Source organism: Neorhizobium huautlense (assembly GCF_002968575.1).
Lineage (GTDB): Bacteria > Pseudomonadota > Alphaproteobacteria > Rhizobiales > Rhizobiaceae > Neorhizobium > Neorhizobium huautlense.
Map to the genome: position 1 here is coordinate 111620 of NZ_PVBM01000010.1, position 54211 is coordinate 165830.

Annotated in this window: 56 protein-coding genes (2 of these 56 cut by a window edge); 30 read left to right on the forward strand and 26 right to left on the reverse strand. The window is 61.6% G+C overall.

Annotation, left to right across the window (positions count from 1 at the left end; translation table 11 throughout):
* Positions 1-919, forward strand: the 3' portion of a protein-coding gene (gene hflX / locus C5L12_RS13405) for a GTPase HflX (RefSeq protein ID WP_105372546.1). Its footprint begins 422 nt before the window's first position; 919 of the gene's 1341 nt are visible here — the last part of the coding sequence; its start codon lies beyond the left edge, outside the window; the stop codon is at positions 917-919.
* An 81-nt stretch (positions 920-1000) separates the two neighbouring features.
* Here the strand turns inward: hflX and C5L12_RS28140 are convergent, their stop codons facing one another.
* The 3 genes from C5L12_RS28140 to C5L12_RS13425 form a co-directional block, all read right to left on the reverse strand.
* Entirely contained in the window at positions 1001-1660 is a 660-nt protein-coding gene (locus C5L12_RS28140; protein ID WP_157949046.1) for a hypothetical protein, read from the reverse strand.
* Positions 1661-1873: 213 nt separating this feature from the next.
* Positions 1874-2725, reverse strand: a complete 852-nt coding sequence (gene mazG, locus C5L12_RS13420; RefSeq protein ID WP_105372548.1) for a nucleoside triphosphate pyrophosphohydrolase — start codon at positions 2723-2725, stop codon at positions 1874-1876.
* 19 nt (positions 2726-2744) lie between these two features.
* Positions 2745-3323, reverse strand: coding sequence for a deaminase (locus C5L12_RS13425; protein ID WP_105372549.1), 579 nt, complete (start codon positions 3321-3323; stop codon positions 2745-2747).
* Positions 3324-3556: 233 nt separating this feature from the next.
* On the opposite strand from C5L12_RS13425, the gene cysG reads away from it, so the two are divergent.
* The 5 genes from cysG (at position 3557) to C5L12_RS13450 (ending at position 8442) form a co-directional block, all read left to right on the forward strand.
* Positions 3557-5005 (forward strand): siroheme synthase CysG, encoded by a 1449-nt coding sequence (cysG, locus tag C5L12_RS13430; protein WP_105372615.1) that lies wholly within the window; start codon positions 3557-3559, stop codon positions 5003-5005.
* 3 nt (positions 5006-5008) lie between these two features.
* Entirely contained in the window at positions 5009-5323 is a 315-nt protein-coding gene (locus C5L12_RS13435) for a DUF2849 domain-containing protein (protein WP_105372550.1), read from the forward strand.
* A gap of 7 nt (positions 5324-5330) precedes the next feature.
* Positions 5331-7004 (forward strand): nitrite/sulfite reductase, encoded by a 1674-nt coding sequence (locus C5L12_RS13440; protein WP_105372551.1) that lies wholly within the window; start codon positions 5331-5333, stop codon positions 7002-7004.
* The gene (locus C5L12_RS13445) at positions 7004-7507 is read left to right on the forward strand and encodes a DUF934 domain-containing protein (protein ID WP_105372552.1); all 504 of its coding nucleotides are present in this window, start codon (positions 7004-7006) and stop codon (positions 7505-7507) included. Before C5L12_RS13440 ends, C5L12_RS13445 begins: the two co-directional genes overlap by 1 nt.
* Before the next feature lie 137 nt (positions 7508-7644).
* On the forward strand, positions 7645-8442 hold the full coding sequence (locus C5L12_RS13450; protein ID WP_105372616.1) for a ferredoxin--NADP reductase: 798 nt from the start codon (positions 7645-7647) through the stop codon (positions 8440-8442).
* A gap of 106 nt (positions 8443-8548) precedes the next feature.
* Here C5L12_RS13450 and C5L12_RS13455 read toward each other — a convergent pair whose 3' ends face one another.
* Together C5L12_RS13455 and C5L12_RS13460 are read right to left on the reverse strand one after the other, a co-directional pair.
* Entirely contained in the window at positions 8549-8935 is a 387-nt protein-coding gene (locus C5L12_RS13455; protein WP_105372553.1) for a hypothetical protein, read from the reverse strand.
* A gap of 801 nt (positions 8936-9736) precedes the next feature.
* Positions 9737-10192: a DUF3828 domain-containing protein gene (locus C5L12_RS13460; RefSeq protein WP_105372617.1), complete on the reverse strand. Its 456-nt coding sequence runs from the start codon at positions 10190-10192 to the stop codon at positions 9737-9739.
* A gap of 599 nt (positions 10193-10791) precedes the next feature.
* On the opposite strand from C5L12_RS13460, the gene C5L12_RS13465 reads away from it, so the two are divergent.
* A complete protein-coding gene (locus C5L12_RS13465; RefSeq protein WP_170109096.1) occupies positions 10792-12198 on the forward strand; it encodes a TIR domain-containing anti-phage reverse transcriptase in 1407 nt (468 codons plus the stop codon).
* Between the two features lie 472 nt (positions 12199-12670).
* Here the strand turns inward: C5L12_RS13465 and uvrB are convergent, their stop codons facing one another.
* From uvrB to C5L12_RS13480, 3 genes are all read right to left on the reverse strand, one after another.
* Entirely contained in the window at positions 12671-15763 is a 3093-nt protein-coding gene (gene uvrB, locus C5L12_RS13470) for an excinuclease ABC subunit UvrB (RefSeq protein WP_105372618.1), read from the reverse strand.
* 81 nt (positions 15764-15844) lie between these two features.
* The gene (locus tag C5L12_RS13475; RefSeq protein ID WP_105372555.1) at positions 15845-17839 is read right to left on the reverse strand and encodes a putative bifunctional diguanylate cyclase/phosphodiesterase; all 1995 of its coding nucleotides are present in this window, start codon (positions 17837-17839) and stop codon (positions 15845-15847) included.
* Positions 17840-18094: 255 nt separating this feature from the next.
* Entirely contained in the window at positions 18095-18487 is a 393-nt protein-coding gene (locus C5L12_RS13480; protein ID WP_105372556.1) for a winged helix-turn-helix transcriptional regulator, read from the reverse strand.
* Between the two features lie 81 nt (positions 18488-18568).
* On the opposite strand from C5L12_RS13480, the gene C5L12_RS13485 reads away from it, so the two are divergent.
* Positions 18569-19300, forward strand: coding sequence for an SDR family NAD(P)-dependent oxidoreductase (locus C5L12_RS13485; protein ID WP_105372557.1), 732 nt, complete (start codon positions 18569-18571; stop codon positions 19298-19300).
* Between the two features lie 133 nt (positions 19301-19433).
* On the opposite strand, the gene C5L12_RS13490 is transcribed toward C5L12_RS13485, so the two are convergent.
* Complete coding sequence (locus tag C5L12_RS13490; RefSeq protein ID WP_105372558.1) at positions 19434-19637, reverse strand: hypothetical protein; 204 nt, start codon at positions 19635-19637, stop codon at positions 19434-19436.
* A gap of 53 nt (positions 19638-19690) precedes the next feature.
* Entirely contained in the window at positions 19691-20548 is an 858-nt protein-coding gene (locus tag C5L12_RS13495) for a hypothetical protein (RefSeq protein ID WP_157949047.1), read from the reverse strand.
* Between the two features lie 216 nt (positions 20549-20764).
* Between C5L12_RS13495 and C5L12_RS13500 the strand changes: the two genes are divergently transcribed.
* Positions 20765-22231: a DUF1800 domain-containing protein gene (locus tag C5L12_RS13500; protein WP_105372560.1), complete on the forward strand. Its 1467-nt coding sequence runs from the start codon at positions 20765-20767 to the stop codon at positions 22229-22231.
* Between the two features lie 2 nt (positions 22232-22233).
* Positions 22234-23412: a DUF1501 domain-containing protein gene (locus C5L12_RS13505; protein WP_105372561.1), complete on the forward strand. Its 1179-nt coding sequence runs from the start codon at positions 22234-22236 to the stop codon at positions 23410-23412.
* A 6-nt stretch (positions 23413-23418) separates the two neighbouring features.
* Here the strand turns inward: C5L12_RS13505 and C5L12_RS13510 are convergent, their stop codons facing one another.
* Complete coding sequence (locus tag C5L12_RS13510; protein ID WP_105372562.1) at positions 23419-24006, reverse strand: hypothetical protein; 588 nt, start codon at positions 24004-24006, stop codon at positions 23419-23421.
* A gap of 3 nt (positions 24007-24009) precedes the next feature.
* On the reverse strand, positions 24010-24399 hold the full coding sequence (locus C5L12_RS13515; protein WP_105372563.1) for an acyl-CoA thioesterase: 390 nt from the start codon (positions 24397-24399) through the stop codon (positions 24010-24012).
* A gap of 194 nt (positions 24400-24593) precedes the next feature.
* On the opposite strand from C5L12_RS13515, the gene C5L12_RS13520 reads away from it, so the two are divergent.
* The 6 genes from C5L12_RS13520 (at position 24594) to C5L12_RS13545 (ending at position 31499) form a co-directional block, all read left to right on the forward strand.
* Entirely contained in the window at positions 24594-26429 is a 1836-nt protein-coding gene (locus C5L12_RS13520) for a methyl-accepting chemotaxis protein (RefSeq protein ID WP_105372564.1), read from the forward strand.
* A gap of 230 nt (positions 26430-26659) precedes the next feature.
* On the forward strand, positions 26660-28084 hold the full coding sequence (locus C5L12_RS13525; protein WP_105372565.1) for an extensin-like domain-containing protein: 1425 nt from the start codon (positions 26660-26662) through the stop codon (positions 28082-28084).
* Positions 28085-28091: 7 nt separating this feature from the next.
* Complete coding sequence (locus C5L12_RS13530) at positions 28092-28415, forward strand: MmcQ/YjbR family DNA-binding protein (protein ID WP_105372566.1); 324 nt, start codon at positions 28092-28094, stop codon at positions 28413-28415.
* A 326-nt stretch (positions 28416-28741) separates the two neighbouring features.
* A complete protein-coding gene (locus tag C5L12_RS13535) occupies positions 28742-29392 on the forward strand; it encodes a glutathione S-transferase family protein (protein ID WP_105372567.1) in 651 nt (216 codons plus the stop codon).
* A gap of 422 nt (positions 29393-29814) precedes the next feature.
* Positions 29815-30741, forward strand: a complete 927-nt coding sequence (locus C5L12_RS13540) for an ABC transporter ATP-binding protein (protein WP_105372619.1) — start codon at positions 29815-29817, stop codon at positions 30739-30741.
* On the forward strand, positions 30738-31499 hold the full coding sequence (locus tag C5L12_RS13545; RefSeq protein ID WP_105372568.1) for an ABC transporter permease: 762 nt from the start codon (positions 30738-30740) through the stop codon (positions 31497-31499). Before C5L12_RS13540 ends, C5L12_RS13545 begins: the two co-directional genes overlap by 4 nt.
* A 24-nt stretch (positions 31500-31523) precedes the next feature.
* On the opposite strand, the gene C5L12_RS13550 is transcribed toward C5L12_RS13545, so the two are convergent.
* On the reverse strand, positions 31524-32741 hold the full coding sequence (locus tag C5L12_RS13550) for an MFS transporter (protein ID WP_105372569.1): 1218 nt from the start codon (positions 32739-32741) through the stop codon (positions 31524-31526).
* 134 nt (positions 32742-32875) lie between these two features.
* Between C5L12_RS13550 and C5L12_RS13555 the strand changes: the two genes are divergently transcribed.
* Positions 32876-33847 carry an AraC family transcriptional regulator gene (locus C5L12_RS13555; protein ID WP_105372620.1) on the forward strand — a complete coding sequence of 324 codons (972 nt, stop codon included), beginning with the start codon at positions 32876-32878 and terminating at the stop codon, positions 33845-33847.
* Between the two features lie 5 nt (positions 33848-33852).
* On the opposite strand, the gene C5L12_RS13560 is transcribed toward C5L12_RS13555, so the two are convergent.
* The 4 genes from C5L12_RS13560 to C5L12_RS13575 all read right to left on the reverse strand — a co-directional run bounded on the left by C5L12_RS13560 (position 33853) and on the right by C5L12_RS13575 (position 37059).
* Positions 33853-35124, reverse strand: a complete 1272-nt coding sequence (locus tag C5L12_RS13560; protein WP_105372570.1) for a D-alanyl-D-alanine carboxypeptidase family protein — start codon at positions 35122-35124, stop codon at positions 33853-33855.
* A gap of 217 nt (positions 35125-35341) precedes the next feature.
* Complete coding sequence (locus C5L12_RS13565; RefSeq protein WP_105372571.1) at positions 35342-36046, reverse strand: retropepsin-like aspartic protease family protein; 705 nt, start codon at positions 36044-36046, stop codon at positions 35342-35344.
* Positions 36043-36264, reverse strand: a complete 222-nt coding sequence (locus C5L12_RS13570) for a DUF1289 domain-containing protein (RefSeq protein WP_105372572.1) — start codon at positions 36262-36264, stop codon at positions 36043-36045. The genes C5L12_RS13565 and C5L12_RS13570 overlap by 4 nt, the downstream gene beginning before the upstream one ends.
* A gap of 18 nt (positions 36265-36282) precedes the next feature.
* Complete coding sequence (locus tag C5L12_RS13575) at positions 36283-37059, reverse strand: adenosylcobinamide-GDP ribazoletransferase (RefSeq protein ID WP_105372621.1); 777 nt, start codon at positions 37057-37059, stop codon at positions 36283-36285.
* Positions 37060-37157: 98 nt separating this feature from the next.
* Here C5L12_RS13575 and cobT point away from each other — a divergent pair, with 98 nt between their 5' ends.
* Together cobT and C5L12_RS13585 are read left to right on the forward strand one after the other, a co-directional pair.
* Entirely contained in the window at positions 37158-38177 is a 1020-nt protein-coding gene (cobT, locus tag C5L12_RS13580; RefSeq protein ID WP_105372573.1) for a nicotinate-nucleotide--dimethylbenzimidazole phosphoribosyltransferase, read from the forward strand.
* 5 nt (positions 38178-38182) lie between these two features.
* On the forward strand, positions 38183-38575 hold the full coding sequence (locus tag C5L12_RS13585; RefSeq protein WP_105372574.1) for a diacylglycerol kinase: 393 nt from the start codon (positions 38183-38185) through the stop codon (positions 38573-38575).
* On the opposite strand, the gene C5L12_RS29220 is transcribed toward C5L12_RS13585, so the two are convergent.
* The 3 genes from C5L12_RS29220 to C5L12_RS13600 are packed head-to-tail and all read right to left on the reverse strand — an operon-like array spanning position 38572 to position 40658.
* Complete coding sequence (locus C5L12_RS29220) at positions 38572-38847, reverse strand: type II toxin-antitoxin system RelE/ParE family toxin (RefSeq protein WP_105372575.1); 276 nt, start codon at positions 38845-38847, stop codon at positions 38572-38574. The two genes, C5L12_RS13585 and C5L12_RS29220, sit on opposite strands and share 4 nt — an antisense overlap.
* Positions 38844-39074: a hypothetical protein gene (locus tag C5L12_RS13595; protein ID WP_105372576.1), complete on the reverse strand. Its 231-nt coding sequence runs from the start codon at positions 39072-39074 to the stop codon at positions 38844-38846. Before C5L12_RS13595 ends, C5L12_RS29220 begins: the two co-directional genes overlap by 4 nt.
* A 48-nt stretch (positions 39075-39122) precedes the next feature.
* Positions 39123-40658, reverse strand: a complete 1536-nt coding sequence (locus C5L12_RS13600) for a sensor histidine kinase (RefSeq protein WP_105372577.1) — start codon at positions 40656-40658, stop codon at positions 39123-39125.
* A 136-nt stretch (positions 40659-40794) separates the two neighbouring features.
* On the opposite strand from C5L12_RS13600, the gene C5L12_RS13605 reads away from it, so the two are divergent.
* The 5 genes from C5L12_RS13605 to C5L12_RS13625 all read left to right on the forward strand — a co-directional run bounded on the left by C5L12_RS13605 (position 40795) and on the right by C5L12_RS13625 (position 43870).
* Positions 40795-41370 (forward strand): thermonuclease family protein, encoded by a 576-nt coding sequence (locus tag C5L12_RS13605; RefSeq protein ID WP_245422889.1) that lies wholly within the window; start codon positions 40795-40797, stop codon positions 41368-41370.
* Positions 41357-41992 carry a uracil-DNA glycosylase family protein gene (locus C5L12_RS13610; protein ID WP_105372579.1) on the forward strand — a complete coding sequence of 212 codons (636 nt, stop codon included), beginning with the start codon at positions 41357-41359 and terminating at the stop codon, positions 41990-41992. The genes C5L12_RS13605 and C5L12_RS13610 overlap by 14 nt, the downstream gene beginning before the upstream one ends.
* Before the next feature lie 65 nt (positions 41993-42057).
* Positions 42058-42546 (forward strand): Lrp/AsnC family transcriptional regulator, encoded by a 489-nt coding sequence (locus C5L12_RS13615; protein ID WP_046637655.1) that lies wholly within the window; start codon positions 42058-42060, stop codon positions 42544-42546.
* 102 nt (positions 42547-42648) lie between these two features.
* Positions 42649-43065 carry an ester cyclase gene (locus C5L12_RS13620; RefSeq protein ID WP_105372580.1) on the forward strand — a complete coding sequence of 139 codons (417 nt, stop codon included), beginning with the start codon at positions 42649-42651 and terminating at the stop codon, positions 43063-43065.
* Positions 43066-43084: 19 nt separating this feature from the next.
* On the forward strand, positions 43085-43870 hold the full coding sequence (locus C5L12_RS13625) for a helix-turn-helix transcriptional regulator (RefSeq protein ID WP_105372581.1): 786 nt from the start codon (positions 43085-43087) through the stop codon (positions 43868-43870).
* On the opposite strand, the gene C5L12_RS13630 is transcribed toward C5L12_RS13625, so the two are convergent.
* Both C5L12_RS13630 and C5L12_RS13635 read right to left on the reverse strand, forming a co-directional pair.
* Positions 43833-44525: a DNA alkylation repair protein gene (locus C5L12_RS13630; RefSeq protein WP_105372582.1), complete on the reverse strand. Its 693-nt coding sequence runs from the start codon at positions 44523-44525 to the stop codon at positions 43833-43835. The two genes, C5L12_RS13625 and C5L12_RS13630, sit on opposite strands and share 38 nt — an antisense overlap.
* Positions 44522-45409 carry an NAD(P)-dependent oxidoreductase gene (locus C5L12_RS13635; protein WP_105372583.1) on the reverse strand — a complete coding sequence of 296 codons (888 nt, stop codon included), beginning with the start codon at positions 45407-45409 and terminating at the stop codon, positions 44522-44524. Before C5L12_RS13635 ends, C5L12_RS13630 begins: the two co-directional genes overlap by 4 nt.
* Before the next feature lie 272 nt (positions 45410-45681).
* On the opposite strand from C5L12_RS13635, the gene C5L12_RS13640 reads away from it, so the two are divergent.
* From C5L12_RS13640 to C5L12_RS13655, 4 genes are read left to right on the forward strand one after another with little or no spacing between them, the layout of a single operon-like run.
* Complete coding sequence (locus C5L12_RS13640; protein WP_105372584.1) at positions 45682-46647, forward strand: aliphatic sulfonate ABC transporter substrate-binding protein; 966 nt, start codon at positions 45682-45684, stop codon at positions 46645-46647.
* A 35-nt stretch (positions 46648-46682) separates the two neighbouring features.
* On the forward strand, positions 46683-47855 hold the full coding sequence (gene ssuD / locus C5L12_RS13645) for an FMNH2-dependent alkanesulfonate monooxygenase (protein WP_105372585.1): 1173 nt from the start codon (positions 46683-46685) through the stop codon (positions 47853-47855).
* Between the two features lie 24 nt (positions 47856-47879).
* Positions 47880-48722, forward strand: a complete 843-nt coding sequence (gene ssuC, locus C5L12_RS13650; RefSeq protein ID WP_105372586.1) for an aliphatic sulfonate ABC transporter permease SsuC — start codon at positions 47880-47882, stop codon at positions 48720-48722.
* Positions 48723-48726: 4 nt separating this feature from the next.
* Complete coding sequence (locus C5L12_RS13655; protein WP_105372587.1) at positions 48727-49551, forward strand: ABC transporter ATP-binding protein; 825 nt, start codon at positions 48727-48729, stop codon at positions 49549-49551.
* A 3-nt stretch (positions 49552-49554) separates the two neighbouring features.
* Here C5L12_RS13655 and C5L12_RS13660 read toward each other — a convergent pair whose 3' ends face one another.
* Positions 49555-49872 (reverse strand): helix-turn-helix transcriptional regulator, encoded by a 318-nt coding sequence (locus tag C5L12_RS13660; protein WP_105372622.1) that lies wholly within the window; start codon positions 49870-49872, stop codon positions 49555-49557.
* Between the two features lie 30 nt (positions 49873-49902).
* On the opposite strand from C5L12_RS13660, the gene C5L12_RS13665 reads away from it, so the two are divergent.
* Positions 49903-51852: a cation:proton antiporter domain-containing protein gene (locus tag C5L12_RS13665; protein WP_105372623.1), complete on the forward strand. Its 1950-nt coding sequence runs from the start codon at positions 49903-49905 to the stop codon at positions 51850-51852.
* Here C5L12_RS13665 and C5L12_RS13670 read toward each other — a convergent pair whose 3' ends face one another.
* The 3 genes from C5L12_RS13670 to C5L12_RS13680 are packed head-to-tail and all read right to left on the reverse strand — an operon-like array spanning position 51853 to position 53659.
* A complete protein-coding gene (locus C5L12_RS13670) occupies positions 51853-52263 on the reverse strand; it encodes a CopD family protein (RefSeq protein WP_105372588.1) in 411 nt (136 codons plus the stop codon).
* Positions 52264-52269: 6 nt separating this feature from the next.
* Positions 52270-52824: a DinB family protein gene (locus C5L12_RS13675; protein ID WP_105372589.1), complete on the reverse strand. Its 555-nt coding sequence runs from the start codon at positions 52822-52824 to the stop codon at positions 52270-52272.
* A 25-nt stretch (positions 52825-52849) separates the two neighbouring features.
* The gene (locus C5L12_RS13680; protein WP_105372624.1) at positions 52850-53659 is read right to left on the reverse strand and encodes a class I SAM-dependent methyltransferase; all 810 of its coding nucleotides are present in this window, start codon (positions 53657-53659) and stop codon (positions 52850-52852) included.
* A 122-nt stretch (positions 53660-53781) separates the two neighbouring features.
* Between C5L12_RS13680 and C5L12_RS13685 the strand changes: the two genes are divergently transcribed.
* Positions 53782-54211, forward strand: partial view of a DUF2270 domain-containing protein gene (locus C5L12_RS13685; protein WP_105372590.1) — the 5' portion only. 293 nt of this gene lie beyond the right edge of the window; the window shows 430 of its 723 coding nt (coding positions 1-430); it begins with the start codon at positions 53782-53784; its stop codon lies beyond the right edge, outside the window.

Here is a 54211-nt window from a genome sequence, read left to right on the forward strand (position 1 = left end):
GAAGGGCCGCCTCGTCCGTAGCTGGACCCACCTCGAACGCCAGCGCGGCGGCGCCGGCTTCATGGGCGGCCCCGGTGAAACGCAGATCGAGGCTGACCGCCGGCTTCTGCAGGAGCGCATCGTCAGGCTGGAGCGCGAGCTCGAACAGGTGGTGCGGACCCGCCAGCTCCACCGGGCCAAGCGCCGCAAAGTGCCTCACCCGATCGTTGCGCTGGTGGGTTATACCAACGCGGGAAAATCGACGCTGTTCAACCGCATTACCGGGGCCGGCGTGCTGGCCGAGGACATGTTGTTTGCGACGCTCGACCCGACATTGCGCCGTATGAAGCTGCCGCATGGCCGAACGGTGATCCTTTCCGATACGGTCGGTTTCATCTCCGATCTGCCGACTCATCTGGTCGCCGCTTTCCGCGCGACGCTCGAAGAAGTGCTGGAAGCGGACCTAATCCTGCATGTGCGCGACATGTCCGATCCGGACAATGCGGCCCAGGCCGGCGACGTATTGCGCATTCTTTCCGATCTCGGAATCGACGAGAAGGAAGGCGCCGAGCGCATCATCGAAGTCTGGAACAAGATCGACCGGCTCGATCCGGAAGCCCATGAGGCGATTGCGGACAGGGCTGTAAGCCGTGAAAACGTCATGGCTGTCTCGGCGATTACGGGAGAGGGCATCGATGCGCTGATGGCCGAGATCGCCAGGCGTCTTTCCGGCGTGCTCACCGAAACCACGATCACCATTCCCGCTGCAAAGCTTGCTGTCGTTTCCTGGGTCTATAATAATTCCATCGTCGATGACCGGCAGGATAACGAAGACGGATCCGTCACGCTTGACGTGCGCATGTCGGAGGCCCAGGCCGCCGAGCTGGAACGCAAGCTCGGCAACGGTCCTAAGCCGGCGAAAGAGGATTGGGAAAGATAAAAGCATGCTCCCGAGGCGGCGGGAGCATGCTTCTGCACGCCGGAGTTTCAGTTCCCCGGCGTCTCAGCTTCTTGATCGGGACTATTCGCTGTCTACTGCCGCCTGCTCGTCGAGCGTATCGCGGACCTGGTCGATCTTGCCCTCGGCCGTCCCGACGCCCAACACATCCTTTGCCCAATCGAGCGTTTTGTCGGTGACAGGCTGGCCGGTGAACTCGCCGAGCGCATCGCGCAGCGCCTCGTCACCCAGAACCGGATCGTCGATCGTCGGGGCCACGCCCATGTCGATCTCGTATTGTGCGTAATCGCGAACATAGGCGGATATCGCGGTCATCCGCGGATCGCTGGTGTTCAGATAGGCGTTGTAGTTTCTTTTCAGCGAATTGAGGCCCTTGAGTTCGGATGGCGCCGGAGACGCGGCTGCGGACTTCTTCGTCTGCTTGTCTTCGGCATCCCGCCGGGCGTTTTCCTTCTGCGTCTGGCCTTTCGTGGATGAGGCGCCCTTGTCCTCCTTGGCGTCCGACTTGCCGGAATTGCTATGGCCGGAGTTGCCGTGATCGGAGTTTCCGTGACCGCCGCCACCGCCGTTGCCGCCGCCATTGCCTCCACCGCCGCCATTGCCGCCGCCGTCACCACCCTTGGCCCATACCATGTCGGAGAAACCCGTCAGATGAGCGCCGGTCGTAGCGGTCGATAGCATGAGAGCGACCGCTGCAGTCGCCAAAAAACCGTTCCTGTTCATTGGTATTTCCTCGCATTATGAATCGCAACCGAGATTGCCTGTAGAGGGACCTTCCGGTTGTTTTCAGGAAAATGCTACCGGCCTAGGACCAATGCGGGGTGGACTAGCCCATAAGTCCTAGATCGCCGTAGGGCTTTGGTCCCGGGTGGGAGGCGGGAATCGATGTGGTGCGGGAGGAGTCATGCCCGACCTGAGGACTTTGGGCGGCCTCCGTCACCCGATTTCCCGCTCGATTGCTTTCGCCGCTTGCCAGAGCTCTTCCATTTGCTCCAGGGTTGCCGCATCGAGCGATTGACTCGACTTTTCAAGCTCCGTCTCGATGTAACTGAATCGCCGTCGGAATTTCGTGTTGGTGCCCCGCAGTGCATCTTCCGGATCAGCTTTCACATGGCGGCCGATATTGACGAGTGCAAAGATGAGGTCCCCAAGTTCATCGGCGACCTTGTCGCGTTCTCCGCCGCGCAGCGCCTCGCGCAACTCGCCGATCTCTTCCTCGATCTTGTCGAGGATCGGTTCGGCCTCGGACCAGTCGAAGCCCACCTTCGCGGCTTGGCTCTGCAGCTTCAACGCCTCCGTCAGTGCCGGCTGGCTGCGGTGTACGCCGCTCAGAAAGCCACGCTTGAAGTCGTCGGTTGCCCTCGGCCCTGCGGTGAGCGCGCGTTTGGCGTGCCGCTCGGCCCGCTCGCGTTTTTCCTCCGCCTTGATGTCGTCCCACTGCGCCTTCACGGCATCGGGTGTGTCGGCATTCGATCGGGCGAAGACGTGAGGGTGCCGACGGATCATCTTTTTCGTGATCGCCTCGACCACATCGCCGAACGAGAATTCCCCGGCTTCCTCCGCCATACGGGCATGGAAGACGACCTGAAGCAGTAGATCTCCCAGTTCCTCGCATAGATCGTCCATGTCGTTGCGCTCGATCGCGTCGGCGACCTCATAGGCCTCTTCGATCGTATAGGGCTTGATGGTCGAGAAATTCTGCTCGAGATCCCACGGGCAGCCGGTGCCGGGTGTGCGCAGCGCCGCCATGATCTCGATCAGCCGCGAAATGTCCTTCGATGGTTTCATTGGAAAAATTCCCTGACGCTCAGTTGAGCGGTATGCTGTTGCTGCCCTTGCCCGACTGGTAGTTGTCCGAGAGCCTTTTATAGGCGGCCTTGATGCGGGCGGTTTGCGACCTTAATGCGCTGCGCAACGGCTCTGCCTCGGTCTCGATGAGATCGGTGATGAAGTAGGAATTCCAAAAAGCATTGCTGCGCCGATAGCCGCCGGGTTCCAGGCCGAAGACCTCTTTCAGGATCTTCAGGTCGTGGGGAATGGCGAAGGCGTCTCTTGAATCCTCATGGCTGAAGAACGAGTAGAAGTTGTCGAAACCGGCCCAGGTGATGGCTGACATACACATGGTGCATGGTTCATGAGTCGAAAGGAAAATCAAATCCTTGGTGGGAAGATCTCGCGTGGTTTCGTAAAAACGCTTCAGCGTATGCACCTCGCCGTGCCAGAGCGGATTTTCGAGCTCGTTATTGGTCTCGGCGATTACCAGCGACAGGTCGGATTTCTTCAGGACAGCAGCGCCGAAAACCTTGTTGCCGGCAGCGACACCCTTTTCCGTGAGAGGCAGGATATCGTTTTCGATGGCGTCGAGAAGGCGTGCGGCGATCGTCATGGGAGCTCTTTTTTGCAGGATGTCTAGGCAGTTTATGGCGTGGAACGCGCGGAACAGGGCAAAAACACTTTAGTCTACCAACGTACTAGAGAAATATCGTCGCGGTGGCTTTTGCTCAAGAACCGGTTGATCGTAAAACAGAAATACCGGCTCGCAACCCACTTCGCATATCCATTCCTTCAATTCCGGAGCCTTTTCCTGGATATTGCAGTCATATGATTCAGGATACCCGCATGTCTCCAAGCCAACAACGTCTGTCGGTTTTTCCGGCTTTCTTCCGCGTCAGCGGACGGAGCGTTTTCGTGTTTGGCAATGGTGACGAAGCCTATGCCAAGGCTCGGCTGTTGCGCAACACCGAGGCAGAGATCGTCGCTTACGCCTTGGCTCCAGAGGCGGACTATGCCGGCTGGCTGGCCGCGCAGGGCATCGAGACTGTCCGGTCGGATTTCTCGCCGGATCAGGTCAAGGGCGCGGTAATGGTATTCGCCGCGACCGGCAATGCTGCGCTCGACCGGGCGATCGTTTCCGCTGCCCGCGCCGAAAAGATCCCGGCCAATGCGGTCGATCAGCCGGACTTCTGCGATTTCTACACGCCGGCGCTAGTCAACCGCGCGCCGGTGGCAGTGGCGATCGGCACCGAAGGCGCCGGCCCCGTTCTTGCCCAGATGATCCGGGCTCGCATCGACCAGATGCTGTCTCCGTCGCTTGGCCGCCTAGCAGACCTTGCCGCAGATTATCGCGACGCCGCCGAGCGTCTCGTGCCGCGCGGCGTTTCACGCCGGATCTTCTGGCGCCGCTTCTTTTCCGGTGACGTCGCCGATGCAGTGGCGTCCAACGACACCAGCGCGGCTCGCCGTTCCGCCAACGCGCTGCTTTCGACCACTGGCCAAGCCGAAGGCAGGATCTGGCTGGTCGGTGCCGGTCCTGGCGCCGAAGACCTGTTGACGCTCCGCGCCCAGCGCGTGCTGATGGAAGCCGACGCGATCGTTTATGACGCGCTGGTGCCGCAGGCGATCGTCGATATGGGCCGTCGCGATGCCGAGCGCCTCTCGGTTGGCAAGCGCAAGAATTGCCATTCCAAGTCTCAGGAAGAGATCAACCACCTGCTTGTCGAGCTTGGCCGTCAGGGCAAGCGCGTCGTTCGCCTGAAGTCCGGCGATCCGCTGGTTTATGGTCGTGCGGGCGAAGAGATGGCGGCATTGCGCGAAGCTGGTATCGCTTATGAGATCGTGCCCGGCATCACGTCGGCTTTTGCAGCGGCTGCCGATTTCGAATTGCCGCTGACGCTGCGCGGTGTCGCTTCGTCGCTGATCTTCACCACGGGCCACGACCTGACCGGCAAGGTTCTGCCGGACTGGGGCAGTCTTGCCGTTTCCGGCGCGACGATCGCCGTCTATATGGGTAGCTCCGTCGCGGCTTCCGTTGCCGAGCGCCTGATGGGCGCCGGTCTCGGCGCCGATACGACGGTTGCCGTCATCGAGAATGCCAGCCGGGCCGACCGTAAGCTCCTGCATGGCGTATTGAGCGAACTGCCGGATCTGGAGGCGCGCGACGATCTCGCCGGCCCGGTTATGGTAATCATCGGCGAGGCTGTCGCCGGTGCGAATTTCGAAAAGTCCGAACCGCTGTCTGCCTACAAGACCCTGAAGGCTGGCAAGGTTCACGCAGACATGGGACAATAGAGAATGACCGACAAGGTTCTCACCGCCAACCGCCTTTCCGATGGCATCGCCGTATGGCTCGATGCAAACGGCCAGTGGGTGGAAAACCTGCAGAATTCACTGGTCGCGCGCCATGCCGAAGCCGTCGCCTCGCTGGAAGCGATCGGCAAACGGGATTTTGCGGAGAACAAGGTCGTTGACGTTGCCGTTGTCGACGTGCAGGAGGTTGACGGCAAGCTCTGGCCGATCCGTCTGCGCGAACGCATCCGTGCCCAGGGCCCGACAATGGAATATGCTGCCGGCTACCGCCCTGCCGATCCGGCCTTTATCGCAGTCTGAGGAAACCATGTATCGTTACGATGAGTTCGACCATGCATTCGTCACCAGCCGCGTGGAGCAGTTCCGCGATCAGGTGACGCGCCGTCTAGCGGGCGAGTTGGCGGAGGATGCCTTCAAGCCGCTGCGCCTGATGAACGGCGTTTATCTTCAGCTGCACGCCTACATGCTGCGCGTCGCCATCCCCTACGGGACGCTGAATGCGCGCCAGATGCGCATGCTCGCCCATATCGCCCGCAAATACGACCGTGGTTACGGGCACTTCACCACCCGCCAGAACATCCAGTACAACTGGCCGAAACTATCGGACACGCCGGATATCCTCGCGGAACTGGCGACCGTCGAGATGCATGCGCTGCAGACCTCGGGCAATTGCATTCGCAACGTCACCGCCGACCATTTCGCCGGCGCTGCCGCCGACGAGGTTGCCGATCCGCGGCCTTACGCGGAAATCCTGCGCCAGTGGTCCTCGGTTCACCCGGAGTTTTCCTATCTGCCGCGCAAGTTCAAGATCGCCGTCACCGGCGCCGAGCGCGACCGTGCGGCGATCCAGGTCCACGACATCGGCCTGCATCTCAAAAAGAACGACCAGGGCGAACTCGGTTTCGCCGTTTATGTCGGCGGCGGACAGGGCCGCACGCCGCTGATCGCCAAGAAGATCCGCGACTTCCTGCCGGAAGAGGACCTGCTGTCCTATGTGACCGCCATCGTGCGCGTCTACAACCTGTTCGGCCGCCGCGACAACAAGTACAAGGCGCGCATCAAGATCCTCGTCCACGAGACAGGCGTCGAGGAGATCACCCGCCAGGTCGAGGAAGAGTTTTCGCATCTGCAAGGCACCGAACTCAAGCTGCCGGATGCCGATATCCAGGCGATCGCCGCCTATTTCGCCCCGCCGGCGCTGCCCGACCGGCCGGAAGGCTGGGCGCAGCTCGCCGGCTGGAAGAAGGAGGACGAGGCCTTCGGCCGCTGGGTGAGCCAGAACGTCCAGCCGCACAAACATCCCGACTACGGCATGGTGACGATTTCGCTCAAACCGATCGGCGGCATTCCCGGGGATGCTTCCGACGTGCAGATGGATGTGATCGCCGACCTTGCCGAGGAATACGGCTTCGACGAAATCCGCATCAGCCACGAGCAGAACGTCATCCTGCCGCATGTGGCGCTCGCCGATCTCGAGCCGCTCTACCGCGCGCTGATCGCCCAGAACCTTGCGACCGCCAATGCCGGGCTGATCACCGATATCATCGCCTGTCCCGGGCTGGATTACTGTGCGCTGGCGAATGCCCGCTCGATCCCGGTGGCGCAGGAAATTTCCACCCGCTTCGGTTCGCCGGAACGCCAGGCGGAGATCGGTGAGCTGAAGATCAAGATCTCCGGCTGCATCAATGCCTGCGGTCATCACCATGTCGGCCATATCGGCCTCCTGGGCGTCGAGAAGAAGGGCGCCGAGCTCTATCAGATCACGCTCGGCGGTTCCGGCGACGAGCATACCTCGATCGGCGAGATCATCGGCCGCGGTTTCGAGCCGAACAAGGTGACCGATGCGATCGAGACGATCGTCGACACCTATCTTGGCCTTCGCCTCTCGAAGGAGGAGACGTTCCTCGAAGCCTATCGCCGCGTCGGGCCGCAGCCGTTCAAGGATGCGCTCTACGGCGACGCCAAGGCGGAGGCTGCGTGATGACCAGGGTTTGGAGAGAGACCGGCTTCGTCGAGAACGACCCCTGGGTGATCGAGACGGAAGAGCTGAAGGCGGGCGAAAACGACAAGGTGCTGCTGCCGCTCGATCAGCTGATCGAGCGGGCCGAAAACAGCAATGACGTCGGCCTCGGCGTGCTGATCAAGCCGGCCGACGACATCCGCAAGCTGGAACCCTATCTCTACCGCCTCGAAATCGTTGCGGTGGAGTTTCCGGCCTTCAACGACGGCCGCGCCTTTTCGCATGCATCGCTGCTGCGCGACCGGCTGGCCTACAAGAACGAGCTGCGGGCCGTCGGCGACGTGCTGATCGACCAGATCCCGCTGATGCTGCGCTGTGGAGTCGACAGCTTTGCGGTGAAGAACGCGACGGCGTTGAAGCGGCTGGAGGAGGGACGCCTGCCGGGGATTGCGGTGCATTACCAGCCGACGGCCCGACAGGCGGACAAGGCTGGCGGCTACAGCTGGCGCCGCCGTTCCGCCTGATCGGCCGATAAAGGCGATTTTCCGGCACGTATTTTCTCCGGACCCCCGCGACAAAGGCACGCGGGTGCCTTCAAATGAGCGGCCTTATGGTATATTTCGCTACTGCGAAAGATGACGAGACGAAGAGACCGATTGGCATGAACGTCCATACCCCCGTAAAAATCCCCGACGGCGTTTATGCCGAGACGGTGCTTGACGTCGAGCATTACACGGACCGCCTGTTCCGCTTCCGCATGACGCGGCCGGCCGGTTTCCGCTTCCGCTCGGGCGAATTTGCGATGATCGGCCTGATGGTCGGCGAAAAGCCGGTCTACCGCGCCTATTCGATTGCCAGCCCTGCCTGGGACGAGGAGCTGGAATTCTTCTCGATCAAGGTGCCGGACGGCCCGCTCACCTCCCACCTCCAGAAGATCAAGCCGGGCGACACGGTGCTGATGCGCAAGAAGCCGACCGGCACGCTGGTGCTCGATGCGCTGACGCCGGGCAAGCGGCTCTACATGTTCTCGACCGGCACCGGCATCGCTCCCTTCGCGAGCCTGATCCGCGACCCCGAGACCTACGAAAAGTTCGACGAGGTGATCCTCACCCATACCTGCCGCGAGGTGGCCGAGCTGAAATACGGCTTCGACCTCGTGGAGGAGATCCGCAACCACGAATTCCTCTCGGAACTGGTGGGCGACAAGCTCAAGCATTACCCGACCGTCACCCGCGAGGAGTTTTCGCATACCGGCCGCATCACCGACCTCATCGAGAACGGCAAGCTCTTTGCCGACCTCGGCGTCCCGCCGCTGAACCCCGAGACCGACCGCGGCATGATCTGCGGCTCGGCCGAGATGCTGAAGGACACCAAGGCGCTGCTCGAAAAGGCAGGGCTCACCGAAGGCGCCAACAGCAAACCCGCCGAATTCGTCATCGAGCGGGCGTTTGTGGGGTGAGACGCGACGGCCTTCGGCCGGCAAAATGCTCCAGTGGAGCATTTTGAGCTTCGAACGCCCTGAGCCCTAGCGAAGGGCCGGGGGGCGGTTCGTCATACTCCACCTTTTACCCAGGCGGCAACATCTTCTCCCGCCTGCGCCTCGCCGCATCCCAGATCTCGGGTCTCCAGCGACTGGGCGACATGCGGGCGATCTCGATCGCCACGTCGTCCAGCATCCGCGGCTCACCATGACGGGCCTCCAAAAGATGGCTGTTGGAGCCGAGAAAGCCCTGCGCGAAATGCGCCCGATTATAAATTGCATCGAACACCTCGCGCTGCTCGGCGGAGAGGTTCTGCAGGCAGCAGGGTTCGTTGTTGGATCGGAAATGCCAGTAGCAGCTGTTCCTGCGGCGGCAGTCGCGCCGGCGGCAGATCGTATGGGGCAGCGCGAGCATTTCGGCCGTGCGGGCGGCGAGCCAGGTATCGATGGTGCGCGGCTTGTCTTTGGACATGGTAACCCCTTGGCGTTCCTCATTGTTTTTGTCGGACGGGGCGCTGGGAGCTGCCTCGTAAGTTAGTTTTTAGGTGACACCTCTCAGCGCCCCGTTCGGCGGTTTTTATCCGCGACTCCGGTCCCTCTGCCGTGGCCTTTCCGGATGGTGTTCGTCTGACCTCTGGCGCTCGTCCGGACCAACCTACCGGCAAGGGTGAACAGAAACCGCCGCCGGACTTTCCGATCCTCGGATTAAATCCGAGGAAGCGGACGGACTTCAAAACAAGTCCGGCGAAACCATCCTTCGGGCCACCATGTGTGCCGCACAGGCACGCCCGGCGCGCGCTTTCGGGCATCAAGGGATGAGGGCCGGTCCGTAACCGCTCATCTCTCCCCGTGTCGCCGGAGGGAGACCATTTTCCGCGGACCCCGGATGCAAGGACTTACGTCGTTTCCTTACACCCGGCGCCGGCCCCGCCTCGCCAGGACGCCTCCTGGTGTATCCGATGCGGGACGGGGGAGAGTTTAGGCATGAGGTGAAGGGGTGGGGATGAAGGGGAACGATTTTTTTGTTCGTCATCCTCGGGCTTGACCCGAGGATCCAAGCGTAAGTCAGCAAAATCAGACAATTAGGCCTTCTGGCGGTTCGCAACAAATCGACTTCGCGATCAAAAGGCTTGTTTTTGGATCCTCGGTCATCCTCGGGTTTAACCCGAGGACGAGGATGACGAAGGGTCAAGCCCGAGAATGACGAAGGAGAGCAGTGCCGCCGGGAAGGATCATTCGTCCCCCGCTGCCGGGAAGCGCGGCTTCGGTTGCCCTATTGCCCCAGAAGCTCGCGCAGGCTCCAGGGATATTCGCCCTCCTGGTTGGCGATGTCGTCCACTTTCCAGCCGCCCTGTTCGCGCACCAGCGTGTAATAGAGCGTCACGGCCTCGCTGCCGTTACGGAACGAGACTTCCAGCTCGGCGCGGTTGTCCATCATGATCGGCGTGCTGAGCCTGACGTTTTTCGCCTCGCCATCCTGACCCGATATCACCGGATCGAAATCCACCGCCCCGACCTCGCCCTCCGGCGTCGCGTCGCGGTCGGCCTGGAACAGCCGGTTGAGCCCACGCGACAGGAAGGGGCTGTAAGGCGAGGGCGCATCGTCGTCGTTGTCCGTCGTGTCATAGGCATAAAGCGCCTTGATCAGCGCCTGCGGCGTTTTGAAGGTTTCGGCACCGGCGGAAAAGGCGGAGAGGGCAAGTAGGGTGAAGGCGAGGAGGGTGCGCATGGTGATTCCTGAGTCGGCAGATTTGAGGATGCTATCGATCACTGGTGCTGGGCACCAGAGAAGGAGGTCTATCCCTCACTCCAGGCTGGCTAGCCTCGTAAGAAGCGCGTCACCCTGCGTCATCCCGGCCTTGAGCCGGGATCCAGCCGCCGCGCGTCTGCACGGCGACGAAACGTCTATAGCCGTGCCGGGGATTATTCTCCAGCCCCGCCGACGCGGCGCTGCTGGATTCCTGTGACAAGCACAGGAATGAAAGGGAGCGTGAGGAGGCGGGAGATGTTCCGAAAGTTGCTATAGGAACCTCAGGTGCTTTTCATCCACTGCCTGCGAAACTGTGGATTGTAGTGATGTCGGAGTTGCGATGTACTACAGTGAGGTTTAGTTGTGACTTGCTAGGTCCTCACTCTTTTTGCTGTAGAATCCTCGGCAGAACGAAATAATCCGGCTAGCATAACGCTACTACCGGTTTCACTATGGGCCGGCTTTCGGTTTCAGCGCTGTTTCGGTTACCGCGACCGCGTAATGACGAGGACCTAGCACTGCCTTTACGACCTTATTTTAGCAGAACAATCGATAAAGTCGCGGCAGATTTCCTTGCAATGAAGGATATCGACGATCTCGCCCGGGTTCTGGAGGTACCCAAAGGCAATCTGGTATACATCGCTTATACCCGCGGACTTTCTGCGCAATATAAGACCTTCGAAATTAGGAAAAAAAGTGGGGGAACCCGTATCATCCATATGCCGAAAGGCGGCTTGCGGGTCCTGCAGCAGAAGTTAAAGAAGATATTCGATTTCCTTGATCGAAAGCCTAAATGCTCTCATGCATATCACAAAGGAAAGTCCTTTCTAACTAATGCGGTAGAGCATAAGAAGAAAAGATTTGTATTTAATATGGATCTTGAGGAATTCTTTCCCTCAATACACTTTGGGAGGGTTCAGGGTGTGTTACGAGCGGCCTATAAAATGCCGCCTTCTGTTGCAACATTCATAGCTCATCTATGTTGCTATAACGGGTCTATTCCTCAGGGAGCGCCAACATCACCGAGCATATCAAATCTCGTAAGCAACAATCTAGATAAGAAAATTTTGGCTTTAGCTATCAAGCATCATGTGAGCTATACACGCTACGCCGACGACATCACGTTCTCCTACCGATACAGAAACTTTCCGCCTGCGATCGGCCACTTCGCAGCCACCGGTCAGTTGTTTGGTCCTGCAGCAGTTGGAGCAACGCTTGAGCAGCTCATTAAGGATCAAGGCTTCCAAGTAAACCACAAAAAAACGAGGTTGCAATACAATCACTACCAACAGTCCGTCACAGGCGTCATTGTAAATCAGTTTCCCAATGTACGGCGACGGAAGGTTTTAGAGGTCAGAAAGCTCATATACCTATGGCGGACATTCGGATTAGAGAAAGCTGAGACCTTCCGCTTTGAGAAGGCAGAAGGAGGAGATTACTTTAGAGCTGTGCTATTCGGAAACCTAGCGTATCTCAAAGGTGTGCGAGGAGAGAACGATAAAATTGTCCGCTCGTTTTGCCGAGATATCTTGAGGATTACTACGAAAGTACCAAATTGGGTTCGCGTTGCTGCGGAGGAGTTTCAAGTGAAAGATGTGTTCTTGAGCCATGCAAGTGAAGACAAAGTCGCGGTCGCAAAGCCTTTATTTGATGCTTGTCAAGCCGTGGGCATAAGCGTGTTCTACGATGCTGAAGACATTAAGTGGGGAGACTCAGTAATTGAAAAAATAAATCATGGCCTCGGGGAAGCTAAGATTATAGTTCCTGTGATATCGGAAACATTTCTTGAGAAGAAGTGGCCGGTTAGGGAGCTTAATGTGGCTTTATCTAGATTTATGAAAGATAAAGCTCGGATTTTGCCGATAATTTACAACATAGATCATTTAGATGACTATCCTCTTTTGAGTGATTTCCATTACAAGAAGTGGGAAGATAATCCAGCGGAGTTGGTAGCGCTACTCAAGGAGCGACTGAATAGCATTTAGAAATGCTCCTTAACCTATATGGCCCCATTCCCACTATCTATGATAAACCTAACGATCAAAAAAATGAATAATCCGGTTGTCATAGGCGGTTCGGCGGATGCCTGAGCCGGTTCTTCTGCTGGCATTGTAAAGCCTTTTGTTTAAAGCATCGCAGCCACAGCGGCCACAGTATTTGCCGGGCGCGGCAGTTTTTCCGCTAGCCGATCCAGGCGGGCGGCCGTCTCGTCCGGAATGTGGTGATCGACAACGTGATCTCCGAGCAGGTGCAGCGTATCGATGAAAGGTTCGAGTGAGGGGCGGAAGCGATTCCAGTGTTTTAGCTGTCGCCAGGGGCTGGAAATCGCAGGCGAGGGGATCAGGATCGACCATGAAGGGCTTACCCCCTCACCAACAAAATCTATGACTTAGCTGCGCTAAGATCGTGATTTTGTCACCTCTCCCACCAGGGGAGAGGTATAGCGTCGCATATGCCTCACCGACCCGGCCGTCCCGTCTTGCCCTTGGTGCGGCTCTTGCGCTTCTGCTCGCCGGGATCTTCGTAGGAACCTGCGCCGATTTTTCCTCTGACAAGCGGGCGCACGCCGTCGTCACGCTCGGGCTGGCCCTCCAGAAGTGGCGAGAAGCGCTTGCCGGGTTCGGTTTGCGGTTTTTCAGGTGCCTTGCCTTCTTCCGATCCCTGTCGCGCCTCCGGCGCTCCACGCCTCTTGTCGACCGGTTTTTCCGTCCGCCCGACGGTCATTTCGTCGAGCGTATTTTTCCGGAAGAGCGATGCTTTCGCGGGTTCGGCGATGTCGCGGCCCATGTCGTCCAAAGAGGGTTTGGCGAAGAGGCTGCCACGAGTCGATCTCCCCCCTTGTGGGGGAGATGCCCCGGCAGGGGCAGAGGGGGGTATGTCGGAGGTCGGAGCAAGATCGCCCCCCTCTGGGCTGCCGCCCATCTCCCCCACAAGGGGGGAGATTGACCCGGAGCGGCCTCTCGCTCCGCCCTTGCCGCCTTCCTGGCTGCGGGCTTCGTCTCTGGCAATTGGATCGTCCATGACCGAAAGTTCCGCCGCCTTGAGGCGTTTGATCTCGTCGCGCAGGCGCGCGGCCTTTTCGAAGTCGAGGTCGGCGGCGGCGTTGCGCATGTCCTTTTCGAGCGCGTTGAGATGCGCCTGCAGATTGTTGCCGACCAAGTGGCCGCCATCGGCAAAGCCCTTGCCGGAGACGCCGGAAATGTCGGCGCGCACATGGTCGCGTTCGTAGACGGAATCGAGGATGTCGGAAATCCTCGCCTTCACCGATTCCGGCGTGATGCCGTGTTCCTCGTTATAGGCCATCTGCTTTTCGCGGCGGCGGGCGGTCTCGTCCATCGCCCGCTGCATCGAGCCGGTGACCTTGTCGGCATAGAGGATGACCTTGCCGTCGACGTTTCGCGCGGCGCGGCCGATGGTCTGGATCAGCGAGGTTTCGGAGCGGAGGAACCCTTCCTTGTCGGCGTCGAGAATGGCGACGAAGCCGCATTCGGGAATGTCGAGGCCCTCGCGCAGCAGGTTGATACCGACAAGCACGTCGAAGGCGCCGAGGCGGAGATCCCGGATGATCTCGATGCGCTCCAGCGTGTCGATGTCGGAATGCATGTAGCGGACGCGCACGCCCTGTTCATGCAGGTATTCGGTCAGGTCTTCCGCCATGCGCTTAGTGAGCACGGTGCAGAGCGTGCGATAGCCCTTGGCTGATGTCTCGCGGATCTCGCCGAGCACGTCGTCCACCTGGCTGCGGGCCGGGCGGACCTCGACGGGCGGATCGATGAGGCCGGTCGGGCGGATCACCTGTTCGGCGAAGACGCCGCCGGCCTGCTCCATTTCCCAGCCGCCGGGGGTGGCGGAGACGGCGATGGTCGGCGGGCGCATCGCGTCCCATTCCTCGAAGCGCAGCGGCCGGTTGTCCATGCAAGACGGCAGGCGGAAACCGTATTCGGCAAGCGTCGCCTTGCGGCGGAAGTCGCCGCGATACATGCCGCCGATCTGCGGGATGGTGACGTGGCTTTCGTCGATGAAGATCAGCGCGTTGTCCGGGATGTATTCGAACAGGGTCGGCGGCGGCTCGCCGGGGCGGCGGCCGGTGAGATAGCGCGAATAGTTCTCGATGCCGGCGCAGGAGCCGGTCGCCTCCATCATCTCGACATCGTAGCGGGTGCGCTGTTCCAGCCGTTGCGCCTCGAGCAGGCGGCCGGCGGCTTCCAGCTCGGCGAGCCGGTGCTTCAGCTCCTCCTTGATCGACTTGATCGCGGCGTTGAGGGTGGGGCGCGGGGTGACGTAGTGCGAATTGGCGTAGATTTTTACCGATTTCAGGTCGCCGGTCTTCTGGCCGGTCAGCGGGTCGAATTCGGTGATCGCGTCGATCTCGTCGCCGAACATCGAGATGCGCCAGGCCGCATCCTCCAGGTGGGCTGGGAAGATTTCGATCGTATCGCCGCGGACGCGGAACGAACCACGCTGGAAATCCATGTCGCGGCGCTTGTATTGCTGGGCGACGAGGTCGGCCAAGAGCTGGCGCTGGTCGAGCCGGTCGCCGACCGACATCTGGAAGGTCATCGCCGTATAGGTCTCGACCGAACCGATACCGTAGATGCAAGAGACCGAGGCGACGATGATGCAGTCGTCGCGCTCCAGGATGGCGCGGGTGGCCGCGTGGCGCATCCGGTCGATCTGCTCGTTGATCGACGATTCCTTCTCGATATAGGTGTCGGAGCGGGGGACGTAGGCCTCCGGCTGGTAATAGTCGTAATAGGAGACGAAATATTCCACCGCATTGTCGGGGAAGAAGTTCTTGAACTCCGAATAGAGCTGGGCGGCGAGCGTCTTGTTGGGCGCCAGGATGACCGCGGGGCGCTGGGTTTCCTCGATCACCTTGGCCATGGTGAAGGTCTTGCCCGAGCCGGTCACGCCGAGCAGCACCTGGCTGCGCTCGCCCGACGATATGCCCTCGACGAGATCGCGGATGGCGGTCGGCTGGTCGCCGGCGGGCTGGTATTCCGACGCCATGCGGATCGGAATGCCGCCTTCGGACTTTTCCGGCCGGGCAGGGCGGTGCGGCGTCCACATCTTGCCGTCCTTGAACAGCGGATTGCCGCTCTCGATCAGCTTCGACAGCGCTTCGACCGTGGCGGTGACGGCGCCCGGAGCCAAGTTCCTGGCCTCCTCCAGCGACACGTCGAGGCCGGCGACCGGATTGAGGCCGGCGGCGGCGCGGGTCTTCGGATCGGAGGAGGCGCCGATCGACACGCCGCGGGCGGTCTTCGAGGCGGTGGTGTTTTTGGCTGTTTTCGGCACGTCTTTGGCGGCCTGCCGGATGGCTTCCTCGCGGGCCGCGATCTCGATCTTCTTGCGGTGCTTGCCGGCCTTCGAGGCGATCTCGCGCTGCGTTTCGACGGAGGAGGCTTCCGCCTCGGCTTCGAGCTGCTTCACCCAGTCGGAAACGCTGCCGGACAGCGGTGCGCCTTCGAATGACGATTGCGGGGCTTCCTCGAAACCTGCGTTGTTTTCACGGGGCGAGGCGGGCGACTTTTTCGGGGATCTGGCCATGCGGCGAATATGGAGAGGAATCGCGCCGAAGAAAAGGGGGCGCGGCCACAAAACGAGTACAAAAGGGAAACGGTACAGCCTTCAGGCGACGGCGCGGTTGCCGAGCGTGCGTCGTCTTTCGATCCAGCCGGCGATCCGGTCGGCAGGCATCGGCCGGCCGAAGAAATAGCCCTGGGCGCAGGAACAGCCGAGGCATTTCAGGGCATCCGCCTCCTCCTCGGTTTCGACGCCCTCGATCACCACGTCCATGGACAGCGCCCGGCCGAGCCCGATCATGGCGCCGACGATCTCCTGGTTCTGGCGGCTGCGGTGAATGCCGGTGACGAAGCGGCGGTCGAGCTTCAGCCGGTCGACCTTGAGCTGCACCAGATAGGCGAGCGAGGAATGGCCGGCGCCGAAATCGTCGACCGCCAGTTTGTAGCCGGAACGCTCGATCCGTTTCAGCTGCTCGCCGGCGACCAGGGTGTCGAGAATCGCCTCCTCGGTGATCTCGATCTCGAACAGGGTCGGGTCGATGCGATGCGCCGTGGTGATGCGGTCCAGCACGTCTGCGACGCTGTAGAGGTCGAATTCGCGCGGCGAGACGTTGATCGCCACCGTGGCTTTCGGCAGGCCAAGCGCCGGCAGGCTGTTCAGCAGCCGGCAGGCCGCCCCGGCAACCGCGGCGGTGAGCTTGTCGCAGAGGTTGGTGGCCTGCGCCGCATGAACGATCTCCGGCGGCGCGATCGGCCCGAGATAGGGGTGGTGCCAGCGCACCAGCGCCTCGAAACCGGTAATCTCCTGGGATGCGAGGTTGACCTGCGGCTGGAACCAGGCGTGGATGTCGCCGCTCGCCAGCGCCTCGCGGAGTTCCTGTTCGATCTGGTGCTGGCGGTCGGCCTGCGAGCGGAAGGTGGGTTCGAATTCACGCCATTGGCGGCGTCCCCCGTCCTTTGCCCGATAGAGGGCCATGTCGGCGCAGATGAACAGATCCTCGGCTGTGTCTGCATGATCGGGAAAGACGGCGAGGCCGATCGAGGTGCCGACGACGGTCGCCTTTCCGTCGAGCATGACAGGCTGACGGCTCCGCTCCAAAATTCGTTCCGCCTGGCCGCGCGCCTGGGCGGCTGCGTCCGCTCCGCCGATGATCATGGCAAATTCGTCGCCGCCGAGCCGTGCGATGATGCTTTTGCCGTCGATCGTCGAACGTAGCCGGTCGCTCACTTCCACAAGCAGCGTATCGCCGGCGCTATGGCCGAGCGTATCGTTGATGGACTTGAAGCGGTCAAGATCGAGAATGAGGAGAGCAAGCTGGGTGCCGTCTTCGGCCGCCGAGGAGATTCCGTTGGAAAGGGCTGCGTTGAAGGCGGCGCGATTGGCAAGGCCGGTGAGGGGGTCGCAATTGGCAAGCACCTCCAGCCGGTAATTGGCGCGCAGGATGTCCGAATTGGCGGAGGAGAGGGAGTCGGCCAGGGCCGTCGCCTTGAGCTTGGCCCGTACGTTATCGACGAAGATGGCCTGGCTCATGCGGCTGCTGCGGATCAGAACCAACGTCAGCGCCACGACGTTGAGGGCAACCAGCCAGCCGCTCGCATCGCCGTGGGCTGCAAGCGACATTACGACGGCGGCGAGGGGAGGCAAAGCGAATGCCAGCGATACAGGACTATATCCCATGCCCATCATGACGGCACCGGTCGCCATGCCGCACATGATGAGATAGAGCCCGCTATCCCCGCCCACGGGATTGAAGTCGGGCACCGAAAGCGGAAGCATGGCCCAGGTGGTGCCGCTAGTCAGCGCCCCCACCGTCAGCACGTCGAGCGCCTGCTGGGGGTCGTGTTCGGCCGTCTGCCAACGTTTGAGGATCGCTCCCAGGAATGCGCGCAGGAAGAGCCCGCCGATGACGGAGGCGAACCACACGGTTGTGGAAAACACCAGACCATGGCCGAGTGTCGAGACGAACAGCGCGGAAGCGGAGATCACGGCATTGGTCGTGAGTGTCGAGCGCAGGCGCTCGAGGATCGTGAAAGCCTGGGCCCGCCGGACGTCCATGTCCAGAGACCGGTCAGCCCCGTCGTTTTTCAGATCCTCTTCCATAAGCTCCGTCGGATAATCGCAGGCAACATCGCAAGATCACCGATCACCTATAAGATTCCTTTAAAGGCGATCCGTAACCCCCAACCCGATAAAACTTATCAGTGTTCCCGCATTTAAAAAGGAATCTCCCGATGCCCGGCATATCGGTGCAATCCCGACCGACGAATTTGGACGTTCCTACGGAATTCGATAGCGGTACCGCCGGCCGGCAGATCGTGGCTGAATCGCGCGCCAGATGAGGTCATAGCAACATCGTCAACGACGATTTCCCGTGTTGTCATAGCGCAGCGTGGCTGCCTCGACCTTGTCGCCATTGGCGGCTGCCCATGCACACAGTGCTTCAAACGGCTCCCGCAGTGAATGACCCAGTGGAGTAATTGCATATTCCACGCCGATCGGCTGCGTTGGCAGTACGGTTCTCGTCACAAGACCGTTCCGCTCAAGCCTCTTCAAAGCGTCGGCAAGAGCCTTGTGCGTGATCCCGTCGAGACGCCGTTTGATCTCGTTGAAGCGCGAGGGTTTGGGACAGATCACTGTCAGGATCAGGATCGTCCATTTGTCAGCGATCTTGTCGAGCACGGGGCGAACCTGCGCCATGTCGCACAAGGCGCGGTGAGAAAGTGCTTCCAGGTCGGTATACTCGTCCATATCTAGGCTACTTAAGGTGCGTAATTGATACCAGATATCTGATGTATATCATGGCGAGACCATCACTTGAAAGGATTTACGATGGCTCGAATGAGTAACAAGGTTGCCCTCGTCGTCGGGGGCGCGAAGGGTATCGGCTTGGCAATTGCAGAGCGGCTTTCGGCCGAAGGGGCAAAGGTCTTCATAACCAGTCGCAGAAGCGGCGATGCCGAGAAGGCGGCCAAGGCTATCGGTCATGACGTCGTTGGCATTGCCGCCGATGCCGGTGCGCCCGAGGATATGGTGAAGGCCGTCGAAACCGTGCGCCAAGCCTGTGGGCGTATCGACTCGCTCGTCCTGAATGCAGGCCTCTCCGAGCCTGCGCAGATTGCCGACATAACGCCTGAACATTTCGACCGCCACTTCGACGTCAACGTCCGCGGGATGGTTTTCGGCTTCCAGGCGGCTCTCCCCGTGATGACGGAAGGTGGGTCGGTCGTCCTCGTCGGCTCCATCGCGGCCAGCGCGGGCTACGCCTCATACGGAACCTATTGCGCTACCAAGGCAGCCGTGCGCTCCTATGCCCGAACATGGACGGGGGAACTCGCACCCAGAGGTATACGCGTCAACGTCGTCGCACCCGGTCCAACCGATACGGAGATGATGGCTTCGGTTCAGGAAGACATGCGTGCGGCCATTGTCGCTCCCATCCCGATGGGGCGAATGGCGCGACCTTCAGAAGTGGCTGCTGCCGCCTTGTTCCTGTTGAGCGATGACGCGAGTTACATCGCTGGTGCCGAACTCTGCGTCGACGGCGGCTTGCGGCAGGTCTAAGGTTAAGGTCGAAATGCTGTACCCGCTCGGAGCAGGTCGGGTACAGCAAACGCGCTCGATGACGGGCCGAAATTAAGTTGATGCCGTTCAGCCCGGGCTCTACGCCGGATCGTTCTTACCGATAGCGAACAGGTTATTTCTTCACCACCCTGGCCTCCGCTTCCCGGCGAGGTGACCCCGTGGGATTGGATGGGGTCGCAGCTGCGTCCGGACCATAGATGATGGTGTAGGTGCCGTCCGCGGTCTTTTCGATCGAGATGACGGTCAGGCCGTCGATCGAAATGCTGCGGAGGACGTTGGGCAGCTCCCGTTCTGGCACGCCCGTGATCGTTATCATCTGATTCTCCTCCCAGGAATCGGTTGAGGGCGGCATTCGAGATAGCGAAGGCCTCAGCCCGGTGCTTTCAGCCCGTATTCGCGGACGAACTGGCGACGCGCCGCCGCAAAGCGCGCGTCGTTCAGGAAGTCCGTCACCCTGGCTATGTTGTGTCGGGCGACCCAGTTCTTGAGCGTCCGGGGAGCGTCGTCAGGATTGCGGTCGATATAGCTGTTGATGAGGGCGCTCGCGTCATCTGCGGCATAAGGGTAGATGGCCTCGGTCCTGGTGGCCTCGGTGAGGGCCAGAACCTGCGAGGTCTGCTCGTCGATACCGATCAATCCCGCAGTAATCGTACCCGCCGAGGCGTAGTCATTGACATCCATCAGCGCAAGTTCGAGCGGATAGGCCGCAGTATCCAGCTGCAGCTTGTCGATGATCGACGAGCGCACCCGGTTCCGGTTGGCGCGCATCTGCTTCTGCAGGAACTGGATCGTCTTCTCCGACAGGATGTTCTTGTCATAGGCGGCATGCGCGCCCTTGAGGCCGGTGTCCACGGCAGCCAGCGCGGTCTTGGTGGCCTTTGCTGCAGCGAGGGTTCCCGCACCACTCAGTGACAGGCTGGCAATGGTCGCGGCGAAGGGAACGCCCTGGCCTTCCTGCGTCAGTTCGGAAGAGAAGCGCGCATACTCCACATCGATCGAACCCATGGCGCTGAGGACGATCGAATTGCGAAGCGCCTTTTTGTCGAAATCACCAGCGGAATGATAGGCCGCCAGGCGCGACGGCGCGTAGCCGCCAGCGAAATAAGTTGCGGTGACCCTGTTGTATTGCGCGAGGTTTGGGCCTCCGGCGATCGATGGAGTGCAGCCAGTAAGCGCAGCCGTTGCTGCAGTCATCATCACAACGGCACGACAAGTTCTTCGTATCATTCAAGTTCCCCCGAGAAATACATAAGGCCACAGGTATTGCCGATTGAAAACGCACCGCCTGCAACCAAAAGGGGAGTTGGGGGTTGTAGATGTTTGAAGGCGACATGCCGTCCGCAGCATTACAAATTCTCCATGTCGCGAAATGGCCGCAATTTATGAACCTTTCCACCACAATTGTCGGGGACCCTGATCATGGTCCAACGAGGAAATGATCGAATGAATCCTTCTATCCCGACCTTGGCCGCCATCCGTTTCGGTTATGGTCTTCGCCCGGGGGAAGAGCTGCCCGCCGATGCCGATGCGCTGCTGGCGCAGATCGAGGAGGGCGTTGCGGAAAGGCCGCGTTTCCCCCGCGAGGGGCTGACGGGGCGGATCGAGACCGCTACCCGGGTGCTTTCGGTCAGGGCGGCGGAGGCGAAGGCCGCCAAGGCCGGGAATCCGAATGCGGATCTGCGCAAGGAGACGCAGCGGCAGGCCCAACGCATCTATCGACAGGACGCCATGGGCCGCATTGCCCAAGCCATCCATTCCCCGCTCGGGTTTTATGAAAGGCTTGCGACCTTCTGGGTGGATCATTTCTCCACGAGCGTCCTGAAGTCGCTGCCGATGCGCATGATCGTGCCGCTTTACGAGGCGCAGTCGATCCGACCCAACATTGGCGGTTCCTTCTCGGGGCTTCTCCAGGCCGCGATCCTGCATCCGGCAATGCTGATCTATCTCGACCAGAACCAGAGCGTCGGGCCGGATTCGGTCGCCGGCCGCAAGAACAGCCGCGGGCTCAACGAAAATCTGGGGCGCGAGCTGCTCGAACTCCACACGCTAGGCGCCGGCAGCGGCTATACCCAGGACGACGTTCGCGCTGCCGCGCTGATCCTCACCGGCCTTTCGGTCGACAATCGGGCTCTGGAAGTCGTCTATCGTCCGCGGCTGGCTGAAGCCGGCCCTGTTTCGCTTCTCGGCCGTTCCTACGAAGACGATGAAGGCGACGGTCAGGATCATATCCTGATGCTGGAAGACCTTGCTGCCAATCCGAAGACCGCCCTGCACGTCTCCCGCAAGCTTGCCCGCCACTTCATCGCCGACGATCCACCGGAAGAGGTGGTCTCGTCCATGGTGGACGCCTGGACGAAGAGCCAGGGTAACCTGACCGAAGTCTATCGCGCCATGCTGACCCATCCGCGCGCCTGGTCGGATCCCGGGCAGAAGATCAAGCAGCCCTTCGAGTTTCTCGTCTCCGGTTTCCGGGCGTTCGACCTGCCGGAAAAGAATTTTGCCGAACTTCTGCGCGATATGGAGGGCGAGGACGAGGGGCCGGTGGAAAAAGCCATGGAGATGGCGGGGGTGAGGGCAAAGGAGAACGCAAAGCGAAAAGCGGGGCGGGCAAACGCGCTGACGTTCGGCGCGCTGCAGCGCATGGGTCAGCCGGTCTGGCAGCCGCCGAGCCCGGCGGGCTTTGCCGACGAGGCCGGCGTGTGGCTGTCACCGAGCCAGCTGAGCGAGCGGATCACCTGGTCGCGGATGGTCGCCCGGATCCTCGGGCAGAAGATGGAGCCGTCCGAATTTCTCGCCGCCGCGCTGGGAGATGCCGCCCGCCCCGAAACCCAGAGGATCGTCTCCCAGGCGCCGAACAAGGTGCACGGCATCACCATGGTTCTCGCCTCACCCGAATTCAACAGGAGATGAAAATGACCTTGCAGCCAAACGTCCTGTTGTCCCGCCGCGGCTTTCTTGCAGGCGCCTGCTGCGCCGCCGCCGCGCCCATCCTGACGCCGGTGACCTTCGCCGCCATGCCCGGCGACAACCGCTTCGTGACGATAGTTTTGCGGGGTGCAATGGACGGGCTCGATCTCGTGCAGCCCTACGGCGATCCCGCTTTTGCGGCGCTGAGGCCGAAGCTCGGCCTGACACCCCAGACCGGCCTTCTCGACCTCGACGGCTTCTTCGGCCTCAACCCGGCCGCTTCCGCGCTGATGCCGCTCTGGCAGGCGGGGGAACTGTCTTTCGTTCACGCGGTCTCGACGCCCTATCGGGACCAGCGCAGCCATTTCGACGGCCAGGATATGCTGGAGACCGGCGGCAGCGACAAGGCGGAGCGGACCGGATGGCTGAACCGCGCGCTTTCTGCGATCCCCCGCTCCGACGCCCGCAAGGCGATCGACATCAACACCTCGATGGAGCTCATCCTGAGCGGTCCGAGCGACGTGGACTCCTGGTCGACCCAGAGCAATTTCGCGCTCGCCGAGGACGAAATCGCCTTTCTCGATCGCCTGTATGAAGGCGACGACGCTTTCGCCAGGGCGATGCAGGAGGCAAAGAAGACCGACATGTCGGCGGATGCCCTTTACGGCGACGCCAAGCGCGGGGCAGGGATTGCCGAAATGGCTCGGCTTGCCGGCGGCATGCTTCGCGAGGACTACCGGATCGCCAGCTTCTCGATCAACGGCTGGGACACCCATGTTGGCCAGAAGGCGCAATTCAAAAAAGCCGCCGGCGATCTCTCGACCGCGATAACCACGCTGAAAGCTTCCTTGGGCGACGAGGCATGGGGAAAGACGGTCGTGCTGGCGATCACCGAATTCGGCCGCACGGCGCGCGAAAACGGCACCAACGGCACCGATCACGGCACCGGCGGGCTTGCGGTGCTGGCCGGCGGCGCCATCTCGGGCGGTAAGGTTCTTGGCCAATGGCCGGGCCTTGGCGACGATCATCTGCTCGACCGGCGCGACCTGATGCCGACCGGCGACGTGCGGGAGATAGCCGCCGCCATGCTCTACAGGCAGTTCGGCATCGATCCGGACAATCTGACCGGCAAGGTCTTTCCCGGCCTCGCCTTCGACCGGTCCTCGATCTATCTCAAAGGGTGATCTCCCTCAGGTGAGGAGATCGTAGACCCGGAAGATCCAGTAGAGCTGGTAGGCGAGCGCGAACGCCACGAAGGCCGCATGATAACGGCGGTTCGCGGTGGCGATCGCGATCGCACTCAACGCCACATAGAGCGCGGTGCGTGCCGGATATTCGAAGCCGAGCGACAGGAAATAGTCGCGGCCCTTGATCAGGGTGTCGACGATATCGGTGATCAGCAACCCGGCGAGGAAGCCGAAGAACCATTTCCGCCGCGACAGAAAATAGTCCTCGTAGCTGTCATAGTCCTGCATCGAGGTGGGGAAGAGTAGCGCACAGAGGAAGAAGAAGAGCGCGCAGAAGCCGATCAGGAACAGATAGGCCGCGAAGCCGATCACGGGCAGGGCGTGCAGCCGGTGTTCCCACCACCAGAAATGGACCAGAAAGAGGAACATGAACGCCACCCATCCGAGATGGACAAGGTAGACGCGGGCCGCTTTCGGATGCTGCACGATGCCGGCGAGACCGTTCAGCAGCCGTGCCAGGCCAAGGCTGACCACCATGCCCATCACCACGCGGATATGCGTGAAGGTTTCGGCAGTGGTCGCGGCATCCATGGCTTATTCCTCCTCAGGAACCGGCGTCGGTTTGCCGTCTTCGTCGAGCGCCACCATGATGAAGGTGCCGGCCGTCACCTTTTCCAGGAACCGATAGCGCGCCCTGTGCGCCCATGCCTCGACATTCAACGTAATCGATGTGCGGCCGACGCGGGTGATCTCGGTATAGACGTTGAGCGTGTCGCCGATTTTCACCGGCAGCTGGAACGCCATCTCCTTCACCGCTGCAGTCACGACCCGGCCGCGGGCGCGCTCGGCCGCGCGGATGCCGCTCGCCAGGTCCATCTGCGCCATGACCCAGCCGCCAAAAATATCTCCCGCCGCATTGGCGTCCGCAGGCATGGCGAGAGTGCGGAGCGTCAGCTCCCCCGTGGGCCTGGCATTGTCGGTCATGATTGTTGTTCCCTTTCTTGTCCGTTCTGATTCCTCCGATGCAGAGATTAGGGCGGATGCGGCCGGAAGCCTATCCGGTTCAGCAGGCAATTATCGGCTCCTCAATTCGCGCCCTCGGCAAGGTTTCCCCTCCTTCACCCCCTAGTAACCAGTGGTCATTAGAATTTGACGAACTTCAAATGGAGGGGGACCTCATGCAACGTCTTACAATTTCCTGGCGGCTTTACTGTCTTGTGCTGTTGTCGCTAGTCATCCTCGGGGGGGCGATGACATTCAGCCTGTTCCAGAGCTATGCCTCGTCGGAGCGGGAGCGCAAGGCGGGCCTTGCGCAGATGAACGATGCCGCGCTCACGGTGCTGAAGAAGTATCAGGGGCTGGAAGCCGCCGGCACGATGACCCGCGAGCAGGCCCAGACCGAAGCTAAGGCCATCATCGCCGGCATGCGTTACGGCGAAGGGACCGGCTATTTCTGGATCAACGACATGACGCCGCGCATGGTCATGCATCCGATCAAGCCGGAAATGAACGGCAAGGATCTTACCGGCGACAAGGACCCGAACGGCAAGTTCCTGTTCGTCGAGTTCGCCAACACGGTGAAGGCTCAGGGCAAGGGTTTCGTGGACTACTATTGGCCGAAGCCGGGCTTTGAGCAGCCGCAGGAGAAATATTCGCACGTGGCCGGCTTCGCGCCCTGGGGCTGGATCATCGGCACCGGCGTTTATGTGGACGATCTGCACGCCATGTTCCGCCGTGACGCGATCAATTTCGGCGCGATCTTCGCCGTCGGCGCATTGGTCCTGATCGGCGGCGCAGCTTTCGTGGTCAGAAGCGTCACCAGGCCGATCGGCCAGGTCAAGCAGGTGCTGCAGTCGATCGCGGCCGGCGAGGTGGGCGTCTCCGTTCCCTGTACCGAACAGAAGAACGAAATCGGCGACATCGCCCGAGCCGTCGTGGTTCTCAGAAACTCGGTCGAGGAGCGCAGCCAGCTGCAGGCTCGCGAAGCAGACCAGAGCCGTGCGCTTGCCGAGGAGCGGTCCGGCAGGGAGCGCGTGCTTTCGGCTTCGGCCGAGCGTCAGGCGCGTGCCATGGGCGAACTCGGCCGTGCCCTGGAAAGCCTGGCCGGCGGCGATCTTTCCGTATCGCTCGGCGATATCGGCGAGGATTACGCCAAGCTTCGCGACGACTTCAACGCCGCCGTCGGCTCGCTGCACCGTGCGATCGGCGCGATCACCGAGACGAGCCTCGTGGTGCGCGACAGTGCGGCCGATATCTCGAGCGCCACCGGCAATCTCTCCAAGCGCACCGAACAGCAGGCAGCGGCCCTTGAGGAAACCGCCGCCGCGCTCGACGAGATCACCGCAACGGTGCGTACCGCATCGGAACGTGCGCACGAGGCGCGCGAGATGGTGAGCGAGACGAAGGAAAGCGCCGGCCGTTCGGGCCAGATCGTCCGCAACGCGATCGACGCCATGGGCCGTATCGAGGAATCCTCGAACCGTATCAACCAGATCATCTCTGTCATCGACGAGATTGCCTTCCAGACCAACCTGCTGGCGCTGAACGCAGGCGTTGAGGCGGCGCGTGCGGGGGAAGCGGGCAGGGGCTTTGCAGTCGTTGCCCAGGAAGTGCGCGAGCTTGCGCAACGCTCCGCAAATGCGGCGAAGGAGATCAAGACGCTGATCAGCAATTCGGCACGCGAGGTCGAAGGCGGTGTTTCGCTGGTGCGCTCGACCGGCGACGCGCTGGTCGAGATCGCCACGCTTGTCGAGCGCGTCAACGCGCATGTCGACACGATCGCCACCGCCGCCCGCGAACAGGCGACCGGGCTGCAGGAGATCAATTCCTCCGTCAACCATATGGACCAGATGACCCAGCAGAATGCGGCCATGGTGGAAGAGACCACGGCGGCGAGCCAGACGCTTGCGGACCAGAGCCTTCACCTGCAGGATCTGCTCGCGGCCTTCACGCTGAACAACAATGCCGGTCGGGGCGCTGCCTACGGCTCGACCACCCGTTATCGCGCTGCCTGACAGCCGCGCCATCATCAACCGAGCCGCCGGATGAAAGTCCGGCGGCTTTTTGACGCCGATCAAACGGCGAGCGCCGCCTGCCGACAGGAAGATCATCATTCAGACGGTGGCCGAGACCGCTCCGACCGTTAAAAGCCTTGAAAAGGCCTTGATCTCTCAAGCCTTCGTTTACCGACACTGCCTAAACTCGTCATGTGTGTCATTTCGGCACCGGAAGAGTGGCAACTGGTATGGCGTATGCTTCCCTTTCCCGGCGGGTCGTAACCTCGCTGATGATGTCGTCGATGCTGGTCGCCTGTTCCTCCGGGGATCTAGTGCCGCCGGCATCGATCGACAGCGCCACCAGCGTCGGCGCGATCCAGCCGACGCGATCCATTCCGCCCGAGCCGATGTCGCAGCAGGCCTACCAGATGAGCCGGGCGCCGGTTTCGCAGGTCAGTTCCGTGGATTACGGATATTCGTCGCGCGGTGCATCCGGGCCGGGGGATGCTTATACCGGCGACAGCGGCAATTATCTGCGGGTGCCTGACCAGGCGCAGTCGGCGCCTCTCAATCCAGCATCGTCAGGCTCTCCTAGCGGCTCTCCGCCGCGGCAGGGCCGTTTGCCGATGATCGACAGCGATGAGGCATTGCAGCAGGCATCCGCCGCGCAAAACACCTATCCGTCCGGCGGGTCGAACGTCATTCCGGAAGAAGGCGTCAACATGGACGCCGAACTGGGTTTTGGACCGGACGAAAGCGATATCACCGGCCTTGCCGAAGAACAGGATACCGACATCGCCGAAGGCGTCGGCGATCAGCCCGTGGTCGACGGGATCGGCACCGACGAGCCGGTGGCGTTGCAGCCGCGCCGCCAGCCGATCTCCCAGCCGATGTCGGATGATCGTGTCGTCGTTCCGCCGAAGCGCCAGGGGGCCGGACTGCAGAGAGATGGCGCAAACGGCGGCATGGTCTGGGGCGACGGATCCCGCGTCGTTCCACCAAGCCGCGCGCCCGCCGCCGATACCCAGGAAGTGGCGATGCTGCGCCCCAACAACCCGATGAACGACAGCGGGCCAATGAGCCAGCGCGATCAGCCGTGGCTCAGAGGCGCCATGCCGCAGTCGGAAGTCAGCTGCCGGACGGAGCTGCGCCGCCTTGGCGTGGAATTCAACGACCTGCCGCGCATTTCCAACGGCCCGAGCTGCGGCATCAACTACCCTGTCAAGCTTGCGGGACTGTCCGGCAATATCGACGTAAAACCCGCCGTTACCCTGAACTGCCAGACGACGCTTGCCTTTGCGAAATGGGTGAAGAACGAGCTCGCCGTTTCGGCTCGCACTCGTTACCTGACGGGTGTGCGCAAAATCGTGCCCATGGGAGGTTATTCCTGCCGTCGTATGAACAACAGCCGCCAGCGCTACAACCCGATGTCGGAACATGCGCGCGGCAATGCCATCGACATTGGCCAGATCGTGCTGAAGAACGGCCACGAAATCGATGTGCGGAAGAAGGGGCTTTTCTCCTTCCGCGAAGGCGGATTGCTGAAATCGGTGCGCAACGACAGCTGCAAATATTTCAGCACGGTTCTCGGTCCCGGCAGCAATGCCGAACACTGGAACCATTTCCACTTCGATCTCCGCTCGCGCAAGAGCGGCCGGCGCTTCTGCAGCTGATACTGCGATGGCAAACGCCGAGATGCTCCGCCGCCTTGCCCTTTCTCTCGACGGAACCGTCGAGGCGCCACATTTCGACAGGGCGGCCTTCAAGGTGGCACGCATCTACGTGACGCTCGCCGGAGACGGCCTGACGGCGAATTTCAAGTTCAAACCTGACGAACAAAGCCTGAAATGCACGGTTCTGCCAACCGCCTTTTTTCCCGTCGGCAACGCCTGGGGGCGGCAGGGCTGGACGACGGCCATTCTTTCCGAACTGAACGAGGCCGATCTTCTCAATGCGCTGGAGACGGCCTGGAAACATGCGCTGCCGGCAAAGCGCAGGTCTTAGGGCCGCCAATCGGGATAGGCTTTCGCCTTCGGAAGGACGGGGGCTCGCGCTGGTCCGCCGAGACGCGAGTCCCCACCATACGCAAGACCAGCCGGCTTCATCGAAAAGAGATCGGAATCTCGCCCGAGTCGGAACCAGTCTCTTCCTGCCGCGACAGGAGGTCATCAGGGGGATTGCAAGTCAACTCAATCAAATGGTTTAGGGTCGCGGCATCCATGAGGCGAAGTTCTCCGTGCGAGAGTGGACGCGGAGATTATCTCGGCCATTCGTGTCGGAACCCCGTTTGGCCGGTCGTCTTCAAGGGAGACAGGCTAGGGAGAGCACAAATGACGATTACCATTACCGCCTTTGAGCGGTCGCCCGATCGAGGCAAGGGGCTGGCGCGTGACATGCGCGTCCGCTGGGCGCTGGAAGAAGTGGGCCAGCCCTACGACGTTCGTCTTCTTTCGTTCAAGGCGATGAAGGAGCCGGCGCATCTCGCGCTTCATCCTTTCGGACAGATTCCGACCTATGAGGAAGGTGATCTCGCCCTGTTCGAGTCGGGGGCGATCGTGTTCCATATCGCCGAGCGCCATGCGGGCCTGCTGCCGGACGATGCCAATGCGCGGGCGCGCGCCATCACATGGATGTTTGCAGCGCTCAACACTGTAGAGCCGCCGATCTTCGAACGCGCTCTCGCGACAATCCTCGAGCGCGACCAGCCTTGGTACGAGCAGCGCCTGCGCGTCCTCGGGGAAAGCATCCGCAACCGGCTCGACGGACTTTCCGGCCGCCTTGGCGATGCCGAGTGGCTCGATGGCGCCTTCAGCGCCGGCGACCTGCTGATGGTATCAGTGCTGCTCAGGCTGAAGGGATCGGATATACTGCAGGAATATCCAAACCTCTCCGCCTATGTGGCGCGCGGTGAAGCGCGGCCCGCCTACAGGCGTGCTTTCGACGCTCAGCTGGCGGTTTTCACCGGCGCATCCTCCGGCTGACGAGGATCCGTTCCAGGCAAAAAGAAGGCCGGCACTGAGGCCGGCCAGGGCGGAGATCGACTTGCGGGGAGCAGCCATGCCTCCGAAATGAGCTCTCTTACTGAAAATCAGAAGCAATGCGGCAAGCGAAAAGCAATGATCTGAAACATGTAGGTCATGACGGTCACGCAAGGGATGGGTGCGGCGGGGAAGCGGGACCGTTGCTTGCCTGACCGGGACAATGCTGCAGGAACGTCACGGGAAAATGACAGTCTCGGCAAGCGGCGCTTCCGATGGCCACTGTCTTTGCCGGCGATCGTGGGTCCGGCCGATTGGTCAAGAAAAGCGAACGCAATATTCGTTCAGGGAGGGATGGTTTCAAGGAAAGGGCTGCCTATATTGGCGGCACTTCTCGCAAATCCAATCCGCAAAGACCCGTTCGCATGGCTCCCGTTGTTTCCATCCAGAATCTGACCAAAACCTACGGCAACGGTTTTGAAGCGCTGAAAGGCATCGACCTCGAGATCGAGGAGGGCGAGATTCTTGCGCTGCTCGGGCCGAACGGCGCCGGCAAGACGACACTGATCTCGATCGTCTGCGGGCTGGTCAATCCATCGGGCGGCAAGGTGCTGGTCGGCGGCTATGACGTGGTACGGGATTTCCGCCAGACCCGGGCGATGATCGGACTGGTGCCGCAGGAACTGACGACCGATATGTTCGAGACGGTGTGGAACACCGTCAGTTTTTCCCGCGGGGTGCACGGCAAGAAGCCGAACCCTGAATTGGTCGAAAGCGTCCTCAAGGACCTGTCGCTCTGGGACAAGAAGGACAATATGCTGCGCGAACTTTCCGGCGGCATGAAGCGGCGCGTCCTGATCGCCAAGGCGTTGGCGCATGAACCGAAGATATTGTTCCTCGACGAGCCGACCGCTGGCGTCGACGTCAACCTGCGCCGCGAAATGTGGCAGGTGGTCGAAAGGCTCAGGGAAAATGGCGTCACCATCATCCTCACCACCCATTACATCGAAGAGGCGGAGGAGATCGCCGACCGGGTCGGCGTCATCAACGGCGGCAAGCTGCTGCTGATCGAGGAGAAAACGGCGCTGATGAAGAAGCTCGGACGCAAGCAGCTCCGGCTGGAGCTTGCCGAACCGCTGAAGAACCTGCCGGTCAGCCTTTCACCTTACAATCTGACGCTCTCGGAAGACGGTGCGGCACTGCTTCACGAATACCAGGGCGAGGAGGGGGACGGCAGTATCGCTTCGCTGCTCTCCATGTTGCAGGCAGAAAACATTCATTTCCGCGATCTTTCGACGCGGCAGAGTTCGCTGGAGGACATTTTTGTCGCACTGGTGGGAGAACAGGCATGAACGTCGAGGCAATCAAGTCGATCTATTTCTTCGAGATGGCCCGGATGCGGCGGACTCTGCTGCAGAGCGTCATATCGCCGGTCATCACCACCTCCCTCTATTTCATCGTCTTCGGCACGGCGATCGGCTCCCGCATGCAGGCGATCGAGGGCGTTTCCTACGGCTCCTTCATCACGCCGGGGCTGATCATGCTGACGCTGCTCACGCAATGTATCGGCAACGGCTCGATCGGCATCTATTTCCCGAAATTCACCGGCACGATCTATGAAATCCTGTCGGCGCCCGTAGCCATGACGGAGATCCTGATCGGTTACGTGGGGGCGGCGGCGAGCAAGGGGCTGATCATCGGCCTGATCATTCTGGCGACCGCCTCCTTCTTCGTCGACATCTCGATCGCCCACCCCTTCGTGATGCTGACCTTCCTGGTGCTGACGGCGGTGACCTTCAGCCTGTTCGGCTTCATCATCGGCATCTGGGCCAAGAATTTCGAGCAGCTCAACATCGTGCCGATGCTGGTCGTGCCGCCGTTGACCTTCCTCGGGGGCAGCTTCTACTCGATCGACATGCTGCCGCCCTTCTGGCAGGCGGTCAGCCATTTCAATCCGGTGCTCTATCTGGTCAGCGGCTTCCGCTGGAGCTTTTACGAAATCGCCGACGTCAATCCGCTGCTCAGCCTCGGCATGGTCGGCCTGTTCCTGGCTATTTGCCTTTCCATTCTCGGCTGGATCTTCCACACCGGGTACCGGCTGCGGAGCTGACCGCAGCCGGACGTTCGATCCGGTTCAGCCCTCGCTGAGCTGGAGCTGGCGCCCGCCGCGCAGGATCATCACCGACGCGCCCAGGATGGATGCGATGCCGAGGAAGGTCATGACGCCGAGCGGGCCCTCTGCATCGACCAGCAGCCCGCCGAGCACGGCGCCGCTGGAAATGGCGATCTGGAAGGTCGTCAGCAGCAGGGCGCCGGCACTTTCCGCCTCGTCGGATGCCGCCCGCGTGATGTAGCTCTGGATGCTGACCGGCAGCGCCCCGAAGGCAAAGCCCCACAAAGTGACCGCGACGGCGGAAGCCGCGAAGGAAACCCCGGTTGAAATGAGGATGACGGCGGTGAGCGCGAGAAGCCCGGCGCCGAAGATAACGCCGAGGGTAGCGCTGCGTTCGGTGATCATGCCCCCGACGATATTGCCGAAGAAGCCGCTGATGCCGAAGGCGAGCAGGACGAGCGAGATCATCTCGACGTCAAGCCGCGGAATCTCCTCGAGATACGGACGGATGTAGGTGAAGCCCGCGAAATGCCCGGCGACGATGAGAAGCGTCGCAAGAAGCCCGATGCGGATCTTCGGCCGCTTCAGGACGTTCGCAAGCGTGCCGAGTCCAGCATGTCCGGCAGGCGGCAGCGAGGGCATGGTGATGGCCTGGGCAAGCAGCGCCAGCACGCCGACCGCGCCGGCCAGCATGAAAGCCGCCCGCCAACCGAGAGTGGAGCCAATATAGGCGCCGAGCGGTGCGGCGGCCACCGTCGCCACCGAGACGCCGGTGAAGATCATCGCCATGGCCCGCGGCAGATGGTCGAGCGGCACGAGCCGCATGGCAAGCGCCCCCGACATGGCCCAGAAACCGCCAAGCCCGATGCCGAGCAGCACGCGCGAGACGAGAAGCAGGGGCAGGCCGTTGGCAACAGCGGCCAATGCGCAGGAGAGGATAAGCAGGGCGGTCAGACCGAACAACGTCCAGCGCCGGTCGAGGCTGCGGGTGCCGATGACGACGCCGGGGCCGGCGAACGCTGCGACGACGGCCGTCACGGTCACCGTCTGGCCGGCGATGCCGGAACTGATGCCGAGGTCGGCGGAGATGGGTGTGAGGAGGCTCGCCGGCAGGAATTCCGCCGTCACGAGACCGAATACGCCGAGCGTCAGGGAGACGACCGCGTCCCACCGGGCCTTGCTGCCGGAAACGGACGTATCGCGCAGGCGACCGTCCTCTTCGAAAGTGCTGTCTGTCATGGTTCATGTTCCTGTGTTGGGAGGTGGCACAGTTTCCCTATCGGGGTTGACCAGACGTAGGCGTGACAGCCTGTAGTTTCCATGCTAGAAAATCCGACATGCTTGACCGTTCGTCCAAAATTGAACCCGCTGATGTGGCCGATCCTTTGACCGAGATGTTGCGCGGGCTGCGGCTCGACGGCGTCGAATACGGCCGCTGCAGATTGGCCGAACCCTGGGCGACCTCCTTTCCCGCGCAGGAAGCGGCACGGCTCCATTTCATCTCCTCGGGTTCCGCCTGGCTGCAGACGCCGTGCGGGGAATGGCTGGCTTTGCGGCCGGGCGATGCGGCACTTCTGCCGCGCGGCGATGCGCATGTGCTGGCGAGCGCACCCGGTATTCCGGCGCTGCCGTTCGATCATTTCGGCCGCAAGGAAGTCTGCCAGGGGGTGTTCGACGTAAAATGTGCCGAAGTCTGCGGCGGTACGGTGGCGCTCACGGCTTCGATGCGTTTCAATATCGACAAGCTTCATCCGCTTTTGCAGCTCATGCCGCAGGTGATGCTGACCAGCGATCTGGCGAAGAACGAGCCGTCGATCCCGCATCTTCTCGATGCCATGGCGCGGGAGGTGGAATTGGACCGGGTGGGCGCCGGGGGAATTCTGGCGCGCCTTGCCGACGTTCTGACGGCCACCCTCATCCGCACCTGGGTAGAGCACGGTTGCGGCGACACGACGGGCTGGATCGCGGCCGTCCGCAATCCCGAAGTCGGCCGGGTGCTGGCAGCCATCCATCTGCAGCCGGAACGGGACTGGAGCGTGGCGGCCTTGGCGCGGATCATGGGCGTGTCCCGCTCCGGATTTGCAGAGCGGTTTCTTCGGGTGGTGGGCGAAACGCCGGCGCGGTATGTAGCGCGGGTGCGCATGCACCAGGCGCGCCAATGGTTGGGCAACGGCATGCGCGTGTCGGTCGTCGCGCAGCGTCTGGGCTACGATGCGGAAGCCTCGTTCAGCCGCGCCTTCAAGCGCATCATCGGAGCACCCCCGAGCCAGTTCAGGAAAAAGGGCGACGGCGATGAAGCGGTTCGAGGTTTGGTTGACATTGGCCCGATGAGCAGACCGAACTGAACTGTCTACCGCAGTCCGACCTCCTTCAGAACGGCGCAGGCGTCCCCGAACCATTGCGCGGCGCGGTCCAGATGATTGCCGTGGCTGCGCAGGTGCCAGGCATTGGCGTCGGTTTCATACAGTCCGCCGGCGTTGAAGGCCGCCGCAACGAGAATCGGATCCGTGCCCGTCAAGCCGAACCGCTGCTTGATTTCGGCGGTGCCGATCTCGATATTGGTCGTCGCATCGTAGAGGGGATGGATCGCCGGCGGAGGCGAAGGCCGCAAAGGATAGACGGGCGCCACCTGAAACTTGTGGTAGGGAAGCGACTGCGCGTCGATCACCCATCGCGCCGTGGTGGCGAGTGTCTGCATCGGGCCGGCGCTGTAGTCTCCCTGCACCGGTGGGTTGACGTCCTTGTTCCAGACATGCGCCTCCCAGCGGAATGTCGAAGGGCCGGTAAAACCCTGCGCGCGATAGGCCGCGGCTTCGGCAGCAATCGTCATGATGATGATTTCAGGCGGGATGGCGAAGCGGCGCGCCATCAGATCGATCTGCACGCTGAAAGTATCCCAGATGGCGCGGCAGGTCAGGGGAGCGCCCGAACTGCGCAACGGTTTCTGGCCTCCGGCATAGTTGCGAATATAGATGCCGTCCTCGTCAAAACGCCATTCGACGCCGTTGAACTTGCGATGCCAGCTTTGCTGACCGACTGCGGGCAGCGGATTGGACTGCGTAAAGGTTTCGGTCGCGACGAGGGCTTCCATCGGCAAAGGAGGGCGGGTCGGTATCTCTTCCGGTACCGGTGGTGCGGCGGGCGTGCCGGACCAGCCGGCAATCGCGGCTTCCAGATTTTCGGCCCAGCTCTCATCGCCACCGGAGGGGTATTTGCCGTTCGCAAGATCGCCGCTGTCCAGTCCGGCCATCTGCAGGTGCGGCAGCTCCCAGGACAATGCTTCGAGCCCGTGGCTCTCGCCGATCTGGTGCATCCTTTTCCAGGCGTCACGATATTCGCCGCTGGTCTTCCAGCTCCACTGCCCATTCACGAACAGGACCAGATCGATCGCCAGTCCATACTGGTGGTAGGACCTCCACGGTCTCGCCTTCGTCACGATCGGACCCGGACGCGTCCGACCCTGCGCATATAGAAATTCCTGCCGCTGGGGAGAGCGAAAAGCCTCGAATATCCGGAAGGGAAAGCCTTCGGTGTTGAGCTCTTCAACGATCAACCGCGCCGCCTTCCGGACCGCTGGATGAAGATGAGCCGTATCCACGTCTCGCTGGTGCGGCGACGACATAGGTTGTCCTCCCACTTTTAAAGGAACGATGAGAAAATACAGGTGATGGATTCAGTGATGCTTGCGGAATGCTTGCGCGCGAGAAGATGAACTATAATTGCCGCGAGTGGAGCGGCAGTCAACCGAGAGATAGTATTATATACTAACTACACGTTTTGATTGTGTTTGGGGGAGGCGAAAGCGTCCATCGAGCCGTCCACGACCCGTCGGGTAGCTGTCAGTCTCTCAACCGGAGCTCGTCGGTCTGCATCTGCAGCGAACCGAGCGTGGAGAGGAAGCTCATGCCGAGCAGGCTTTCGTCAAGCCGTCCTTCCTCTGCCACCAGGGCGCGGATGTTTTTTCGGACGATAGGTCCGATGGCGATCTCGTCGAGACGCACGGGTGCGGCCATGGCGCGGCCATTGGCCGTCATGACGCTGATCGAAAAGTCGAGAGCCTCAGGATCGAGGCCGATCGCCCGCGCATGTTCATAGGAAAGCACCACGGTGCTGGCGCCGGTATCGACGAGCATCGGCAGCACCTTGCCGTCGACACGGACATTGGTCTGGAAATGGTTGCCGCGCGTCTTGTGGATGATCACCTTGTTGCCACCCTCGCTGGTCGTCACGGACACCGCGGTGCCGGGCAGCAGGCCTGCGGTCATACGCGCGCCGAAACTGCGGGCGTCATCGCGATAGAGATAGGCGGCGACCAGCCCAAGCACGATCAGCAGCCAGATGGCGATATTTCTCATGACTTCGCCGGATCTGCCGCGGCGGCCGGAGAGGATGCCGACCGACAACAGGCCGGCGATTGGCAGCAGATAGATGATCTGGCCGAAATCGTCATTGGCGATGCCGAAAGTCTGGCCCGCGTCATGATTGAAGATCAGCAGCGCAAGTCCCGCGCCGAGGACGAGGAGAATGAGCGTCAGGGCGTTCATGCGTCGTAGCGCTCCCTGGCCAAACGCTGCCGTTTCGTTTCCCGGCGAGGCTTCCGCTCGACGGTCTCGAGCCGTGCGGGCAGTGTTTCCATCAGTGCGAGCCGTTCGGCATCCGTGTAGTCCATCCAGGCAGCAATTTCCTCGCGCGTGCGCCCGCAGCCGAAGCAGTAGCCGGTCTTGGTGTCGATGGAGCAGACGAGAATGCAGGGCGAAATCATGCAACCTATATCGTGGGTTCAGATGGCGAGAGCAAGAGTGGCAAGCATGCCGATCTCTGAGAGTTGTTGGCTGGCGCCGATCGTATCGCCCGTATGGCCTTCGATCTTGCCGCGCACATAACGGGTAAAACCGAAGCAGAGCGCGCCTGCGACAATCAGCGACAGCAGCACTTTGGGCAACCCAAGAACGAGGACCAGGAGGACCAGGGCCAAAGCGACGCCCATGAAGAGGGCGACATTGCGTGCCGTAGTTTCAGGCAGGCCGGCGCTGGCCGCCACCCCGGTTTCCCTTGCGGATGGCAGTGCGTGCCAGTGCCAGACCATCAGGGCACGGCTTACAGCTGCAGCGCCAAGGAGCGCGAGCGCGGCTGCCGCCGGCTCGTGGCGCGCAAGAGCGGCAAGCGCGCTCGCGCGCAATCCGAACGAAAGGATAAGCGCGATCACGCCGTAGCTGCCGATGCGGCTATCCTTCATGATGACAAGCGCATGTTCCTTGTCGCGCCCGCCGCCGAGACCATCGGCCGCATCCGCAAGACCGTCTTCGTGGAGCGCTCCCGTCAGAAGCGCCAGAAGCGTGAGCGCGATCAGACCTGCGGTCAGGGCATCGCCAGGTGCAAGGAGAAAAAGGGCGATGGCAGGAAGGGTCGCGATCACGAGCCCGGCCGCCGGAAAGGCTTGGACGGCGCGCGAGATCGAGCCGGACTGGCCCTTGAAAAAACGGTCCGGCACCGGCAGACGGCTCAGGAAGCCGATCGAGCGTGCAAGGTCTGCGACGAATTCGCTTGTGTTTGGCAGTTGTCCCACCGTGAGTCCCCGACTATGAGAAACGCAAAGAAGCGCGATTTGCCGGGAAAGACAAGTCGACCCGGACGACCAGAGCAAGAGAGATCTCCATGAGCGTGAGTGGCCTGCCTTTCGACGATTTCCGCACCCTGCTTGCCAATCTTCCGGGACCGGATTCCCGGGCGCTTGTGGCGGCGCGCGAACGGGACTCCCAGCTCACCAAGCCGCCGGGCGCGCTCGGCCGGCTGGAAGAGATCGCCTTCTGGCTTGCCGCCTGGACCGGCAGGGCTCCGGCAGTCAACCGTCCTCTGGTGGCGATCTTCGCCGGCAACCACGGGGTCACGAAGCACGGCATCACGCCCTATCCCTCCTCGGTGACACAGCAGATGGTCGAGAATTTCGCGGCCGGCGGTGCCGCGATCAACCAGATCTGCGTGACCCACGATCTCGGCCTCAAGATTTTCGATCTCGCACTTGATTACCCGACCGGTGACATCGCGACCGAAGCCGCGCTTTCCGAGCGAGATTGCGCCGCGACCATGGCCTTCGGCATGGAAGCGATTGCAGGCGGCACCGACCTCCTGTGCATCGGCGAAATGGGGATCGGCAATACGACGGTCGCCGCGGCGATCAATCTGGCGCTTTACGGCGGCACGGCCGAAGACTGGGTTGGCCCCGGCACCGGCTCGCATGGCGAACTGCTGGAGCGCAAGATCGCGGTGGTGAAGCAGGCGGTGGAATTCCACAAGGATCATCTCTCCGATCCGCTGGAAGTGCTGCGCCGGTTGGGCGGACGTGAGATCGCGGCAATCGCCGGCGCGATCCTGGCTGCCCGCGTCGAGAAAATTCCCGTGCTGCTCGACGGTTATGTGGTGACGGCCGCGGCGTCCATCCTGAAGGCCGCCAACCCATCCGCGCTCGACCACTGCCTGGTTGGCCACGTTTCGGCGGAACCCGGTCATCTGCGCGCCATCGAGAAGCTTGGCAAGACGCCTTTGCTGGCGCTCGGCATGCGCCTCGGCGAGGGGACGGGTGCTGCACTCGCGGCCGGCATCGTCAAGGCCGCCGCCGCCTGCCATTCCGGCATGGCGACGTTCGACCAGGCCGGTGTCAGCAACAAGAGCAACTGATCCGGATGGAAAAGACGCCGCTCGACAGCAATATCGCAAAGGCGAGCGGCATCCGCCGGGTCATCGCTGCGACGCGCTATTCCATGCAGGGATTGGTCCGGCTCTGGAAAGAGGAGGCGTTTCGCCACGAGGTCGTCGCCTTTGCCGGCGGCCTCGTGCTCTTCGCGCTGGTCGGTGCGTCGGCGCTCGATTATTTCGTCTTTCTCATCCTGATGCTGGTGCTGTTCTCGGTCGAATCGCTGAATACGGCAATCGAGGAGCTGGTGGATCGCATTTCCCCGGAAATCTCGACAGTCGGCCGGCATGCCAAGGATCTCGGCTCGTTTGCGGTGTTTTGCCTGCTCTGCGCCAACGGGCTCTTCGTGCTTTACGTGGTGGTGAAGCAGTTCTCGAATTAGGCGCTTCTGCGTGCCGAGTGGACGAAGCGGGTCACGACGACATCGTCGCCGATAACCCGGTAGAAGATGACGTAAGGGTAGAGTGCCAGGTTCAATCTTCGCGTGGATGATTTTGTGGTCTCGCGGCCTGAACGTGGCGGGTGACCGAGCAGGTCAATGGCCTCGGAAATCCTTCGCGAGACTTTCTCTGCGCCGGATGGCGATCGCTCGCGAATATAACATAGAGCTTTGTCGATTTGCCTGGAGGAAAGTGCGGTAAAACGCACACTCATCGAAGGTATTTTGCGAGAATGGTGCGGACCTCTTCCTCGCCTACTACTTCTCCGCGTTCGATTTCCCGATCTGCCTCTTCCAGGTCTGCCTCTTCCTCCGGCGTAAGCTGGTAGACTTCTCCATCATCTTCGCCCATGAAGCTTAGAAGAATTTCGGCAATCTCATCCTGCATTTCGGCGGGGAGTTCCTTGGCTGCTTCGATAGCGCGGTCGAGAAGTTTTGTCATAACCGCATTATGCACGGAAAACCCGGTTCGGGAAAGCTGACGAGAACATCACGCAAAGCTCTTGCGGCGGCGTTCGATGGCCGGCGCGTCGGCCACGGCGGGAACGCTCTGCAGCACGCGGGTTGCGGGCAGGATGGCGATTGCCTCGGTGCCTTCGCGCAGCTTGGAGCGCAGGATGAATTGGCCGTCGTGCTTGGCAAGGATCGCCTGTACGATCGGCAGGCCGAGGCCGGTACCCTGCTCGGCGCTCTTGATCGCGATCGATCCTTGACCGAAAGCTGAGAGGACGACGGGGATTTCCTCCTCCGGAATGCCGGGGCCATTGTCCTTGATGGCCACATACTGGCCGCCTCCGGCCGTCCACCCGACTTTCACCATGACCTCTCCGCCCTGAGGGGTGAACTTGACCGCATTCGACAGGAGGTTCAGCAATACCTGCCGCATGGCTTTTTCGTCGGCCCATACCTGCGGCAGATCCGGCTCGAACTGCTCGCGGATCGAGATGTTCTTGGCTCGGGCCCGCAGCTGGACCATGCCGATGCAATCCTCGGCGATTTCGAGAAGGGAGAGCGCCTCTTCACTGAGATCGTAGCGGCCCGCCTCGATGCGCGAAAGGTCGAGGATTTCGTTGATGAGGTTGAGGAGGTGATGGCCCGAACGGTGAATATCCCCTGCATATTCCCGATAGGTGGGATTGGCGAGCGGGCCGAGGACTTCCGAACTCATCACCTCGGAAAAGCCGAGGATGGCGTTGAGCGGTGTGCGCAGTTCGTGGGACATGGAGGCGAGAAAGCGCGATTTCGCCAGATTGGCTTCCTCGGCTCGCCGGCGGGCCTCGTCCGACATGGATTTGGCCACTTCCAGTTCCGCAATCAGGTCGTCCTTTTCCGACTGGTAGGACATCAAGGTGAGATTGGAGCGGTAGAGCCGGTCGGCGATATAGTGGAAGAAGACGACCGCGATGGCGCACATCGCCGTCATGCCGATATCGAGCACCTGCCGCGAGAAGAACGACATCGCGAGCAAGACTGCGACCGCCGGCAGGAAGCCGAAAAGCACTCCGAGCCTCAGCATGAAGGTGCTCATCGCCATGATGGAGATAGCAAAGAGCAGAACCGCGCCCTTATAGAAATAGTAGCCTTCGCCGGAGCAGGCGCTGCAGTCCTGGAGCGCGAAGAGAGCCCAACCGACGCCGAGCAACACCTGTGCCGCGAGCAGCCTGTTTCGCCATTTGCGGGTCTCGATCGCAGCGATTTCCTTCCGGCTTGCCCGCCGTGCGAGCAGCACATTGATGGCATGCAGGCTGAGCATCAAAAGAGCCCAGCCGAACAGATTGGCGCTCGGGTTGATATAGATGCCGATCGCCGTCACAACGATCACGAACAGCGGCATGATCGACGCGCCCTGCAGCACGGCGCTCGCATGCATGGACAGCATGTCGCGGTCGAAGACCTGATTGCCCTTGGAGCTGGATTGCAGTCGTTCGCGGGTGGCCCGGACAGCCTTCGATACAGCCTTGTTGCGGTGGCTGCGCGATCGATCCACGATGATCTTGTCGGTCGAAGTGCTGACGCCGTTACTCATGACCACTGAACTGCTTACCCGGGTGGTTGAGAGACTAGGGTCAAAACCTTAAGAGAGTCCTGCCGGGAAAGGTTTTGTTTGCCATTTCTCTGAAGCTTCCGTTTTCCAATAAGGCGCGATTGTGGCGATGAGGTTCATGACTTTGAGGGATGGCGTCGTGCTGGTTGCCATGCTCGTCCTTCTGGCGCTTATCGTCACCAAGTTGAACGACGGGTCCCACAACGCGATCCGCGGACCCTTTCACGCGGTCGACGGCGATACGCTTTCAGCGGGCGGCGAAAGGCTGCGGCTGGAGGGCATCGATGCGCCGGAACTCGATCAGACTTGCGAGGACGGCGGCGGACGGAGATGGGCCTGCGGTGCGGAGGCCAGACGATATCTGGCGCATCTGGTGTCGACGGACGAAACCGAGTGCCGGGGGCACGAGCGAGACCGCTACGAGCGGCTCGTGGTGCGCTGTCGCGCGGGTGCGGTGAATGTCAACGGCACGATGGTTCGCGAGGGCCTGGCGGTCGCTTACGGACGCTACATGCAGGAGGAACGTACGGCGCGGCGCGAGCGGTTGCGGCTCTGGGCAGGCCGGTTTGAAAATCCGCGCGACTGGCGCGCCAGCCGGGGCATGATGGATGGATCGGGCTTGCTGGAGGCGGTTCTGGAATGGCTCGAACGATTGATCGGTTCGAATGGGAATGAGGCATATGGCCAATCGTGAGGCGGAGATCGAGGCGCTGCGGCGGGCGATATCCGTCTGCCGCGTCTGCCGGGACGCGCCGGCGAAGGGAGAGGGCGACCGCCTGCCTCACGAACCGCGGCCGGTTGCCGTGTTGTCGAGGACGGCCCGCGTCTTGATCGCCGGACAGGCGCCGGGCCTGCGCGTTCATGAAAGCGGGCTGCCCTTCAACGATGCCTCCGGTAACCGGTTGCGCGACTGGATGGGGATAAACCGAGAGGAGTTCTACGATCGGGAGCGCTTTGCGATCGTGCCGATGGGTTTCTGTTTTCCGGGTTACGATGCAAAGGGGAGCGACCTTCCGCCAAGGCGCGAATGCGCGCCGCTCTGGCGCTCCCGGGCGATATCGGCAATGCCGCAGATCGAGCTCATCTTGGCCGTCGGCGGTTATGCCCACGCCTGGCATCTCGGCGCGCGGCGCAGGAAGGGCATGACGGAAACGGTTGCGAACTGGCGCGAGTATTTCTTCGCCAACGAAGGGCCGCGCATCCTGCCGCTGCCGCATCCGAGCTGGCGCAATACCGGCTGGCTGAGGAAGAATCCCTGGTTCGAGGCCGAGATACTGCCTGTCCTGCGACAGAATGTGGATAGCCTCATCCGTTGAAACAAAATTCGGTTAACTGCTATGATTTAGGTGTATAACGAAAAATGATTTCGAAAGGGAACTGAATGGACCGCCTCGACCGCAAGATCCTGCGCATTCTGCAGGAAGATTCAACTCTGGCCGTCGCAGATCTTGCGAAGAAGGTAGGGCTTTCGACCACGCCGTGCTGGCGGCGCATCCAGAAGATGGAAGAAGACGGCGTCATTCGCCGCCGCGTGGCGCTCCTCGATCCCGTCAAGGTCAATACCAAGGTCACCGTCTTCGTGTCGATCCGCACCGCCAGCCACTCGATCGAGTGGTTGAAGCGCTTTTCCGAAGTGGTCGTGGATTTCCCCGAAGTGGTCGAATTTTATCGCATGAGCGGCGATGTCGACTATCTCCTGCGGGTCGTGGTGCCGGATATCGGCGCCTACGACGCCTTCTACAAGCGGCTGATCGCCAAGATCGAAATCCGCGACGTCTCCTCCGTCTTCGCCATGGAGCAGATCAAATACACGACCGAACTGCCGCTCGACTACATGACGCTCGACAACCAGAAATCGGGCGAAGAGTAATTCGCAGATTGGCGGATCTGACTTATTTTCTGGCAGGACGGGCCAAGTAGTAACGGCCCGCTTTCGTGTATCCGTGTTCCGCACAACCAATTGGAGCCCGAGATGCACACCCAACCCGATGCCAACAAGGCGATCATCCGCCGGTATGTCGACGAGATCTGGAACCGGGGAGAGGTCGGGAGGTTCGCCGATTTCTTCGCGGCCGACTATGAAGAGGCCAGCTATTCGCCAGCCAATGCCGATGGGCACTGCGCTATGGTGGCGGTGCAGAAGCGGATCATGCCGGATGCCGTTTGGTCGATCGAGCGGTTGACTGCCGAGGATGATCGCGTCGTCTGCGAATTGGTCCTGCGCGGCACCCATCAGGGGGCGTTTAAAGGTATCGAGCCATCCGGCAATCCGGTTTGCGTGCGCGCCTATCGAACCTTAGTTTTGCAGGACCAGAAAATCGTCCGCCATTCCGCATTGCTCGACACTGCCGAACTGCTAAAGCAGATGCGGGGACAGCAGGTGGCGTAGAGCAAAATTCGGCAGGGCGATGGCGACAATCTCTCATGCGTATCATCGGGTTATTGACGAGCCATTCGAGATCGAACGGGCCTTCGATGCCGATTACCTGCTCTACGCGTCGGCCGGTACCTTCATCCTCGACATTGACCACCGCCGCTGGACGCTGCCGCCGCAAAGGGCGGCGCTGATCGCGCGGGGAACCGTGATTGCGGTACGCAGCAAGGGCCCGGCCACGGCGTCCTCCGTGCTTTTCGGCGACGGCGAGTTCGAAGTGCCGCTGCCGGGTTGTCGGGTCTTTGGCCTCTCGGAACTGGTGCGGCAGATGGTCCTGCATGTCATGCGCTGGGATGTCGGGCGCAACGCCGGTGACGCCGCCGCGAATGCCTTCTTCAAGGCGCTTGCATCCGCGGCAGGGGAACTGGCTGCGGCAGAAGACGAAACCTGGTTACCGAAACCGCAGTCGCCAGGCACGGCGGTCGCCATCGACCGGTTGCTGGAACAGCTGGACAGCGATGTCGATTTCTCCACCCTGGCGGAGGCAGCGCGTCTTTCGGAACGGACGTTGGCACGGCGGTTCGACGCGGAGCTCGGCATGAGCTTTCGCGATTTCCGGCACCGGGCGCGGATGGTGAAAGCCAAGGAGATGCTGCTGGCTGGGGCAGAGCCGGTCACGGAAATCGGGCTTGCATGCGGGTTCGAAAGCACGAGTTCCTTCATCAAGGCGTTTCGGACATTTGCCGGCGCGACGCCGCGGCAATACCGTGTGGGAAGGCTGACTACTCCTTCAAGCGCCTCAGCACGTTATCGCTCGTAAGTTCCTTGACGGCGTCCTTGCCGATCCAGCGCGCGGTCTTGTCGGTGGAGGCCGCGAGCTTTTCGGCCAGCGCAAGGGCGGGGGCGTGGCAGGTGCGGCTGCGCTTGCCGATATTGCGTAGCGCCCAGTTGACGGCTTTCCTGACGAAATTGCGCGAATCTTCTGCATGGCGTTCGATCAGCGGAAGGTAGCTGATGAACGTCGCATCCGGTTCCTGCTTGTTGTGGACGACCGCGCCTGCGATCATCGCAAAAGCGGTGCGGCGCATGAATTCCCGCTCCTCCTCGGCGAATTCAGCGATCAGTTCCTTCCAGAACGGCGTTTGGGTGAAGAGATCGGCGGCGGTGTCGACGATCTCCCACGAATTGAAGTCGCCCGCCCAGCGCCTCGCCTCCGTCTTGGTCAGCGTTTTAGCATCGGCTGTGAGGATGGCGGCCATGCGGGCGTCGCGAAGCCCGGTATTCCAGAGCCTCAGGGCGCGGGCGTGATCTTTCCCGACCTGACGGACGATCGTCTTCATCTGCGGCGTGGTGATGCCGAGCGCTGTGGCGGTGTCGATGCCGAAGCGGCCCATGCCCGCGATATTGGCCTCGTTGCGCAGCGTCTGAAGATGCGCAACGATATCTTCGGCGGACGAAGAGGGGACGAGTTTCATTTCTTTTCGAGCCGGGCGAGTAGCGACGACGTATCCCAGCGCTTGCCTCCCATCGCCTGGACGTCGCCATAAAATTGATCGACAAGGGCGGTCACCGGGAGCTTCGCGCCGTTGCGGCGGGCTTCGGTCAACACGATGTCGAGATCCTTGCGCATCCAGTCGACCGCGAAGCCGAAATCATATTTGCCGGCATTCATCGTCTTGTAGCGGTTTTCCATCTGCCATGAGCCTGCCGCACCCTTGGAGATCACCTCGATGACCTTTTCGATGTCGAGGCCGGCCTGTTTGCCGAAGTGGATCGATTCGGCGAGCCCCTGGACGAGGCCCGCGATGCAGATCTGGTTCATCATCTTCGTGAGCTGCCCGGCGCCTGCCGGACCCATCAGGCCGACCATGCGGGCATATGCGTCGATTACCGGTCTAGCCCTTTCGAACACCGCCTCGTCGCCGCCGCACATGACGGTCAGCACACCGTTTTCGGCTCCCGCCTGGCCCCCGGAGACAGGCGCGTCGATGAAGCCGACGCCTTTTGCCTTCGCGGCGGCCTCCAGCTCACGGGCGACCTCGGCGCTGGCGGTCGTGTTGTCGATCAGGATCGCGCCCGGTTTCATGCCGGCGAGTACGCCCGTATCACCCAATGTCACCGAGCGGAGATCGTCGTCATTGCCGACGCAGGTGAAGACGAAATCGGCATCTTTGGCGGCCTCTGCGGGGGTAGATGCGGTCTTGCCGCCGTACTTCCCAGCCCAGTCGGAGGCCTTCGAAGCCGTACGGTTATAGACGGTGACCTCATGGCCACCCTTTTCCTTCAGATGCCCCGCCATCGGAAAACCCATCACTCCGAGACCGATGAATGCCACCTTCGCCATGCTCACCTCCTGCATTTTCTTTCCTGAGGATTAGAGCAAAGCAGGCATCGGGAAAAGGCGCTTCCTGCGAAAAGCGACGATTTCGCTGCAGAGGGCAAAAGTCGAGATGGTGGAGTTTGTCGTTTCGATTACGCGCCAATCGGGGAATAAATTCTCCCGATGGGCGGATAATTCGAACGAATTTAATGTCGACCACATCGATAGACTATGGAACGATCCTGAACGTCGAAGGGCAAAGCGGCGGGCACGCCGCAATGGACCGGATACCAGAGGGAAAGGCTAGGACCATGGTAACACGCAGACAGACACTCGGGCTAATTGGGGCCGCGGCCGCGGCGGCGGTTCTGCCGGTCGCGGGAGGGGCGAGGGCAGCAGCGAAAGAGCTTCGGATCGGTTGGCAGAAGAACGGCGTTCTGGCGCTGGCAAAAAGCCAGGGGGCGCTCGAAAAGCGTTTCGCGGATCGCGGAATCTCCGTCGCCTGGTCGGAATTTACCTCCGGTCCGCCGCTGCTCGAAGCGCTTGGAGCCGGTGCGCTCGACTTCGGGCCGACAGGCGACGTGCCGCCGCTTTTTGCCCAGGCGGCCCGCGGCAACCTGCTCTATGTCGGCACCTACAGGGGCAGTTCGGCGGGTTCTGCCATCCTCGTCCACAAGGACTCGCCGATCCGGACGCTCGCCGACCTTAAGGGCAAGAAGCTCGCCTTCAAGCGCGGATCGAGTGCTCACAACATCACCGTCAAAGTGCTCCGCAAGGGTGGGCTCACTCTTGATGACGTGACACAGCTCGATCTCGCGCCACCGGATGCGGCAGCCGCCTTCAAGAATGGTTCAATCGACGCATGGTCGATCTGGGATCCCTATACCGCAATCGCCCAGAACGATCCGCAGACGCGGGTGCTGACGACTGCCGAGGGTATCGTCGATTCCTGGAGCTACTTCCTAGCGAATACCGACTTCACGGAAGCGAATGGAGACTTGGTCCCGGAAATCCTTGACGAGTTGAGGAAGGTCGGCAATGCCGCCCAGGCCAATTTCGAGGAGACGGTCAAGGCGCTGGCGACGATCACGGGCGTACCGCAAGAGGTGACGCGGGTTGTCCTTTCCCGCCGCGGCGCAAATCTGGGCGCCGTGTCGACGCTGACGGACGAAGTGGTCGCCTACCAGCAGTCGCTCGCCGACGAGTTCTACGATCTCAAGATCATCCCGCGAAAGCTCTCCGTCAGCGACATCGTCTGGCGCCCGAAACAGAGCTGACCATCCGACCTCTTTCCCCGACAAGGATCTGACCGATGACCGATACATCCAAACCCATCGATTTTCTCTGGTTCATCCCGACCGCCGGCGATGGCACCTATCTCGGCGGCAGCGAGCTCAACCGCGCACCGGATCCCCGTTATCTGCGGGAGATCGCTTCCGCCGTCGACCGGCTTGGTTATTCCGGCGTTCTGCTGCCGACCGGGGTGTCCTGCGAGGAATCCTTCGTGACGGCGGCTTCCCTGGCGCCGTTTACCGAGAAGCTGAAATTTCTCGTGGCTATTCGTCCCGGCACGGCATCGCCCGCCTATTACGCGCGGCTTGCCGCAGCTCTCGACCGGGTTTCGAACGGTCGCCTGCTTCTCAATATCGTCGTCGGGGGAAGCCCGGCGGAACTGGCCGGGGACGGCATTTTTCTGGAGCACGACGAACGCTACAGCCACGCGGAAGAATTCTTCCAGGTATGGGAGGACCTCGTCACCAAGGGACAAGCCGATCTCGACGGCAAGCACATCAAGGCAAAGGGTGCCAGGCTCGGCTTCCCGACCATCCAGCAGCCGCGTCCACCTCTCTATTTCGGCGGATCCTCGGATGCGGGCATCGAGTTCTTTTCCGGCCGTGCGGACAAATACCTCACCTGGGGCGAACCGCCGGCGCAGGTGGAGGAGAAGATCAAGGCCGTGCGGGCGGCCGCAGCCAGGAAGGGCAGGGACGTGACCTTCGGCATCCGCCTCCATTTCATTGTCCGGGAAACGGACGAGGAGGCCTGGGCCGCCGCCGACCGTTTGATCTCCAAACTGGACGACGAAACGATCGCTAAGGCGCAGGCCCATTTTGCCAACGGTTCAGATTCTGTCGGCCAGAAGCGCATGGCCGCTCTGCACGGGGGACGGCGCGACCAGCTGGAGGTATCGCCGAACCTCTGGGCAGGCATCGGGCTTGTGCGTTCCGGCGCCGGCACGGCGCTCGTCGGATCACCTAAAACGGTGGCGGAACGGCTGCGTGAATATCAGCAGCTCGGAATCGATACGGTCATCGGCTCGGGCTACCCGCATCTGGAAGAGGCCTATCGCGTCGCGGAACTGCTGTTCCCGGAACTCGGCATTGGCCGGGAGGAGCAGCCGACCGTCTTCGGCAGCGAGTTCGGCGGTAAGCGCATCTTCGCCGGCGGCGGTCATACGACCGTCCGCGCCGTCGCGGCTTCGTAGCCGAAGGTTTGAGAGGATCAGACCATGACCATAGCCGAAGCGTTCGCAGGGAGCCGCGAGGCTCGAAAACCGGAGGGTAGGCGAATTCGCCTGCCGTCCCTCTCGAAAGACGCATTTCTTCCCTATCTGGTGCCGGTGCTGATCGTTGCCGCCTGGCAGGCGGCCTCCTCGGCAGGCTGGATCTCGGACCGCATCATGCCCGCTCCGGTCGCGGTGGTGAGAGCCTTCTGGGACGTGGCTCTTTCCGGGCAGCTGGCGTATGACGTCGCCGTCAGCGGTGCGAGAGCGCTGACTGGACTGCTGATCGGCGGCTCGATCGGCTTCCTGCTCGGCATTGCCAATGGTGTGTCGAGGCTTTCCGAGCAGCTCACCGATACCACCTTGCAGATGCTGCGCACCATCCCGCATCTGGCGATGATCCCGCTGGTTATCCTCTGGTTCGGCATCGGCGAGGAGGCCAAACTTTTTCTGACCTCGCTGGGCGTGCTGTTTCCGATCTACCTCAACACCTATCACGGCGTGCGCAATGTCGACCGCGACCTGATCGAGATGGGGCGGATCTACGGCATGAGCGGCTGGTCGCTGTTCCGCAAGGTAATCTTTCCGGGCGCTCTTCCGTCGATCTTCGTCGGCCTGCGCTACGCGCTCGGCATCATGTGGCTGACGCTGATCGTCTCGGAATCCATCGCCGCCTCATCCGGCATCGGGCACATGGCCAATACGGCGCGTGAGTTCATGATGACCGACGTCGTGGTGCTGGCGCTCGTCATCTATGCCGCGCTCGGCAAATTGGCGGATGTGATCGCCAGGACGCTGGAGCGCTGGACGCTGTCGTGGAACGTGGCCTACCAACGTCAAGGAGCCTGAAGAAATGCCGATCGGACCTTATCAGCGGCCGCTTGCTTTCGTCGACGGTGAGCCTTTGGAATATGAACCGCCCATTCCGGCGAGGGCGAACCGGCCGCCGGCCGCCGCCGTGAAGCTGTCGGGAATCCAAAAACAGTTCGGCGACAACCGCGTGCTGCGGGGCGTCGACCTCGAGGTACCTGCCGGACAATTCCTGGCGATCGTCGGTAAAAGCGGTTGCGGCAAGAGCACGCTCCTGCGGCTGCTCGTCGGGCTCGACAGCCAGACGTCGGGCGAGATCTCGTTTAAGAACGGGGCGGGGGCCGAGATCGTCCCCAACGCCCGCATCGTCTTCCAAGAGCCCAGGCTTCTGCCCTGGTTCACGGTATCGGAAAATGTCGAGGTCGGCCTTGGAGACGGGGTGCCGAAAAATCTCGCACGGCGCCAGGCCGAGGCGGTGCTGGCCGAGGTGCAACTGCGGGAGAAGGCTGGCGAATGGCCCGCCAGACTTTCCGGGGGACAAAGGCAGCGGGTGGCGCTCGCCAGGGCTCTTGTCAGCCGGCCGGGGCTGCTCGCCCTCGACGAACCGCTCGGCGCGCTCGACGCCCTGACGCGCATCAGCATGCAGCAATTGTTGACCCGCGTCTGGCGCGAGCTTGGCTTCACGGCCGTTCTGGTGACCCATGACGTCACGGAAGCCGTGCACCTGGCGGACCGGGTGATCGTGCTGGACGAGGGACGCATCAAGCTCGACCTGGCCATTCCCCAGGCCCATCCGCGCCGTCATGGGGATCCGGACCTCGCTGCGCTCGAAGGAAAATTGCTCTCCGCCATTCTCGGGGAAAGCTGAGCGTCAGCGAAGCGGCGAGGTCGAGTTGCCTTTTTGGCAGACACCCAGGCCGCAGCCTTCCACTTCCATGAAAACAACGCCCCCATCCTCGAAGGCGCGTCGGATCTGGGCAGCCGTCGCGCGGTGAACGTCGTGGCGGCTGCCTTCGTAGTCGCGGATCGTGCTGCGGGAAATTTCGGAACGCTCCGCCAGTTCGCTCTGCGTCCAGTCGAGAAGCCCTCTCGCCGCGCGGCAGAGCGCCGGCGTCAAAATGATCTGCTTCGAGTCTTGACCCATTTCACCAGGCTGCCCATATTGGTCAACATACGCCATATATGGCAGATTTCCAGGAGATTTCCAGAGGGAGCGCGGATGCCGCACGATACCCCATTGATTTCGACCATCGTCGGCGGTCTCGTGCTTGCGTTTATATTCGGCGCTATCGCCAATCGGTTCCGTCTGCCGCCGCTGGTCGGCTATCTTTTCGCCGGCATCCTCGTCGGCCCTCATACCCCTGGCTATGTGGCCGACCAGAGTCTCGCACCGGAACTTGCCGAAATCGGCGTCATCCTGCTGATGTTTGGCGTCGGCTTGCATTTCTCGCTGAAGGATCTTCTGTCCGTGCGCGGCGTCGCCGTACCGGGCGCCATCGTCCAGATCGGCTTTGCCACCTTGCTCGGCTGGGGCATGGGCGCGCTGATGGGCTGGCCGCTTGGAGGCAGCCTCGTTTTTGGCCTGGCGCTGTCGGTTGCCTCCACCGTCGTGCTGCTCAAGGCGCTGCAGGAAAGGCGTCTTGTCGAGACGGTGCGCGGCAAGATCGCGGTCGGCTGGCTGATCGTCGAAGACCTCGCCATGGTGCTGGCGCTGGTGTTGATCCCGGCACTCGCGAGCATCGGCGGCGAGGCGGCACATCCCGATCCGGTGGCGATCGCGGTTGCGGACCTTTTCGACATCGAACTCGGCGTTGCCGGTGTCATCGGCATTACTCTGTTGAAGGTCATGGCCTTTCTCGGGGTCATGCTGGTGATCGGCCGGCGCGTCATCCCCTGGATACTGCACCGCATCGCCCATAGCGGCTCACGCGAACTTTTCAGGCTCGGGGTCCTTGCGATCGCGCTCGGGGTCGCCTTCGGTGCCGCCAAGCTCTTCGGCGTATCGCTGGCGCTGGGTGCCTTTTTCGCCGGCATGATCCTTTCGGAAAGCGAGCTGTCGCACAGGGCGGCTCAGGAAACCCTGCCGCTGCGCGATGCTTTCGCCGTACTGTTCTTCGTCTCGGTCGGCATGCTCTTTGATCCGAACATCATCCTGTCGAACCCGCTGCCGGTGCTTGCGACCGTCTTCATCATCCTGATCGGCAAATCGATGGCTGCCTTCCTGATCGTGCTTGCATTCCGAATGACGGTACCGACGGCGCTGACCATTTCAGCCAGTCTGGCACAGATCGGCGAATTCTCCTTCATTCTCGCCGAACTCGGTGTGGGGTTGAACCTGCTCCCGCAAGAGGGCCGCGACCTGATCCTCGCCGGCGCGATCATTTCGATCATGCTCAATCCCGTGATGTTTTATCTCGGCGACAAGCTGATCCCGCGGCTGGAGGCGCGGCTGATCCGTGCGCCGGAAGGCGAGGGCGAGGCGGCGATTGCCACGCAGACCGGCGCCCATAGCGACGATGCCGTGCCCGGCCAGGAAACTCCGACGCCGAAGGAGACCGAGCCGGTGCTGACTACTGCCGGTGAGGAGGGCGAGGTGGCCGTGAGCCGGCTCATGGATCATGCGGTCGTGGTGGGCTACGGCCGGGTCGGCAGCATCGTGGTGGCCAACCTGAAATCCTCCGGCACACCGTTTCTGGTGATCGAGGATTCGGAAAACCGGGTTCAGGATCTCTTGAAGCAGGGGATCGAAGTCATCGTCGGCAATGCGGCTTCGCCCAAGGTGCTGGAGCTTGCCAATCTGGGAACGGCAAAGAGCCTCGTCGTGGCGATCCCGAACGCTTTCGAGGCCGGCAATGTGGTCATGCAGGCACGTGAGGTGAACCCTGCGCTTCTGATCCTGTGCCGCGCCAATTCCGACGCCGAGATCGAGCATCTGACCAAACTGGGCGCCGACAAGACGATTATGGGCGAGCGCGAAATCGCCTATGGCATGCTCGACGGCCTCGATCAGGTGCATTACCGCGCGGATGTGCTGGAAGAGGCGGAAGAAGCGCCGAAGCCGCAAGCGCCTGAGCCAACCGGGCTGACGGAGGTCGCGTCGGAGAGGCCACATGACGAGCCCGCGGCCCCCTCCGATGTCGAGCCGCCTGCGGAGCCGACTAAAGCCTGATCAGAATGGCTTGATCACGGCGAGCAACACGACCAGAACGACGGAAACCAGGATGATCGGCATGCCGACGCGCACGAACGCCGGCGGATCGAGTTTCGGGTCGGCCCGCATGCGGCGCATCCAGCCCTGCTGCATGCCGTGCAGGGCGGAAAGCATGACCACCAGGACCAGCTTGGCGTGCAGCCAGCCGTCGGAAAAGCCGACGTAACCGAAGATGAGCCAGAGGCCGAAGAGCCAGGCGCCCCCGAGGGCCGCCGTCGTCACTGTCCGGTCATATTTCCAGAGCGCTGCAATGACGCCGACGCGGATCGCGGGAGGCACCATGCCGATGACGAAGGCATTGATCAACATGCCGCCGATCAGAAGAAAGTCGGAGAGAATGTGCAATGCCTTGATGACGAAATACAGCATGGGGGGTCAACTCCAGATCATGGCTTCGGTAAAATTGAGTTCGGCGAAATCCTGCTTGCGCAACTTTTCCTCGTCGGCTGCGAAAAACTCGTCAAGCTGCGGGGGTGGGACGGAGGTTCCGGACAGCATCGCGTGAACCTGGCCGCGGTGATGGATCTGGTGCTGGAAGAGGTGCAGCAGCACCCGATCGGCGGTTTCCACCTGTACATGGTCGGCACGGGGAATGCGGACCTCCTGCATGACGGTTTCGGCAACCATCTCACGACAGTGGTCGATCAGCCGCCGATCGGCGGCATGCAGTTCGCGGTTAAGATCAGCAAAGTGCACGAAGGGTATCTCCGGCTCGAATGCTGCCGCGCCGATGCAATTGCCCTCCAGCGCACTGATGTAGAGCCAGTCGACCGTCAGGATGTGGTTGAGCGTATGGATGATCGACGGAAAGAAATTGGTGCGGGGTGCGGCCAGTTCCTCCGCCGAAAGCTTGCCGCATGCCCTTAGAAGCCGATGATTGGCCCAGGCATTGTTATAGGCCTGGGCAAGAAGATAGCGCTGTGGGGTCATCGAATCCTCCGTTGCGGAGGCGAAACTAGCCTTTCAGCCGCGCAATGACCAGATGGCCCGGCGACGGCTGTCCATCCTGCATGCGCACATTGATTTCGGAGATTTCCAGCACCTCAAACCCGGTGTCGGCAAGCCGCGATCGGACGTATGCTTCGCTATGGAGAAAACGCTGGTGCGGGCCGACTGCATAGGTACGGCCGTCGGCATCGGACAGGCTCTCCGACGAGAAGGCGAAAATGCCGCCTTTCAGCATATTTTCCGCCACGCCGAAGAACAGCGGCTCGAGCGCGCCGAGATAGGGAAGCACGTCCGTTGCGGTGACAAGGTCGAAAGGCTCGTCGTCATTGTCTTCCAGGAAATCTTCGACTTCCGCTACGTAAAGCGTTTCGTAAAGATCCTTTTCGTGGGCGATTTCAACCATGTTCTCGGAGATGTCGATACCGGTAATATCGTCAACCATGTCGCGCAGCGTGCCCCCCGTCAGCCCGGTGCCACAGCCAAGGTCGAGCATACGCTTGAAGTGCCCGAGCTTCAGCTCCTGGAACCGCTGGCGCACCATCACCGGCACGGCGTAGCCCAGTTGCTCTACAAGGATGTCCTCGAAACTTTCGGCATGTTGATCGAAGAGTGTTTCGACATAGGCATCCGGCGCCTTCGGTGGCGTCTCGCCGCGGCCCATTGCGGCGATCCGCACCGCGGCGCCGCCGTGATCCTCGGGATCGAGCGCCAGCACATCCTCGTATGCCTTGACCGCCGCATCGATCTCGCCGGCTTTCTCCAGCGCCAGAGCGCGATTATAGGCTTCCGCCAATGCTTCCTCGTCGATCTTCTTCATCACTCTGTCCTTTGTTTTGAGGCGCTTTAAGCCGGTGGCGCCCGTTTGTCCATCGCCGCGGAACGTGTCGGGCGCTGGCCCGTTGAGCAAAGGAGCAGAAATTTTTGCCTGGAGAAAGGATCATGGCCGGCGATCAGGGGCCGAACGTGCTGGAGCAGAATATCGAGCGACGGGCACCGTCGCTGCCGATCACATCCGCCGAAAAGGCCAATATGATCATCCACTATTACCGCGGCGAGATGGGGCGGATGGCCGGTTGGCGCGACCGCATCGACCGCACGTCCAACTGGGCCATCACCATGGTCGCGGGTCTTCTCTCCGTATCGCTCTCGACGCCGACCTCGCACCATGGCGTCGTGCTGTTTGCCATGCTTCTCATCTCGCTGATGCTCTTGATCGAGGCGCGACGCTATCGCTTCTTCGATGTCTATCGCGCCAGAGTGCGCAAGCTGGAGCGGCATTATTTCGCCCAGGCGCTGGATCCGCAGGCCGATCTCAAGCCCGACTGGGCGGTCGGCATTGCCCGTAGCCTGCGCAATCCGAGCTTCCTCA

Coding starts and splice junctions, on each gene's coding strand:
- C5L12_RS28140 (WP_157949046.1), bottom strand. CDS start 1,660: ATGAACAGGAACGGTTTTTTGGCGACTGCAGCGGTCGCTCTCATGCTA.
- mazG (WP_105372548.1), bottom strand. CDS start 2,725: ATGAAACCATCGAAGGACATTTCGCGGCTGATCGAGATCATGGCGGCG.
- C5L12_RS13425 (WP_105372549.1), bottom strand. CDS start 3,323: ATGACGATCGCCGCACGCCTTCTCGACGCCATCGAAAACGATATCCTG.
- cysG (WP_105372615.1), top strand. CDS start 3,557: ATGTCTCCAAGCCAACAACGTCTGTCGGTTTTTCCGGCTTTCTTCCGC.
- C5L12_RS13435 (WP_105372550.1), top strand. CDS start 5,009: ATGACCGACAAGGTTCTCACCGCCAACCGCCTTTCCGATGGCATCGCC.
- C5L12_RS13440 (WP_105372551.1), top strand. CDS start 5,331: ATGTATCGTTACGATGAGTTCGACCATGCATTCGTCACCAGCCGCGTG.
- C5L12_RS13445 (WP_105372552.1), top strand. CDS start 7,004: ATGACCAGGGTTTGGAGAGAGACCGGCTTCGTCGAGAACGACCCCTGG.
- C5L12_RS13450 (WP_105372616.1), top strand. CDS start 7,645: ATGAACGTCCATACCCCCGTAAAAATCCCCGACGGCGTTTATGCCGAG.
- C5L12_RS13455 (WP_105372553.1), bottom strand. CDS start 8,935: ATGTCCAAAGACAAGCCGCGCACCATCGATACCTGGCTCGCCGCCCGC.
- C5L12_RS13460 (WP_105372617.1), bottom strand. CDS start 10,192: ATGCGCACCCTCCTCGCCTTCACCCTACTTGCCCTCTCCGCCTTTTCC.
- C5L12_RS13465 (WP_170109096.1), top strand. CDS start 10,792: ATGAAGGATATCGACGATCTCGCCCGGGTTCTGGAGGTACCCAAAGGC.
- uvrB (WP_105372618.1), bottom strand. CDS start 15,763: ATGGCCAGATCCCCGAAAAAGTCGCCCGCCTCGCCCCGTGAAAACAAC.
- C5L12_RS13475 (WP_105372555.1), bottom strand. CDS start 17,839: ATGGAAGAGGATCTGAAAAACGACGGGGCTGACCGGTCTCTGGACATG.
- C5L12_RS13480 (WP_105372556.1), bottom strand. CDS start 18,487: ATGGACGAGTATACCGACCTGGAAGCACTTTCTCACCGCGCCTTGTGC.
- C5L12_RS13485 (WP_105372557.1), top strand. CDS start 18,569: ATGGCTCGAATGAGTAACAAGGTTGCCCTCGTCGTCGGGGGCGCGAAG.
- C5L12_RS13490 (WP_105372558.1), bottom strand. CDS start 19,637: ATGATAACGATCACGGGCGTGCCAGAACGGGAGCTGCCCAACGTCCTC.
- C5L12_RS13495 (WP_157949047.1), bottom strand. CDS start 20,548: ATGATACGAAGAACTTGTCGTGCCGTTGTGATGATGACTGCAGCAACG.
- C5L12_RS13500 (WP_105372560.1), top strand. CDS start 20,765: ATGAATCCTTCTATCCCGACCTTGGCCGCCATCCGTTTCGGTTATGGT.
- C5L12_RS13505 (WP_105372561.1), top strand. CDS start 22,234: ATGACCTTGCAGCCAAACGTCCTGTTGTCCCGCCGCGGCTTTCTTGCA.
- C5L12_RS13510 (WP_105372562.1), bottom strand. CDS start 24,006: ATGGATGCCGCGACCACTGCCGAAACCTTCACGCATATCCGCGTGGTG.
- C5L12_RS13515 (WP_105372563.1), bottom strand. CDS start 24,399: ATGACCGACAATGCCAGGCCCACGGGGGAGCTGACGCTCCGCACTCTC.
- C5L12_RS13520 (WP_105372564.1), top strand. CDS start 24,594: ATGCAACGTCTTACAATTTCCTGGCGGCTTTACTGTCTTGTGCTGTTG.
- C5L12_RS13525 (WP_105372565.1), top strand. CDS start 26,660: ATGGCGTATGCTTCCCTTTCCCGGCGGGTCGTAACCTCGCTGATGATG.
- C5L12_RS13530 (WP_105372566.1), top strand. CDS start 28,092: ATGGCAAACGCCGAGATGCTCCGCCGCCTTGCCCTTTCTCTCGACGGA.
- C5L12_RS13535 (WP_105372567.1), top strand. CDS start 28,742: ATGACGATTACCATTACCGCCTTTGAGCGGTCGCCCGATCGAGGCAAG.
- C5L12_RS13540 (WP_105372619.1), top strand. CDS start 29,815: ATGGCTCCCGTTGTTTCCATCCAGAATCTGACCAAAACCTACGGCAAC.
- C5L12_RS13545 (WP_105372568.1), top strand. CDS start 30,738: ATGAACGTCGAGGCAATCAAGTCGATCTATTTCTTCGAGATGGCCCGG.
- C5L12_RS13550 (WP_105372569.1), bottom strand. CDS start 32,741: ATGACAGACAGCACTTTCGAAGAGGACGGTCGCCTGCGCGATACGTCC.
- C5L12_RS13560 (WP_105372570.1), bottom strand. CDS start 35,124: ATGTCGTCGCCGCACCAGCGAGACGTGGATACGGCTCATCTTCATCCA.
- C5L12_RS13565 (WP_105372571.1), bottom strand. CDS start 36,046: ATGAACGCCCTGACGCTCATTCTCCTCGTCCTCGGCGCGGGACTTGCG.
- C5L12_RS13570 (WP_105372572.1), bottom strand. CDS start 36,264: ATGATTTCGCCCTGCATTCTCGTCTGCTCCATCGACACCAAGACCGGC.
- cobT (WP_105372573.1), top strand. CDS start 37,158: ATGAGCGTGAGTGGCCTGCCTTTCGACGATTTCCGCACCCTGCTTGCC.
- C5L12_RS13585 (WP_105372574.1), top strand. CDS start 38,183: ATGGAAAAGACGCCGCTCGACAGCAATATCGCAAAGGCGAGCGGCATC.
- C5L12_RS29220 (WP_105372575.1), bottom strand. CDS start 38,847: ATGAGTGTGCGTTTTACCGCACTTTCCTCCAGGCAAATCGACAAAGCT.
- C5L12_RS13595 (WP_105372576.1), bottom strand. CDS start 39,074: ATGACAAAACTTCTCGACCGCGCTATCGAAGCAGCCAAGGAACTCCCC.
- C5L12_RS13600 (WP_105372577.1), bottom strand. CDS start 40,658: ATGAGTAACGGCGTCAGCACTTCGACCGACAAGATCATCGTGGATCGA.
- C5L12_RS13605 (WP_245422889.1), top strand. CDS start 40,795: ATGACTTTGAGGGATGGCGTCGTGCTGGTTGCCATGCTCGTCCTTCTG.
- C5L12_RS13610 (WP_105372579.1), top strand. CDS start 41,357: ATGGCCAATCGTGAGGCGGAGATCGAGGCGCTGCGGCGGGCGATATCC.
- C5L12_RS13615 (WP_046637655.1), top strand. CDS start 42,058: ATGGACCGCCTCGACCGCAAGATCCTGCGCATTCTGCAGGAAGATTCA.
- C5L12_RS13620 (WP_105372580.1), top strand. CDS start 42,649: ATGCACACCCAACCCGATGCCAACAAGGCGATCATCCGCCGGTATGTC.
- C5L12_RS13625 (WP_105372581.1), top strand. CDS start 43,085: ATGGCGACAATCTCTCATGCGTATCATCGGGTTATTGACGAGCCATTC.
- C5L12_RS13630 (WP_105372582.1), bottom strand. CDS start 44,525: ATGAAACTCGTCCCCTCTTCGTCCGCCGAAGATATCGTTGCGCATCTT.
- C5L12_RS13635 (WP_105372583.1), bottom strand. CDS start 45,409: ATGCAGGAGGTGAGCATGGCGAAGGTGGCATTCATCGGTCTCGGAGTG.
- C5L12_RS13640 (WP_105372584.1), top strand. CDS start 45,682: ATGGTAACACGCAGACAGACACTCGGGCTAATTGGGGCCGCGGCCGCG.
- ssuD (WP_105372585.1), top strand. CDS start 46,683: ATGACCGATACATCCAAACCCATCGATTTTCTCTGGTTCATCCCGACC.
- ssuC (WP_105372586.1), top strand. CDS start 47,880: ATGACCATAGCCGAAGCGTTCGCAGGGAGCCGCGAGGCTCGAAAACCG.
- C5L12_RS13655 (WP_105372587.1), top strand. CDS start 48,727: ATGCCGATCGGACCTTATCAGCGGCCGCTTGCTTTCGTCGACGGTGAG.
- C5L12_RS13665 (WP_105372623.1), top strand. CDS start 49,903: ATGCCGCACGATACCCCATTGATTTCGACCATCGTCGGCGGTCTCGTG.
- C5L12_RS13670 (WP_105372588.1), bottom strand. CDS start 52,263: ATGCTGTATTTCGTCATCAAGGCATTGCACATTCTCTCCGACTTTCTT.
- C5L12_RS13675 (WP_105372589.1), bottom strand. CDS start 52,824: ATGACCCCACAGCGCTATCTTCTTGCCCAGGCCTATAACAATGCCTGG.
- C5L12_RS13680 (WP_105372624.1), bottom strand. CDS start 53,659: ATGAAGAAGATCGACGAGGAAGCATTGGCGGAAGCCTATAATCGCGCT.